Origin of the sequence: Streptomyces sp. NPDC001339 (genome assembly GCF_042895955.1) — a bacterium.
Lineage (GTDB): Bacteria > Actinomycetota > Actinomycetes > Streptomycetales > Streptomycetaceae > Streptomyces.
Genome location: NZ_JBIAWT010000007.1, coordinates 402846 through 460516, shown reverse-complemented (window position 1 = coordinate 460516; position 57671 = coordinate 402846). Strand labels below are relative to the sequence as shown.

Annotated in this window: 42 protein-coding genes and 1 tRNA gene (1 of these 43 only partly in view); 17 read left to right on the top strand and 26 right to left on the bottom strand. The window is 72.0% G+C overall.

Translation table 11 applies throughout. The annotated features are described in order from the left end of the window. Positions 1–116: 116 nt before the first annotated feature. Entirely contained in the window at positions 117–2066 is a 1950-nt protein-coding gene (locus ACFY12_RS22905; RefSeq protein ID WP_390717702.1) for a lytic transglycosylase, read from the bottom strand. A 163-nt stretch (positions 2067–2229) separates the two neighbouring features. Between ACFY12_RS22905 and ACFY12_RS22900 the strand changes: the two genes are divergently transcribed. Further along, entirely contained in the window at positions 2230–3141 is a 912-nt protein-coding gene (locus tag ACFY12_RS22900; RefSeq protein ID WP_390717701.1) for a DUF4184 family protein, read from the top strand. Between the two features lie 369 nt (positions 3142–3510). Here ACFY12_RS22900 and polA read toward each other — a convergent pair whose 3' ends face one another. Further along, on the bottom strand, positions 3511–6249 hold the full coding sequence (gene polA / locus ACFY12_RS22895) for a DNA polymerase I (RefSeq protein WP_390717700.1): 2739 nt from the start codon (positions 6247–6249) through the stop codon (positions 3511–3513). A 238-nt stretch (positions 6250–6487) separates the two neighbouring features. Between polA and ACFY12_RS22890 the strand changes: the two genes are divergently transcribed. Together ACFY12_RS22890 and ACFY12_RS22885 are read left to right on the top strand one after the other, a co-directional pair. Next, positions 6488–8833, top strand: coding sequence for a molybdopterin-dependent oxidoreductase (locus tag ACFY12_RS22890; RefSeq protein ID WP_390717699.1), 2346 nt, complete (start codon positions 6488–6490; stop codon positions 8831–8833). A gap of 105 nt (positions 8834–8938) precedes the next feature. Then, complete coding sequence (locus tag ACFY12_RS22885; RefSeq protein WP_390717698.1) at positions 8939–9406, top strand: PaaI family thioesterase; 468 nt, start codon at positions 8939–8941, stop codon at positions 9404–9406. Between the two features lie 101 nt (positions 9407–9507). On the opposite strand, the gene ACFY12_RS22880 is transcribed toward ACFY12_RS22885, so the two are convergent. After that, positions 9508–10170, bottom strand: a complete 663-nt coding sequence (locus ACFY12_RS22880; RefSeq protein WP_390717697.1) for an ANTAR domain-containing response regulator — start codon at positions 10168–10170, stop codon at positions 9508–9510. Between the two features lie 89 nt (positions 10171–10259). On the opposite strand from ACFY12_RS22880, the gene ACFY12_RS22875 reads away from it, so the two are divergent. Beyond that, positions 10260–10342 (top strand) — tRNA-Leu (locus ACFY12_RS22875). 84 nt (positions 10343–10426) lie between these two features. Then, positions 10427–11215 carry a helix-turn-helix domain-containing protein gene (locus ACFY12_RS22870; protein WP_390717696.1) on the top strand — a complete coding sequence of 263 codons (789 nt, stop codon included), beginning with the start codon at positions 10427–10429 and terminating at the stop codon, positions 11213–11215. Positions 11216–11265: 50 nt separating this feature from the next. Here the strand turns inward: ACFY12_RS22870 and pyk are convergent, their stop codons facing one another. After that, entirely contained in the window at positions 11266–12702 is a 1437-nt protein-coding gene (gene pyk / locus ACFY12_RS22865; RefSeq protein WP_390717695.1) for a pyruvate kinase, read from the bottom strand. Between the two features lie 176 nt (positions 12703–12878). Beyond that, positions 12879–13625 carry an SIMPL domain-containing protein gene (locus ACFY12_RS22860; RefSeq protein ID WP_390717694.1) on the bottom strand — a complete coding sequence of 249 codons (747 nt, stop codon included), beginning with the start codon at positions 13623–13625 and terminating at the stop codon, positions 12879–12881. 343 nt (positions 13626–13968) lie between these two features. Between ACFY12_RS22860 and ACFY12_RS22855 the strand changes: the two genes are divergently transcribed. After that, the gene (locus tag ACFY12_RS22855) at positions 13969–14460 is read left to right on the top strand and encodes a MarR family transcriptional regulator (protein ID WP_390717693.1); all 492 of its coding nucleotides are present in this window, start codon (positions 13969–13971) and stop codon (positions 14458–14460) included. A gap of 354 nt (positions 14461–14814) precedes the next feature. Here the strand turns inward: ACFY12_RS22855 and ACFY12_RS22850 are convergent, their stop codons facing one another. The 8 genes from ACFY12_RS22850 to ACFY12_RS22815 form a co-directional block, all read right to left on the bottom strand. Next, complete coding sequence (locus ACFY12_RS22850; RefSeq protein ID WP_390717692.1) at positions 14815–16233, bottom strand: lysine N(6)-hydroxylase/L-ornithine N(5)-oxygenase family protein; 1419 nt, start codon at positions 16231–16233, stop codon at positions 14815–14817. Continuing rightward, entirely contained in the window at positions 16230–17642 is a 1413-nt protein-coding gene (locus tag ACFY12_RS22845) for a pyridoxal phosphate-dependent decarboxylase family protein (protein ID WP_390717691.1), read from the bottom strand. The genes ACFY12_RS22850 and ACFY12_RS22845 overlap by 4 nt, the downstream gene beginning before the upstream one ends. 226 nt (positions 17643–17868) lie before the next feature. Further along, a complete protein-coding gene (gene pepN, locus ACFY12_RS22840) occupies positions 17869–20535 on the bottom strand; it encodes an aminopeptidase N (RefSeq protein ID WP_390717690.1) in 2667 nt (888 codons plus the stop codon). Positions 20536–20591: 56 nt separating this feature from the next. After that, positions 20592–21479, bottom strand: a complete 888-nt coding sequence (locus ACFY12_RS22835) for a helix-turn-helix domain-containing protein (protein WP_390717689.1) — start codon at positions 21477–21479, stop codon at positions 20592–20594. Positions 21480–21705: 226 nt separating this feature from the next. Next, the gene (locus ACFY12_RS22830) at positions 21706–24852 is read right to left on the bottom strand and encodes an endo-alpha-N-acetylgalactosaminidase family protein (RefSeq protein WP_390717688.1); all 3147 of its coding nucleotides are present in this window, start codon (positions 24850–24852) and stop codon (positions 21706–21708) included. A 357-nt stretch (positions 24853–25209) separates the two neighbouring features. Next, positions 25210–26379: a sensor histidine kinase gene (locus tag ACFY12_RS22825; protein WP_390717867.1), complete on the bottom strand. Its 1170-nt coding sequence runs from the start codon at positions 26377–26379 to the stop codon at positions 25210–25212. Positions 26380–26410: 31 nt separating this feature from the next. Next, the gene (locus tag ACFY12_RS22820; RefSeq protein ID WP_390717687.1) at positions 26411–27091 is read right to left on the bottom strand and encodes a response regulator; all 681 of its coding nucleotides are present in this window, start codon (positions 27089–27091) and stop codon (positions 26411–26413) included. 473 nt (positions 27092–27564) lie between these two features. After that, the gene (locus ACFY12_RS22815; RefSeq protein ID WP_390717686.1) at positions 27565–28374 is read right to left on the bottom strand and encodes a S1 family peptidase; all 810 of its coding nucleotides are present in this window, start codon (positions 28372–28374) and stop codon (positions 27565–27567) included. A gap of 433 nt (positions 28375–28807) precedes the next feature. Between ACFY12_RS22815 and ACFY12_RS22810 the strand changes: the two genes are divergently transcribed. Beyond that, positions 28808–29713, top strand: a complete 906-nt coding sequence (locus ACFY12_RS22810) for a hypothetical protein (protein ID WP_390717685.1) — start codon at positions 28808–28810, stop codon at positions 29711–29713. A gap of 189 nt (positions 29714–29902) precedes the next feature. Here ACFY12_RS22810 and ACFY12_RS22805 read toward each other — a convergent pair whose 3' ends face one another. Then, a complete protein-coding gene (locus ACFY12_RS22805; RefSeq protein ID WP_390717684.1) occupies positions 29903–30598 on the bottom strand; it encodes an alpha/beta fold hydrolase in 696 nt (231 codons plus the stop codon). Positions 30599–30794: 196 nt separating this feature from the next. Between ACFY12_RS22805 and ACFY12_RS22800 the strand changes: the two genes are divergently transcribed. Continuing rightward, positions 30795–31841 (top strand): LacI family DNA-binding transcriptional regulator, encoded by a 1047-nt coding sequence (locus tag ACFY12_RS22800; protein WP_390717683.1) that lies wholly within the window; start codon positions 30795–30797, stop codon positions 31839–31841. A 79-nt stretch (positions 31842–31920) separates the two neighbouring features. Here the strand turns inward: ACFY12_RS22800 and ACFY12_RS22795 are convergent, their stop codons facing one another. After that, the gene (locus tag ACFY12_RS22795; protein ID WP_390717682.1) at positions 31921–32700 is read right to left on the bottom strand and encodes an MBL fold metallo-hydrolase; all 780 of its coding nucleotides are present in this window, start codon (positions 32698–32700) and stop codon (positions 31921–31923) included. Between the two features lie 183 nt (positions 32701–32883). On the opposite strand from ACFY12_RS22795, the gene ACFY12_RS22790 reads away from it, so the two are divergent. Then, complete coding sequence (locus ACFY12_RS22790) at positions 32884–33369, top strand: hypothetical protein (RefSeq protein WP_390717681.1); 486 nt, start codon at positions 32884–32886, stop codon at positions 33367–33369. Positions 33370–33522: 153 nt separating this feature from the next. Here the strand turns inward: ACFY12_RS22790 and ACFY12_RS22785 are convergent, their stop codons facing one another. Then, positions 33523–34317: an SDR family NAD(P)-dependent oxidoreductase gene (locus tag ACFY12_RS22785; RefSeq protein ID WP_390717680.1), complete on the bottom strand. Its 795-nt coding sequence runs from the start codon at positions 34315–34317 to the stop codon at positions 33523–33525. 90 nt (positions 34318–34407) lie between these two features. Between ACFY12_RS22785 and ACFY12_RS22780 the strand changes: the two genes are divergently transcribed. Beyond that, positions 34408–34992 carry a MarR family winged helix-turn-helix transcriptional regulator gene (locus tag ACFY12_RS22780; protein ID WP_390717679.1) on the top strand — a complete coding sequence of 195 codons (585 nt, stop codon included), beginning with the start codon at positions 34408–34410 and terminating at the stop codon, positions 34990–34992. Between the two features lie 136 nt (positions 34993–35128). Here the strand turns inward: ACFY12_RS22780 and ACFY12_RS22775 are convergent, their stop codons facing one another. Continuing rightward, the gene (locus ACFY12_RS22775) at positions 35129–35890 is read right to left on the bottom strand and encodes an ArsR/SmtB family transcription factor (protein ID WP_390717678.1); all 762 of its coding nucleotides are present in this window, start codon (positions 35888–35890) and stop codon (positions 35129–35131) included. 67 nt (positions 35891–35957) lie between these two features. On the opposite strand from ACFY12_RS22775, the gene ACFY12_RS22770 reads away from it, so the two are divergent. Beyond that, positions 35958–36551, top strand: a complete 594-nt coding sequence (locus ACFY12_RS22770; RefSeq protein WP_390717677.1) for a hypothetical protein — start codon at positions 35958–35960, stop codon at positions 36549–36551. A 553-nt stretch (positions 36552–37104) separates the two neighbouring features. Here ACFY12_RS22770 and ACFY12_RS22765 read toward each other — a convergent pair. The 3 genes from ACFY12_RS22765 to ACFY12_RS22755 form a co-directional block, all read right to left on the bottom strand. Further along, positions 37105–38568: a glutamate synthase subunit beta gene (locus ACFY12_RS22765; RefSeq protein ID WP_390717676.1), complete on the bottom strand. Its 1464-nt coding sequence runs from the start codon at positions 38566–38568 to the stop codon at positions 37105–37107. Next, a complete protein-coding gene (gene gltB, locus ACFY12_RS22760; RefSeq protein ID WP_390717675.1) occupies positions 38561–43186 on the bottom strand; it encodes a glutamate synthase large subunit in 4626 nt (1541 codons plus the stop codon). Before gltB ends, ACFY12_RS22765 begins: the two co-directional genes overlap by 8 nt. A gap of 300 nt (positions 43187–43486) precedes the next feature. Then, positions 43487–44218: a VIT1/CCC1 transporter family protein gene (locus ACFY12_RS22755; protein WP_390717866.1), complete on the bottom strand. Its 732-nt coding sequence runs from the start codon at positions 44216–44218 to the stop codon at positions 43487–43489. Between the two features lie 341 nt (positions 44219–44559). Here ACFY12_RS22755 and ACFY12_RS22750 point away from each other — a divergent pair, with 341 nt between their 5' ends. The 6 genes from ACFY12_RS22750 to ACFY12_RS22725 all read left to right on the top strand — a co-directional run bounded on the left by ACFY12_RS22750 (position 44560) and on the right by ACFY12_RS22725 (position 52135). Continuing rightward, complete coding sequence (locus ACFY12_RS22750; RefSeq protein WP_390717674.1) at positions 44560–45666, top strand: ADP-ribosylglycohydrolase family protein; 1107 nt, start codon at positions 44560–44562, stop codon at positions 45664–45666. After that, complete coding sequence (locus tag ACFY12_RS22745) at positions 45663–47036, top strand: ADP-ribosylglycohydrolase family protein (protein WP_390717673.1); 1374 nt, start codon at positions 45663–45665, stop codon at positions 47034–47036. Before ACFY12_RS22750 ends, ACFY12_RS22745 begins: the two co-directional genes overlap by 4 nt. Further along, positions 47033–48397: an ADP-ribosylglycohydrolase family protein gene (locus ACFY12_RS22740; RefSeq protein WP_390717672.1), complete on the top strand. Its 1365-nt coding sequence runs from the start codon at positions 47033–47035 to the stop codon at positions 48395–48397. Before ACFY12_RS22745 ends, ACFY12_RS22740 begins: the two co-directional genes overlap by 4 nt. Next, complete coding sequence (locus tag ACFY12_RS22735) at positions 48394–49851, top strand: ADP-ribosylglycohydrolase family protein (RefSeq protein WP_390717671.1); 1458 nt, start codon at positions 48394–48396, stop codon at positions 49849–49851. The genes ACFY12_RS22740 and ACFY12_RS22735 overlap by 4 nt, the downstream gene beginning before the upstream one ends. Continuing rightward, a complete protein-coding gene (locus ACFY12_RS22730) occupies positions 49848–51161 on the top strand; it encodes a CaiB/BaiF CoA transferase family protein (RefSeq protein ID WP_390717670.1) in 1314 nt (437 codons plus the stop codon). The genes ACFY12_RS22735 and ACFY12_RS22730 overlap by 4 nt, the downstream gene beginning before the upstream one ends. Positions 51162–51232: 71 nt before the next feature. Beyond that, positions 51233–52135: an HpcH/HpaI aldolase/citrate lyase family protein gene (locus tag ACFY12_RS22725; protein WP_390717669.1), complete on the top strand. Its 903-nt coding sequence runs from the start codon at positions 51233–51235 to the stop codon at positions 52133–52135. Positions 52136–52337: 202 nt separating this feature from the next. Here ACFY12_RS22725 and lgt read toward each other — a convergent pair whose 3' ends face one another. The 6 genes from lgt to trpC form a co-directional block, all read right to left on the bottom strand. Continuing rightward, positions 52338–53372 carry a prolipoprotein diacylglyceryl transferase gene (gene lgt / locus ACFY12_RS22720; RefSeq protein ID WP_390717668.1) on the bottom strand — a complete coding sequence of 345 codons (1035 nt, stop codon included), beginning with the start codon at positions 53370–53372 and terminating at the stop codon, positions 52338–52340. A gap of 75 nt (positions 53373–53447) precedes the next feature. After that, the gene (locus ACFY12_RS22715; RefSeq protein ID WP_390717667.1) at positions 53448–54344 is read right to left on the bottom strand and encodes a DsbA family protein; all 897 of its coding nucleotides are present in this window, start codon (positions 54342–54344) and stop codon (positions 53448–53450) included. 183 nt (positions 54345–54527) lie between these two features. Next, positions 54528–55358 (bottom strand): tryptophan synthase subunit alpha, encoded by an 831-nt coding sequence (gene trpA, locus ACFY12_RS22710; RefSeq protein WP_390717666.1) that lies wholly within the window; start codon positions 55356–55358, stop codon positions 54528–54530. Next, entirely contained in the window at positions 55358–56638 is a 1281-nt protein-coding gene (trpB, locus tag ACFY12_RS22705) for a tryptophan synthase subunit beta (RefSeq protein WP_390717665.1), read from the bottom strand. The genes trpA and trpB overlap by 1 nt, the downstream gene beginning before the upstream one ends. A gap of 187 nt (positions 56639–56825) precedes the next feature. Then, complete coding sequence (gene trpM / locus ACFY12_RS22700; protein ID WP_390717664.1) at positions 56826–57014, bottom strand: tryptophan biosynthesis modulator TrpM; 189 nt, start codon at positions 57012–57014, stop codon at positions 56826–56828. 22 nt (positions 57015–57036) lie between these two features. Beyond that, positions 57037–57671, bottom strand: the 3' portion of a protein-coding gene (gene trpC / locus ACFY12_RS22695) for an indole-3-glycerol phosphate synthase TrpC (protein ID WP_390717663.1). The gene runs 175 nt beyond the window's last position; only the last 635 of its 810 coding nucleotides appear in the window; its start codon lies off the right edge, out of view; the stop codon is at positions 57037–57039.

Below are 57671 nucleotides of genomic sequence, written 5' to 3'. Positions count from 1 at the left end.
GCTGGTGCGTCTGCGCACCCGGGGTGTGCGGTGGCTGTCGGCCCCTGGCGTGGCACCGCCGTCCTGCCCTGGGCGAGGGGCAGGACGGCGGTCCGGGGAACGGTGGGTCAGGAGGGTCAGGAGGAGGCGGGGGTGATGGGAGTGGTGGGGGTGGTGGGGGTGGTGACCTTGAGGGGGATGGTGAGGGTGGTGTTGCCGTCTGCGGTGGTCAGTTGCAGGAGGAATGTTCCGGTGTGCGTGTCGGTGTAGATCTTGGGGAGCTTGAGCAGGCCGTTGGCGTCCGTGGTGAGGCCGGTGAGGGTACGGGTCGGCTCTTGGCTGTTGTCCGTCAGGGTGCTTGTGCCGGTGGGGTTGCCACCCTTGGGGTCCTTGGAGCCCTTGGGGTCCTTGGAGTGCTTGAAGTAGGGGCCGTGGTTGTTTTCGGTGGGGTGGTCCGGGTCGGCGGTGACCATGGTTGCGGTGAGGGGTACGCCTGCGGCGATCTTGCCCTGGTAGGTCGCCTTGACCTCGATGGCGTCGTCCGCGAAGGCTCGGCCTGCGGTGGCCGTGAGGTCCTTGTCCGAGGTGCGGGTGAGCTGGTCGGCCTTGGGGGTCGGCTTGGGCTGGACGGTGGCCTCGAAGCGGACGGGCGGCACGGTACGGCCGGTGGCCGTCGCCTGGACGGTGAACGTGCCGGTCCTGTCGCCCGCGTGCAGGGTGGGCGCGGTGGCCAGGCCGCCCTTGCCGGTGGCGACGGTGACGGCGGTCGCGCCGCCGGGGAAGCGGGCGTCGGTGGTCGCGGGGAGGGCGAAGCGGACGGGAGCACCGGCGACCGGCTTGCCGGTGGAGTCCTCGGCGCGTACCCGGAGCACGGTGGCGAAGTCGGTGCCGGCGATGGCGGTCAGGTTGTCGTCAGCCGAACCGATCCGCTGGAGGGCGGTGAGGGGGGCGGGTTCGGCGGGCGGCTTGGGGGTGCGGTCAGGGACGGGCGTGGGTTTGGGCGCGGGCTTGGGCTTGGGAGTGGGGGTGTCCGGGCGGGTGGGGGTGCCCGGATCGGGGGTGGCCGGGTTGGCCGGCTTGTTCGGCTTCGGCCCGTCGTGGCGGGGGCGTTCGTCCCGGGTGGTGGAGTCCCGGTGGTGGTCCTTGCGGCCGTCGGGCCGACGGGTGCCGGGACCAGGGACGGTGTGGGTGCCGGGTCCGGTGGCGGTCTCGAGGTGTCCACGTCCGTTGCGGTGCACGGGGAGTACGCCCTTGCCGTCGGGTACCTCGTGGGTGCCGTTGCGGTAGAACGTGTACCAGGACAGCACAGTGCGCAGGTAGTCCCGGGAATTGTTGTAGCCGAGTATCGCCCGGTCCAGGTCCTGCTGGGAGGAGAGGTCGCGGCCGCCGGAGCAGAGGTAGTGGCCGGCGGCGAGTGCGGCGTCGAAGATGTTGTGAGGGTCCTTCTTGCCGTCGCCGTTGCCGTCGGCGCCCCAGCCGGTGCCGTCAGGGCCGTCCTGGGACCAGGTGGAGGGGATGAACTGCATGGGGCCGACGGCGCGGTCGTGGGTGAGGTCGCCGTCGTAGCGCCCGCCGTCGGTGTCGAGGATCTGGGCGAAGCCCTGGCCGTTGAGCTGGGGGCCGAGGATCGGCTGGAGGGTGGTGCCTTCGGCGTCGACGGCTCCGCCACGGGCCTGGCCGGATTCGACCTTGCCGATACCGGCGAGCAGTTGCCAGGGGAGCCGGCAGCCCGGGTCCGAGGCGCTGATCCGGGAGGCGGCGTTCTTGTACGCGGCGAGGACGGTGGCGGGGATGCCGGCCTCGGCGGGGCCGGTGGCGAGGGTATCGCCGTCGCGGGCCCCGGCGCCGGGAGCGGAGTGCCGAGAACCGCCGGGCGGTACGGGGCTGTTGAGGGGCGGAAGGTCGGTGTAGTACGGGGAGCCGCCGTCGATGGGGGTGTCGGCGGGGGGCAGGCCGGGCTGGCGTCCCTTGGCGGCGGCGCTGGTGACGGCCGGCGACTGGGAAGCCGTCAGGGCGGCGAGCACCAGGGCCGCCACGGCCGTCGAGGCCGCTCCCCTACGGAGCCGCCTACGGGATATGGCTGCCATGTGTGGTTCCCCTCCGCGTGGACCGCCGCGCGTTGACGCCGCGTTGTTGTCGTGGTGTTGCGCTCCCCGGCGCTGCCGAACTCCGGCACACTACGACAACTCGGGCCCGGCATCTACCACCTGATCGGTCACATAATGATCCGAATCGATCAAGGAGGAGTGTATGCCGTTCACGCTCAGCCATGCCGCGGCGGTGCTGCCGGTCATGCGGCGGACCGGGGCGGCGCGCGGTCCGCTGGTCGCCTCGGCGCTTGTCGCGGGGGCGTTCGCGCCGGACATGACGTACTACGCGGACTCGGTGGTGCCGGGCGGGATGGAGTTCGGGACGTTCACCCACTCGCTGCCCGGTGCGCTGACGGTGGATGTGCTGGTCACCGTCGCGCTCGTCGCGGGCTGGCTGCTGGTGCGTGAGCCGGTGCTGGCCCTGTTGCCCAGGGCGTGGCGGGGACGGGTGTGCGCATGGGTGCGGGGGCGGCCGTGGCAGCCGCGTGGGGGCCGTGAACTCGCCGTACTGGCCGCTCGGTTCACGGTGTCCGCGGTGCTCGGGTCGGCGACCCATGTGGTGTGGGACTCCTTTACCCACGTGGGCCGCTGGGGCACTCGGCTGGTGCCGGGGCTGGACGGTGTGATGGGCGGTGTGCCGGCGGCGACATATGTGCAGTACGGGACGTCGGCGGTGGCGATGGCAGCGATGGGATGGTTTGTGTGGTCGGCGCTGCGGGGCGGCGGTCTCGGTGACGGCAGCGGTGGCAGCAGTAGCAGCGGTGGCAGCAGTGGCAGCGGCAGAGAGGGTGGCGGTGACGGGGATGGCGATGGCGCGGTGGGCGCGGCCGGGGCCGGTGGCGCCGTTCCGTCGTTGACGGTGGGGGTGCGGTTGCTGCTGAGCGTGCCGCTGGTGCTCTGCGTGCTGCTCGGTGCGGCGCATCGTACGGTGCGGGCGTACGCGGAGTACGGGGAGACGGCGGGCTGGTTCGACTACGTTCCGACCGTGCTGTTCGGTGCGGGTGCTGGCCTCTGCGCGGGGCTGGTGCTGTACGGGACGGCGGTGCGGCTGCTGGTTCGGCGCACGGCCTGAGCCGCCCTGCGGCGGGGACGTTGCGGGGTACGCCGACCGGCGCGGGGCCACACGTATGGGAGCCCCTGCAGCGGGAGCCACCGCCGCGGGGGCCACTGCACGAAGGCCGCCGCCACGGGAGCCACCGCTGCGGGGGCCACCGCACGAAGGCCACCGCCACGGGAGCCATCGGCGCGACCGTGGAGGCAGCACCCAGTACGGCGACGGGTGCGGCCCTCAGTACGGCGACGGACCCGACCCACGGTGCGGCGGCGGGCGCGCCGGCGGCGTCGCCCACCGTCGGCTGAACCGCACCGCCGCGCCCGCCCCTCAGACCTCCGCGTCTGCCCGTCAGGTCCCCGCATCCACCCGTCAGGCCGCCACGTCCGGTCAGTGTGCGGCCGACTCCCAGTCCTTGCCGGAGCCGACCGAGACGTCGAGAGGGGCGCGCAGTTCGACCGCGTCGGCCATTTCGCGGCGGACCAGGTCTTCGACTGCGGAGCGCTCGCCGGGGGCCACCTCGACCACGATTTCGTCGTGGACCTGCAGCAGCAGCCGGGATTCCAGTCCGGCCGCACGCAGTGCCGCGTCGACCCGCAGCATCGCGATCTTGACGATGTCGGCGGCGGTGCCCTGGATGGGGGCGTTGAGCGCCATCCGCTCGGCCATCTCACGGCGCTGGCGGTTGTCGCTGTTGAGGTCCGGCAGGTAGCGGCGGCGGCCGAGCATGGTCTCGGTGTAGCCGGTGGCGCGGGCTTCGTCGACGACCCGGCGAAGGTAGTCGCGGACCCCGCCGAACCGCTCGAAGTAGGTGTCCATCAGCTTGCGGGCCTCGTCGGGCTGGATGCCCAGCTGCTGGGAGAGACCGAAGGCCGACAGGCCGTAGGCGAGGCCGTAGGACATCGCCTTGATCTTGCGGCGCATCTCGGCGTCGACCTCGGTCTTGGCGACGTTGAAGACCTGGGAGGCGACGGTGGTGTGCAGGTCCTCGCCGGAGGTGAAAGCCTCGATCAGGCCCTCGTCCTCGGAGAGGTGGGCCATCACACGCAGTTCGATCTGGCTGTAGTCGGCCGTCAGCAGTGACTCGAAGCCGTCGCCGACGACGAAACCGCGGCGGATCGCCCGTCCCTCGTCCGTGCGGACGGGGATGTTCTGCAGGTTGGGGTCCGTGGAGGAGAGCCGGCCGGTGGCGGCGACGGTCTGGTTGAAGGTGGTGTGGATCCGGCCGTCCGCGGCGATGGTCTTGATCAGACCCTCGACGGTGGTGCGCAGCTTGGCCTGCTCACGGTGGCGCAGCATGATCACCGGGAGTTCGTTGTCGGTCTGCGCGGCCAGCCAGGCGAGGGCGTCGGCGTCGGTGGTGTAGCCGGTCTTGGTCTTCTTGGTCTTGGGCAGACCCAGCTCGCCGAAGAGGACTTCCTGCAGCTGCTTGGGGGAACCCAGGTTGAACTCGTGGCCGGCGGCGGCATGCGCCTCCTGGACAGCCTGCTGTACGGCGCCGGCGAACTGCTGCTCCATCCGTTCCAGCCAGGTCCGGTCGGCGGCGATGCCGGCCCGTTCCATCCGCGCGAGCAGCCGACTGGTCGGGAGCTCCACCTCGCGCAGCAGCTCGGCCGCGCCGACCTCGGCCAGTTTCGCCTCGAAGGCCGTCCCCAGGTCCAGGACGGTGCGCGCCTGTGCCATCAGGGCGTCGGCTTCGGCCTGTTCGTCGGCGCCGAACGCCAGCTGGCCGTCGCCGGGCGCGGCCGGGGCGAGATCGCGGCCGAGGTACTCGATGGACAGGACGTCCAGGGCGAAGGAGCGGCGGCCGGGCTTGACCAGGTAGGCGGCCAGGGCGGTGTCCATGGTGACGCCGTCGATGTGCCAGCCGTGCTCACCGAAGACCCGCATGAGGCCCTTGGCGTTGTGCAGCACCTTGGGGCGGGCGGCGTCGGCGCTCCAGGCGGCGAACGCCTGCTCGTCGGCCTCGTCCAGCTGGGACGGGTCGAACCAGACGGCGGGGCCGCCGGAGGTGGCGAGCGCGACCTCGGCGACGTTTCCGCTGCCCAGGCTCCATACGTCGACGGTGGCCATGCCCAGGGGGCCGGTGCCGTGTTCGGCCAGCCACGGAGCGAGTTCGCCGGCGCCGATGACCGTGCCGTCCACCTCGACACCGGCGGCGGGCGCGGCCTCCTCGGCCGTCTCGGCGGCACCCGGGTCGACGGCGAGGAGCCGGTCGCGGAGGCCCGGGTTGCGGATCTCCAGGGCGTTGAGGAACACCTTGAGGGCCTCGCGGTCGTAGGCCTCGCGGGTCAGCTCCCCGGGGCCACAGGACAGCTCGACGTCACGCACCATCTCCGTGAGGCGGCGGTTGAGCTTCACCGCTTCCAGGTGCTCGCGGAGGTTAGCACCGGCCTTGCCCTTGACCTCGTCGGCGCGCTCGACCAGCTCCGCGAACGAGCCGAACTGGTTGATCCACTTCGTGGCGGTCTTCTCGCCGACGCCGGGGATACCCGGGAGGTTGTCGGACGGGTCGCCGCGCAGCGCGGCGAAATCCGGGTACTGGGCGGGGGTGAGACCGTACTTCTCGAAGACCTTCTCCGGGGTGAACCGGGTCAGCTCGGAGACGCCCTTGGTGGGGTAGAGAACCGTGACGTCGTCGGAGACCAGCTGGAAGGAGTCGCGGTCGCCGGTGACGATCGAGACCTCGAAGCCCTGGGCGGTGGCCTGCTCGGTGAGGGTCGCGATGACGTCGTCGGCCTCGTACCCCTCGACGGCGAAGCGCTTGACCCGCATCGTGTCGAGCAGCTCTCCGATCAGCTCGACCTGGCCCTTGAATTCGTCGGGGGTCTTGGAGCGGTTCGCCTTGTAGTCCGCGAACTCCTCGGACCGCCAGGTCTTGCGGGACACGTCGAAGGCCACCGCGAAGTGCGTGGGCGCTTCGTCGCGCAGCGTGTTCGCGAGCATCGACGCGAAGCCGTAGATCGCATTGGTCGGTTGCCCGGTGACGGTGGTGAAATTTTCCACGGGCAGGGCGAAGAACGCCCGGTATGCCATGGAATGCCCGTCCATCAGGAGCAGGTGGGGACGGCCACCCGCCGCCGCCTCGGTGCCGGTCGCTTCGTTCTTCTTCGCTGCCTTTGCTGCCACGCCCCCGATCCTGCCACGGCCCACTGACAATCCCCGCCGCGACCGCCCCGCGCACGGTCCCGCACCGCACACGGTCCCCCGTACCGCACACGGTCCCGCCCCGCGCACCACTCCGCACACCGACTACGCGCACCACTACGCCACCGCCCCGGACCGTGACAGGATCGGACACGTACGGCAACGATCCGCCATGCCCGCGGCGGAGCGAGCACCAGCTCACGGCTCAAGGGAGAGCGTCATGGCAGGCAAGCCGCCCTCGTCCGACCCCGTCCAGGACGCGCCCCAGGTCAGCGAACCCCAGCACGCCGCCGTCGGGCTCCCGGCCCTCACCCACGCCCTGCGGATCTCGCAGAAACAGATGGGCGTCCGCCGCACCGCCCTGACCCTGCTCCGCGTCAACCAGCAGGACGGCTTCGACTGCCCCGGCTGCGCCTGGCCCGAGCCGGACAAGCCGCACACCGCGGAGTTCTGCGAGAACGGCGCCAAGGCCGTCGCCGAAGAAGCCACCCTCCGCCGCGTCACCCCCGACTTCTTCGCCGCCCACTCCGTCGCCGACCTCGCCACCCGCAGCGGCTACTGGCTCGGCCAGCAGGGCCGCCTCACCCACCCCATGTACCTGCCCGAGGGCGCCGACCACTACGTCCCCGTCCCCTGGGAGCAGGCCTTCGACATCATCGGCGAGGAGCTGACCGCCCTCGACTCCCCCGACGAAGCCGTCTTCTACACCTCCGGGCGCACCAGCAACGAGGCCGCCTTCCTCTACCAGCTCTTCGCCCGCGAATTCGGCACCAACAACCTCCCCGACTGCTCGAACATGTGCCACGAGTCGTCGGGCTCCGCCCTGACCGAAACGCTCGGCGTGGGCAAGGGCAGCGTCCTCCTGGAGGACCTCTACCAGGCCGACCTGATCATCATCGCCGGCCAGAACCCGGGCACCAACCACCCCCGGATGCTCACCGCCCTGGAAAAGGCCAAGGCCGGCGGAGCGAAGATCATCTCGATCAACCCGCTCCCCGAAGCCGGTCTGGAGCGCTTCAAGAACCCCCAGACCCCGCGCGGCCTGGCCGGCGGCGGCACCGCCCTCACCGACCTCTTCCTCCAAGTACGCCTCGGCGGCGACCAGGCACTCTTCCGCGCCTTCAACCGCCGCATCCTCAATACCCCCAGCGCCGTCGACGAAGACTTCATCCGCGAACACACCCACGGCTTCGGGGAGTTCGCACAGCTGGCACGGGGCGGCGACAACGCCGACGGCGGCGGCAGCGGCAGTGACATTGGCAGTGGCAGCGGCAGCGGCAGCGGCAGCGATGACGAGACGCTCGCCGCGACCGGACTCACCCACGAAGAGATCGACCGCGCGCTGGAGATGATCCTCGCCTCCCGGCGCACCATCGTCTGCTGGGCCATGGGCCTCACCCAGCACAAACACGCCGTCCCCACCATCCAGGAAGTCGTCAACTTCCTCCTTCTGCGCGGCAACATCGGCCGCCCCGGCGCCGGCGTCTGCCCCGTACGCGGGCACAGCAACGTCCAGGGCGACCGCACCATGGGCATCTTCGAACGCCCCGCACCCGCCTTCCTCGACGCCCTGGAGAAAGAGTTCGGCTTCGCACCACCCCGCGAACACGGTCTCGACGTCGTCCGCGCCATCCATGCCCTGCGCGACGGACGCGCCAAGGTGTTCCTCGCCATGGGCGGCAACTTCGTCGCCGCGACACCCGACACCGACGTCACCGAAGCCGCCATGCGGCGCGCCCGCCTCACCGTCCACGTCTCGACGAAACTCAACCGCTCGCACGCCGTCACCGGCACCCGCGCCCTCATCCTGCCGACCCTGGGCCGCACCGAACGCGACCTCCAGGCGAGCGGCGAGCAGTTCGTGACCGTCGAGGACTCCATGGGCATGGTGCACGCCTCCCGCGGCCGCCTCCAGCCCGCAAGCCCCCACCTGCTGTCCGAGACCGCCATCGTCACCCGCCTCGCCCGCCGCGTCCTCGGTACGGACAGCCGCACCCCATGGGAGGAGTTCGGGCAGGACTACGCCACGATCCGCGACCGGATCGCCCATGTCATCCCGGGCTTCGAGGACTTCAACACCAAAGTCGCGCACCCCGGTGGATTCGCCCTCCCCCACGCCCCCAGGGACAGCCGCAGCTTCCCCACCGCCACCGGGAAAGCCAACTTCACCGCCGCGCCCGTCACTTACCCCGCCGTCCCCGAAGGGCGGCTGCTGCTCCAGACACTGCGCTCCCACGACCAGTACAACACCACCATCTACGGCCTCGACGACCGCTACCGCGGCATCAAGAACGGCCGCCGCGTCGTCCTCGTCCACCCCGACGACGCCCGCGAACGCGGCCTCGCCGACGGCGCGTACACCGACCTCGTCAGCGAATGGACCGACGGCAGCGAACGGCGCGCGACCGGCTTCCGCGTCGTGCACTACCCGACGGCCCGCGGCTGCGCCGCCGCCTACTACCCCGAGACCAACGTCCTGATCCCGCTCGACCACACCGCCGACACCAGCAACACCCCCGCCGCCAAGTCGGTCGTGATCCGCCTCGAGAGCCCCCGCCAGAGCTGACCACCACCAGGCCGACCGCGGGCCCCCCGCGCCGAGCGCCCGCTGAGCGGCCTGATAGGAACAGGCACGGATCGATGACGTCACGGGCGAGCGAACGGAGCAGGCATGGGTGAGCAGACCACCACGAAGTTTCCCCAGCAGATCCTCGACCAGTGGGCAGGCCTCGGAGTCGACCTGCCCGCCCTCTTCTCCGCCGGACACCTCGGCGAACGGATGAGCGTCCAGGTCACCGAGGCGGCGCCGGAACGCGTCGTGGGCACCATGCCCGTCGAGGGCAACACCCAGCCCTACGGGCTGCTGCACGGCGGTGCCTCCGCCGTCCTGGCCGAAACCCTCGGCTCCGTCGGCGCGATGCTGCACGGCGGGCCCGCCAAGCTCGCCGTCGGCGTCGACCTCAACTGCACCCACCACCGGGGCGTCCGCTCCGGCCTGGTCACCGGCGTCGCCACCCCTGTCCACCGGGGCCGCTCCACCGCCACGTACGAGATCGTGATCACCGACGAACACGACAAGCGGGTCTGCACCGCCCGCCTGACGTGCATGCTGCGTGACCTCGAGGCCGGCCGCGGCTGACCGGAACGGCCCGCGCACGCCGACACGGCCCCGCGTACGCCCACATACGAGCGGCCCGCACCGATCACCCTCGGTACGGGCCGCTCACGGACACCGCGCGACTACTGGTCCTTCTTCTTCTGCTGCTGCTTCTTCTCCTCGGCGTCCTCGATGACCGCCTCGGCGACCTGCTGCATCGACAGCCGGCGATCCATCGACGTCTTCTGGATCCACCGGAACGCGGCCGGCTCGGTCAGCCCGTACTGCGTCTGCAGAATGCTCTTCGCGCGGTCCACCAGCTTCCGCGTCTCCAGCCGCTGGGTGAGGTCGGCGACCTCCTTCTCCAGCGTCTTCAGCTCCGTGAACCGGCTCACCGCCATCTCGATCGCCGGTACGACGTCGCTCTTCGAGAACGGCTTCACCAGATACGCCATCGCGCCGGCGTCCCGTGCCCGCTCCACCAGCTCGCGCTGCGAGAACGCGGTCAGCATCAGGACGGGTGCGATGCTCTCCTCGGCGATCTTCTCGGCGGCGGAGATGCCGTCCAGGACGGGCATCTTCACGTCCAGGATCACCAGGTCGGGGCGGTGCTCGCGGGCCAGCTCCACGGCGGTCTGGCCGTCCCCGGCCTCGCCGACGACGGTGTAGCCCTCTTCCTCGAGCATCTCTTTGAGATCGAGACGGATGAGGGCCTCGTCCTCGGCGATCACGACTCGCGTGGTCAGCGGCGGGACGTGCGACTGATCGTCATCGGCGACGGGCTGCTGGGGCTCGGCGGCGCTCACGTGACTCCTCGTTCCGGGCAGGTGGTGCCATTGCAGCCTACCTAGAGGCAGCCACCGGCACGCACACGGTAGGGTGTCTCTGGCAACCAGCCGGGTTGGTGGAACGGTATACACGGATGTCTCAAACACATCTGCCTGAAAGGGCATGCGGGTTCGAATCCCGCACCCGGCACCTCTAGGCAAGCGGAGCTTCACGTTCTCGTGAATCGTACGCATTTTCGTTGCGCACGCATGAATCGTCACGCACAGTGACGGTATGAACTTTCACGGCACGGAAGTGCGACAGAAGGCGATCAGCGAGCTCCGCGCGGGGGCGAGAAACGCAGATGTGGCCCACGCTTTGGGCGTTCCACTCGGCACCATCAGTTACTGGCGGCACATGGACCGCTCCAAGCGCGGCGAGTGTCCCGGCGCCCACAACCCGAAGTGCCCGCGATGCGATGGACGCGACCTGGACACGACCGCGTACTCCTACCTGCTGGCTCTCTACCTCGGCGACGGCCACATCATCCAGTACTCGGCACACCGCGTACCGAGCCTCATGATCGCGTGCGGTAACGACTGGCCGGGGCTCATGGATGCCTGCGAGGCCGCGATGCGCGCAGTCTTCCCCGACAACTCCGTGTGCCGGGTCCGCAGAACCGGCTGCCACAACGTGAAGGTCTACTCGAAGCACTTATGGTGCATGTTCCCTCAGCACGGCGAGGGAAAGAAACACGAGCGGTCAATCACCCTCGAAGCCTGGCAGCAGCGGATCGTGGATGAACACCCCTGGGATTTCCTCCGCGGGCTCATCCACTCCGATGGCTGTCGCATCACCAACTGGACGACGCGGATGGTCGGCGGCGAGCGTAAACGCTACGAGTATCCGCGGTACTTCTTCAGCAACAAGTCCGACGACATTCGGCGGCTCTTCTCGGACACGTTGACCAAGGTCGGCGTCGAGTGGACGACCCTCGCGCGTGGCAGCGACCCGTTCAATATCTCCGTGGCCCGCAAAGCCTCTGTGGCGCTCATGGATCAACACATCGGGCCGAAGTACTGACGGGGACGGCAGTCAGTTCCTCGGCCCAGGGGAGCGTGGTGCGGGTGGGGCTAGGGGTGGATCTCGTCCTCGCCGATGTGGTGGACGCGGACGAGGTTGGTGGAGCCGGGGACGCCGGGTGGGGAGCCGGCGGTGATGATGACGACGTCGCCCTTGCGGCAGCGGCCGATCTTGAGGAGCTGCTCGTCGACCTGGGCGACCATTTCGTCGGTGGAGTTGACGGTGGGGCCGAGGAAGGTCTCCACGCCCCAGCTGACGTTGAGTTGGGAGCGGGTGGCGGGGTCGGGGGTGAAGGCGAGGAGGGGGATGGGTGAGCGGTAGCGGGAGAGGCGGCGGACCGTGTCGCCGGACTGCGTGAAGGCGACGAGGAACTTGGCGCCGAGGAAGTCGCCCATTTCGGCGGCGGCGCGGGCGACGGCACCGCCCTGGGTGCGGGGTTTGCTGGTTTCGGTGAGAGGGGGGAGGCCCTTGGCGAGGATGTCTTCTTCGGCCGCTTCGACGATGCGGCTCATGGTTTTGACGGTTTCGGTGGCGTATTTGCCGACGCTGGTCTCGCCGGAGAGCATCACGGCGTCGGTGCCGTCGATGACGGCGTTGGCGACGTCGGAGGCTTCGGCGCGAGTGGGGCGCGAGTTGTCGATCATCGAGTCGAGCATCTGGGTGGCGACGATGACCGGTTTGGCGTTGCGCTTGGCGAGTTTGATGGCGCGCTTCTGGACGATGGGGACGGTTTCGAGGGGCATTTCGACGCCGAGGTCGCCGCGGGCGACCATGATGCCGTCGAAGGCGGCGACGATGTCGTGGATGTTGTCGACGGCCTGGGGCTTTTCGATCTTTGCGATGACGGGGAGGAAGCGTCCTTCTTCGCGCATGATGCGGTGGACGTCTTCGATGTCGTGGCCGCTGCGGACGAAGGAGAGGGCGATGAGGTCGGCGCCGTAGCGCAGGGCCCAGCGGAGGTCGTCCTGGTCCTTTTCGGAGAGGGCGGGGACGGAGACGGCGACGCCGGGGAGGTTGAGGCCTTTGTGGTCGGAGACCATGCCGCCTTCGATGACCTTGGTGTGGACACGGGAGCCGTCGACGGCGGTGACTTCGAGGGTGACCTTGCCGTCGTCGACGAGGATGCGTTCCCCGGTGGTGACGTCTGCGGCGAGGCCCTGGTAGGTGGTGCCACAGAGGTGGCGGTCGCCCTCGACGGACGGTTCGACGGTGATGGTGAACGTGTCGTCGCGTTCGAGAAGTACGGGGCCTTCGCGGAATCGGCCCAGGCGGATCTTCGGGCCTTGAAGGTCGGCGAGGATGCCGACGCTGCGGCGGGTCTCCTCGGATGCCTTGCGGACCCGGTCGAAGCGTGCTTCGTGGTCGGTGTAGGTGCCGTGGCTGAGGTTGAAGCGGGCGATGTTCATTCCGGCGTCGACGAGGGCTTTGATCTGCTCGTACAAGTCGGTGGCGGGTCCCAGTGTGCAGACGATCTTTGCTCGGCGCATGGGTCGACTCTATGGCTTACCGGAGGGTAGGGAACTGTAGTGGGGTGACTGCTCAACAAGCTTTGAATGAAAGGCTGTTGACAAGTATTGGAATGGGCGCGAAGGCGCTCCGATGAGCGGATTTCCGCCCTCGCGCGGTGGTGTCCGAGGCAGTGGAAGTCTTGGGCCGCCGTGTCTCAGAGGGCGGGACGGGTCATCGTAAAGCGTGCGTTGACGGCGGCGTGGACGGTTTGCTGCTGGGGTTCGAGGTCGAGGGCGGGGGCGGATTCCTGGGTGGCGGCGCGGCCGGCCAAGCCGCGCATTCCGGGGGGCGGGGCGAAGGCCTGGTTCTCGGCTCCGAGGTCGGCGATTTCGAGGAGGGCATCGAGGCGGGCACCGAGGGCTTCGGCGTATTCCCGGGCGCGTTGGACGGCGTCGTGGACGGCCTGGGTGCGGGCGGTGCGGTGGGCGGGTGAGTCGGGGCGGAGTGCCCACCAGGGGCCGTCGACACGGGTGAGGTCGAGGTCGGCGAGGCGGGTGGTGAGTTCGCCGAGGGCGGTGAAGTCGTTGAGGGTGGCGGTGTGGATGACGCGTCCGTGGTAGGCGCGGATACGTTCGTTGCGGCCCTTGTCGGTGAGTTGGGGGGTGAGGCTGAAGGCGCCTGTTTCGAGTTTTTCGACGGCGTCTCCGTAGCTCTTGATGAGGGTGAGGGCGTGTTCGTTGCGGCGGGTGAGGTCGGTGAGGGTGGCGTTGCGGTGGGTGCCGCGGGCGCTGAGGGTGACGGTGATGCGGGCGATTTCGGGGGCGACTTCGAGGCGGGCTTCGCCACGTACGGCGAGGCGGGGCGCGTCGGGGGTGCCGTAGGGCAGGGCGGGGGCCGGGGTGGTGTCGACGGGGGTGTCTTCGATGGGGGTGTCGTGATTGGGGTGATGGGGGTCGATCATGGTGGGGCTCCTTCGGTATGGGTGGCCGAAGGGTCGCACATCAGGGCGGCATGGGTGGGAAAAGCGTGGCGGGGCGGGGCGGCCGTGCCGTTACGGCGCCGCCCCCATGCAATACGGCGCCGCCCCCATGCAATAACGGCCTTGGGTGCGATTGACCAGTCGTGCCGATTCGCGGATATCCAGGCTGGCTACCTCGTGGCCGACGACGCAGGAGCCGAGCGCGAGGCCGGCTTTCCGTTCTCTGTCCGGTCACGTGCGTGTCGCCGAATCAGACCTTGACCTCAACTCGACTTGAGTTCTTATGGTCCTGTCACCAGCGATCACTCACGAGAAGGGAACGCACGTGACCAGTCCGCAGACGCAGCAGTCGCCGCAGACCCGGCACCTCACCGACGCCGAACTCGCCGCCCAGCCGGCCGCCTACTGGACCCGACTGGCCTACGAGGCCACCATCGCGTACACCCGAGCCCGGATACGCGAACTCGGCTATTCCCAGCCTCAGTTCTGGCTGCTGCGCAACCTGTCGAAGAACGACCTCTCGCCCGACGGCCACGGCATGACCATCCCCGAACTCCGACAGGCGATGCGCACGTACATCAGGCCCGAGGACGACTTGGAGGCCGAGGCCGCGGACCTCCTGGAACGAGGCTGGCTCACCCGCGACGACGAGGGTCGGCTGCGGATCACCGAGCGGGGAGAAGAGACCCGCGCCTCGTTCCGGCAGCACGTCCCGGCGATCCGTGACGGCATCCACCAGGGCATCGACGACGCCGACTACGTCACCACCCTGAGGGTGCTCCAGCAGATGATCCGGAACACAGATGGCACTCTCTGAAGCCGCGGCGCCTGCCAGCTGAAGCCGCGGCCCCTGCCGGCCGTACCGGCCTTACGGCTGAGGGGCGATAGCGGGGGCTGTTGCCGGCCAGTGACGTGGGAAGGGCCGCACCTTGCTGTCCGAAGTGGTCCGGCCGGGCCGGATGCCGTCGCGGCACATATGCCGAGACCCACCTCGCCATCGCGTGCTTGGTCTCCGACCGATCCGCCCGACGCCCCACCCACCGCAAGCCAAGCACCGAACTCGTCCTTGCCCGGCAGGCAGCCTGCTGATCACCACCAGCCAAACCGCCGGGCAAGCACACCCCGACCTCAATAACCTCAATCGCGCCCAAGGTCGTAAGCCCCCGCGTGATCAGTGGCGTGGGAGGAGGCTGGAGCCCTGGCGGGGGATGGTGTGGGTGCCGCCGGTGGTGGGCTGCTGGAGGCCGAAGGTGGTGAAGGCGGTGCGTTCGGGGAGGGGGTAGGGGGTGGTACCGGTGAGGGAGTTGAGGATGGTGGCGCTGCGCCAGGCGGCGAGGCCGAGGTCGGGGGTGCCCACGCCGTGGGTGTGGGTTTCGGCGTTCTGGACGTGGAGGGAGCCGGTGACGGTGGGGTCGAGGACGACGCGGTGCTGGTCGTCGATGCGGGGGCGTTCGCGGGCGTCGCGGCGTACGTAGGGATCGAGGGCGGCGAGGAGGGTGTCCATGCGGCGTTCGCGGTAGCCGGTGGCGAGGACGACGGCGTCGGTGACGAGGCGGGAGCGGGTGCCTTGCTGGGTGTGGTCGAGGTGGAGTTCGACTTTGGTGGTGCCGACGCGGCCGGCGGTGCGTACGGAGACGCCGGGGGTGAGGGTGGTGTCGGGCCAGCCGCCGTCGAGGGTGCGGCGGTAGAGCTCGTCGTGGATGGCGGCGAGGGTGGCATGGTCGATGCCTTTGTGGAGTTGCCACTGGCCGGGGAGGAGGGCGTCGCGGACGCGTTCGGGGAGGGCGTGGAAGTAGCGGGTGTAGTCGGGGGTGAAGTGTTCGAGGCCGAGTTTGCTGTATTCCATGGGGGCGAAGGCGGGGGTGCGGGCGAGCCAGTGGATGCCTTCGCGGCCGGTGGGGCGGGCGCGGAGCTGGTCGAGGAAGATTTCGGCGCCTGACTGGCCGGCGCCGATGACGGTGAGGTGGTCGGCGGCGAGCAGGCTTTCGCGGTGGTCGAGGTAGTCGGCGGAGTGGATGACGGGGACGGTGGGGGCGTCGGCGAGGGGGCGGAGGGGGACGGGGATGTGGGGGGCGGTGCCGATGCCGAGGACGAGGTGGCGGGCGTGGGTGCGGCCGAGGGCTTGGGCTTCGCCGTCGGCGTCGAGTTGGGTGAAGTCGACTTCGAAGGCGGCGCGTTCGGGGTTCCAGCGGATGGCGTCGATGTGGTGGCCGAAGTGGAGGGCGGGGAGGTTCTCGCTGACCCAGCGGCAGTAGGAGTCGTATTCGGCGCGGTGGATGTGGAAGCGCTCGGCGAAGTAGAAGGGGAAGAGGCGTTCGCGGGTTTTGAGGTAGTTGAGGAAGCTCCAGGGGCTGGCGGGGTCGGCGAGGGTGACGAGGTCGGCGAGGAAGGGGACTTGGAGGGTGGCGCCGTCGATGAGGAGGCCGGGGTGCCAGTGGAAGGCGGGGCGCTGGTCGTAGAAGGCGGTGCGGAGGTCGGTGAGGGGGTGGGCGAGGGCGGCGAGGGAGAGGTTGAAGGGGCCGATGCCGATGCCGACGAGGTCGAGGGGTTCGTCGGACGGGGTGATGGGGTTTTCGGGGGTGGTGGTCATCGGGGGGTGTGGCCTTCCACGAGGGTGAGGAGGGTGGTGAGGTCTCCGGGCTGGGTGTGGGGGTTGAGGAGGGTGGCCTTGAGCCAGAGGCCGGTGGGGGTGGTGGCGCGGCCGAGGACGGCGTGGCCTTCGGTGAGGAGGGTGCGGCGGATGGCGGCGAGGGTGGTGTGGTCGGCGCCGGTGGGGCGGAAGAGGACGGTGCTGAGGGTGGGGCGGGAGTGGAGTTCGTAGCGGGGGTGGTCCTCGATGAGGTCGGCGAGGGTCTGGGCGGCGGCGAGGGTGCGGTCGACGAGGGTGCCGATGCCGTGGCGGCCGAGGGCTTTGAGAGTGACGGCGATTTTGAGGATGTCGGGGCGGCGGGTGGTGCGGAGTGAGCGGTGGAGGAGGTCGGGGAGGCCGGCTTCGGTGTCGTCGTCGGCGTTGAGGTAGTCGGCTTGGTGGGTCAGGGGGGTGAGGGTGGTGGGGTCGGGGACGGCGAGGAGGCCGGCGGCGACGGGTTGCCAGCCGAGTTTGTGGAGGTCGAGGGCGACGGTGTGGGCGCGGTCGAGGCCTTGGAGGGCTTTGGTGTGGGTGTCGCTGAAGAGGAGGGGGCCGCCGTAGGCGGCGTCGATGTGGAGGCGGGCGCGGTGGTGGTGGGCGAGGTCGGCGAGGGCGGGGAGGGGGTCGATGGCGCCGGAGTCGGTGGTGCCTGCGGTGGCGGTGACGAGGAGGGGGCCGGTGTGCGGGGGGAGGTTGGTGAGGCAGGTGTGGAGGGTGTCGGGGGTGAGGATGCCGTTGGGGGTGGGGAGGGTGAGGGGGGCGGGGAGGCCGAGGAGCCAGGCGGAGCGGTGGATGGAGTGGTGGGCGTTGGCGCCGCAGATGACCTGGAGGGGGCGGGTGGCGCCCGGTGTGGTGGCGGCTTCGCGGGCGAGGAGGAGTCCGAGTTGGTTGGACTCGGTGCCGCCGGTGGTGATCAGGGCGTCGGGGGCGGTGGCATGGGGGTAGACGAGGGCGGCGAGGGCGCGGCCGGCGAGGGACTCCAGGGCGGAGGCGGCGGGGGCCTGGTCCCAGGAGTCCAGGGAGGGGTTGAGGGCGGCGGCGGCGAGGTCGGCGGCGGCGGCCAGGGCGAGGGGCGGGCAGTGCAGGTGGGCGGCGCAGTGGGGGTCGGCGGGGTCGGCGGCGCCGGCGGCGAGGGTGTGGACGAGGGTGCGCAGGGCGGTGTGGGCTCCGGTGCCGTCGTCGGGGAGGAGGGGGTGGCAGGCGTCGTGTACGGCGCGGGCGACGGCGTCGGGGCCGCCGGCCGGGAGGGGGCCGGCGCGGTCTTCGGCGCCGGTGGTGAGGGCGTCGAGGACGGTGTCGAGGAGGGGACGGAGTGCGCGGGGGCCGTGGGTGCCGCCTGCGAGGGCGGTGCCGGCAGGGGGCACAGGCATGGGTGTGCTCTTCTGTGTGGGCGTACAGGGAGTTTTCGGACAGCCCGGTCCGCGTCGCCGGGGCGGTTCCCGTGCGGACGAGACGTGAGGCGGCCCTAAGTTACTGTCCCGGTACGTGGTGCACCTATGGGTTGCGGTCATACCACCCGTAAGTGGTACGGGCGCATCGCAGGTGTTCGGGTGCCGCCGGCTGCCGGTCCGGCGGCACTGTCCGTGCGGTGGTGTGTTACTCCCCCTTGGACGCCTCCCCGGGCTCTGTGCCGGCGGCGGTCTGCACCTTCAACGCGCGCCGCAGGTCGTCGAGTTGGTCGGTGAGTTTGCGGCGGAGGGTGGGGGTGAGGCCGGGGTCGGCGAGGCAGGTTTCGCCGAGGCGGAGGGTCTCCGGCTCGACGAAGACCGCGGGGAAGGCGTAACGGCCGGCGGCGTCGGTGAGGGCGGGTCCGCGGGCGGCGGCGAGGGCGGGGATGTCGGTGAAGTAGCGGGCGACGTAGGGGCGGAGCAGTGCGTGGTGTTCGGGTGCCCAGAAGCCGGTGGCGGTGGCGGTGAAGAGGTAGTTGGAGAGGGTTTCGTGCTCGTCGGTGGTGAACAGGGCGTCCCAGGCGGCTTGTTTGGCGGACGGGTCGGGGAGGGCGGCGCGGCAGCGGGCGGCGCCTTCGCGGCCGGTGGCGCTGGGGTCGCGGATGAGTTCGGCGTCGATGGCGGTGCGGAGGGTGTCGAGGGGGGTAGCGCCGAGTGTGGCGAGGCGGCCGAGGATGCGCCAGCGGAGTTCGGGGTCGAGGTGGGGGCCGCCGGGGACGCTGCCGTCGTCGAGCCAGGCCTGGAGGGCGTCGGGGGTGGTGGCGCTGTCGATGAAGGCGCGTACGGCGATGAGGCGGCGGCCGGTGGGGGCGCCGCTGTCGGGGCCTTCGGTGCGGCGGAGTATGTCGCGGCTGAGGGCGGTGAGGGTGGTGAGGGCGGTGTGGCGTAGGGACGCTGGGAGGTAGCGGTCGGCGATCTGGGTGCGGGCGAAGGTGAGGACGCCCTGGAGGATGGCGAGGTCGGTTTCGTGCGGGAGGTGAGTGCGGGCGGCGTCGAGGTAGGCGGTGGGGGCTAGTTCGCCGTCGCGGACCATGTCGCGGGCGGCGTTCCAGACGACGGCGCGGGTGAGGGGGTCGGGGAGGCCGGACAGGGACGTCCGGGCGGTCTGCCAGGAGTGGGGATCGAGGCGGACCTTGGCGTAGGTGAGGTCGTGGTCGTTGAGGAGGGTGAGGGCGGGGCGGGGGCCGGCGGAACTGATGCCGAGGTTGCCGGTGTGCGGGATGTCCGCCTCCAGGCGCTCGCGCAGTACGAGTTGTGCCGGGTCGTCCGGGTTGTGGTCGTACAGGCCGATGGCGATGCGGTGCGGCCGGCTGCCGCCGCCGGGTACGAGGTGGCCGAGGGAGCGTCCGGGCCCGGCCGGGGTGTCGTCCGGGTGGCCGTTCGCGGGGACGCTCGTGGGGACGACGGCACCCGGGCTGCCCTGGTGCTGGATGCCGAGGTGCCAGTGCGTCCCGTCGTGGGTGACGTCCGGGGTGAGGGTGTCCACGCCCGTCGTGCGCAGCCATTGCCCGGCCCAGGTGTGGACGTCGCGGTCGGTGTGGCGGGCGAGGGAGTCGATGAAGTCGGCGAGGGTGGCGTTGCCGAAGCGGTGCCGGGCGAAGTGGTCGTTGATGCCGGCGAGGAAGTCCTCGGTGCCGAGCCAGGCGACGAGCTGGCGGAGTGCGGAGGCGCCCTTGGCGTAGGAGACGCCGTCGAAGTTGAGGAAGGCGGCGGCGGTGTCGGGGACGTCTTCGGGGGCGGGGGCGACGGGGTGGGTGGAGGGGCGCTGGTCGGCGTCGTAGCCCCAGCCTTTGCGGACGACGGCGAAGTCGGTCCAGGTGCCGGTGAAGCGGGTGGCTTCGGCGAGGACCTGGTAGCCCATGTACTCGGCGAAGGACTCGTTGAGCCAGATGTCGTCCCACCATTGGAGGGTGACGAGGTCGCCGAACCACATATGGGCCATTTCGTGGGCGATGACCATGCCGCGGGTCTGGCGTTCGGTGTCGGTGACGGCGGAGCGGTAGATGAATTCGTCTCGGAAGGTGACCAGGCCGGGGTTCTCCATGGCGCCCCAGTTGAACTCGGGGACGAATGCCTGGTCGTAGGAGTCGAAGGGGTAGGGCTCCTCGAAGATCTCGTGGTAGCGGTCGAAGCAGCGGCGGGTGAGGTCGAGGATCTCTTCGGTGTCGGCGTCGAGGTGGGGGGCGAGGGAGCGGCGGCAGTGGAGGCCGAAGGGCAGGCCGGCGTGCTCGGTGCGTACGGAGTGCCAGGGGCCGGCGGCGACGGCGACGAGGTAGGCGGGGATGGGGGGTGTGGGGGCGGCTCGCCAGTGGCCCTCCCCCAGGTGTTCGGTGGTGCCGTTGGCGAGGACGGTCCAGTCGTCGGGGGCCGTGATGTCGAGGGCGAAGACGGCTTTGAGGTCGGGCTGGTCGAAGGCGGCGAAGACGCGGGGGGCGTCGGAGGGGCCGCACTGCGTGTACACGTACACCCGGCCGTCGGCGGGGTCGGTGAAGCGGTGCATGCCTTCGCCGGTGCGGGAGTAGCGCATGGTGGCGTGGACGTGGAGTACGTGCTCGCCTGCGGTGAGGTGCGTCAGGGGCAGCCGGTTGCCGTCCAGGGTCGCCGGGTCGAGGGGGTGGCCGTCGAGGGTGGCGGAGTGCAGGGTGGCGGGCTTGAGCTCGACGAAGGTGTCGCCGCTGGTGCGCGCGGTGAAGTGGATGGCCGTGCGGGAGGCGAAATGCTCCTCGCCGTGCGTGAGGTCGAGGTGGACCTCGTAGCGGTGGACGTCGATCAGCCGGGCTCGGGTTTGCGCCTCGTCGCGCTGCAGTTCGGGCATGGGGTCATGCTGCCGTACGGGGTGCGGGCGGTGCATCGGGATTGCGGGCGGCCCGGTCAGCCACCGGGCCCGGTGATCAACGGTGGGTCGTCCGGCTCGGGGATCCGGGTGGACCAGCCGCCGGGGACGCTGCGGGCCTGCCGGTGGCGGAAGCGGGCGGGGGCGGTGCCGACGCGGCGGGTGAACAGGCGGCTGAAGTAGGCGGGGTCGTGGTAGCCGACGCGGCGGGCCACGGCGGCGACCGGGAGTTCGGTGCCCGCCAGGAGTTCTTTGGCGCGGCCGAGGCGGATGCCGAGGAGGTAGTCCTTGGGGCTGCAGCCGGCGCCGCGGCGTACGGCGGTGCGGAGTTCGGCGGGGGTCATGCCGTGCCGGGCGGCGTGTTCGGCGATGGAGAGGGGCAGGAAGGCGTCGCGGGCGAGGGCCGCCAGGACGGGGTCGCCATCGGCATCGGTGCCGGCGCGGGCCCGGCGCAGGGCGACGAGGAGTTCGTGGACGGCGGCGGAGGTCTCGACCTCCAGGAGGGGGTTGCCGCGGCGGGCGGCGCGGGTGATGCGTCCGATCGCGGCGCGGGCGGGGCCGGTGTCGTCGAGGGGGACGAGGGGGCGGTCGGGCTCGATGTAGCCGAGTTCGGTGTAGGTGGCGGTGGCGGGGCCGGTGAAGTCGACGAAGCTTTCGTCCCAGCCGGTGTCGGGGTCGGCGCCGTAGTGGTGGGGGACGCCGGGGGTGAGCCAGAGCAGGGCGGGGGCGGTGACGGTGCGGCGGCGGCCGTCGGGGGCGGTGAGCCAGCCGCGGCCGGCGCTGATGACGAGGGCGACATGGTGGTCGAGGGTGCGCGGGCCGACGGTGGGCAGGGTGCCGTGCTGGAGACCGACGCCCAGGCAGACCAGGCCGAGCCGGTGGTGCACCGGGCTCGGAGTGAAGTACCGCATCCAGGTGTGGTACACGCCCGGGCCTCCCGTCGGTACGTGGGTGGTGCGGTACGCCCCGCCCCCTCGACGCCCGATCTTTGTCCATGGCCCGTCAGACCGCCAGGGGCAAGCCAGGGTGATCGATGAGAAGCCTGTGACTTCGAGAAGCCTGTGACTCCGCCGGCCGCCGAAGCCCAGGGTGGTGGCCGTGGGGGCGCGCCGACCCCGCCCCCACGGCCCGCTCACTGCCGCCCGGGGCTGTCTAGGGCGCTTCCTCGTCCGCCTCCCGCACCTCGAAGGTGTCGAGGACGAACTCGGCCGTGCTGTCGTCGCCCACCTTGCGCAGTCCGACCCAGGCCTCGCCCGTGGCGGGTGCGGTGAAGGTGTAGGTGTGCGTGGCGGGCCGGGTGGCGACGGGGAGCGGGGTGCGGGTCAGTTCGCGGGCGGCGGACTCGTCGACGGCGGTGATCCAGGCGTACTGGCCGGCGGTCTCGTTCTCGTAGCGGAAGGTGACGCGGTAGCGGCGGCCGGCGGTGAAGCGGACGGTGTGCGGGACGGTGCGGTAGACGAGCCCGGTGTTCTCCCCGCGTGACTTGAGGGCGTTGCCGCCGTCGAGGACGTCGTCGATCGCCTTGCCGTTCCAGCCGCGCTGGGTGTACGGGGCGTGCCGCTGGGCGAGGTGGGTGCGCGGGTCGGTGCTGCCGCCGGCGTCGCCCTTGACGAAGACGCCCCAGCCCTGGGGGACGTGCTCGAAGTCCTCGTAGGCGAGGGTGCCCTTCTTGGCGGTGGGTTCGGAGCGTACGACGCGGACGTTGTCGAAGCGGACCCGGGCCCGGCCGGGCGCGGCGGTGAGGGCGAGGGTGACGGGGCCACCGCCGTCGGGGACGGTGAAGCAGGTGAACAGGCGCTGGAAGCGGGTGCCGGCTTTGCGGTCCGCGGCCACGTAGTTGCCGGCGGTGGAGGTGTCGGTCCAGTTGGTGGCGGTGACACCGTCGGCGGTGCGGATCCGCAGGCCGGCCCGGCGCCGCTCCCCCGCCCTGGCGCCCACCTCGATCTGGACGGAGGCGGCGTAACTGCCGGGGGCGAGCCGGGTGAGTCTCTGGGCGACGGTGGCGGCACCGCCGGGACCGATGACCAGCTCGTAGTCGCCGCGCGGGGACAGTTGGACGGAGGCGGGGCCGGTGGCCTGCCAGGCGTCGAGGCTGCCGGAGTGGAAGCCGGGGTCGGTCAGGGGGGTGCCTTCGCCCCAGTCGGGGTCGGGCTGGGCGGGGGCCTTGTCGCGGTAGAGGACGTAGGCGGTGCCGGGCCGCGCGGTGAGGGTGATCCGGCCGCCGCTGACCGGGATGCGGGTCTCCTCGGCGCGGCCCTGGTCGGTGAGCCGGTAGGCGTGGACGGTGGCGGCGGACGACCAGCCGCGGGGCAGGTCCCAACGCGTCGTCCCGCCCTGGGGGTTGTAGTGGTAGAGCTTGTCGGGGTCGGTGGCCCGGCGCGGTTCCCAGGGGAGCAGGTAGGTGCCGTTGTCGTAGACGAGGCGGCCGTCGGTGGTGATCCTGCGGGTGCCCTCGGCATCGCTCACCGACGTCTTGGAGGGGCCTTCGAAGGTGATCTCGTGCGGGCCCCAGGTCTTGATGGGGTACGCCTGGAGGTACTTGGCGGGCAGGGCGTCGGTCCAGATGCCCCGGTAGAAGGCGGGCCAGTCGGTCTTGCCGGTCCAGCCCTCGAAGTTGCCCATCCGCGGGGCGCCCAGCAGCGTCGGCCACTTGTCGGCGAAGACGTCCTTGTGGTGATTGCGGAGGAAGCGGATCAGCCGGGAGTTGATGCCGCGGGAGGTGTCGGGTCCGTAGTCGGTCTCGGTGGCCCAGTGCGACCAGAGGGCGGAGCGTTCCAGACCGTGGCCCCATTCGGTGGTGACCATCCAGCCCTGGTCGCGCAGATGGCGTTGGAGGCGGTCGGAGTTCCAGCCGGACTCGCGGAAGACGTCGAGGTAGAGGGTGTTCAGGGCCGGGTCGGTCTCGCGGCGCAGCTGCGCGAAGCGGGCGGCGATGTCGCCGGACAGCAGGTCGCGGCGGGCGTCGATGCGGTAGGACTGGTCGAGCCAGTCCCACTGTTTGTCGTGCTTGTCGACGAGTTCCTCGGAGAAGGCGTGCGCGACGGGGTAGGACTCGGTGGCGTTGACGTGGACCGCGAAGTCGCTGTTCCACTTCTTCCCGGCGCGGACCAGGGTGTTGAGGTCGGCGAGGCCGCCGGCCCGCTGGTTGTAGTTGCCTCCGTAGTCGGGGTGGGCGGAGTCGTGGCCTTCGGACTGGTAGCCCTTGAGCAGGGTGAACTGCCGTAGCCCGTCGGTGGCCAGGGCGATCCGTTTGACGTTGTCGAGCGTGGTGAGGAACGGGTTGGTGGCCTGGCTGGCGAAGTTGAACGGGATGTGCGGGACGACCCTGAGGTGCTGTTCGTCGGCGCCGAGCGGCATCGTCATGATGTCGCGCAGGGCGATGGCGGCGTCCTGCCAGTCGGCGGTGCCGTCGCCGTTGCGGTCGCGGGTGACGATGACGGTGGCGCGGGGCAGCGGTTCGGTGACGTCCGACGGCGCTCCGGCGGCCCGGTGGGTCCACTGGCCGGGGACGAGCTGGGCCTTGACGAAGCCGTCGCCCCGGACGGTCTGCCGCCACAGCCGGCCGTTCTCCCAGGCGGTGGCGCCGGTGGGGGTGTCGTGGACGGTGTTGGTCTCGATGCCGGCGGCCAGTTCGCCGGTGGCGACGACGGCGTAGGCGCAGCCGGCGGGTGCGGCGTCGGCGGGGGTGTCATCGGTGACCGTCACCAGGGTGTCGCCGCTGCGCGACTTGTCGAGGTCGATCCGGGCGGCCAGCAGGGCGGCGCCGGGCTGGTCGCTGCGTACGCTCAGCAGGGCGAGGCCGGGGATGTCCAGGGTGCCGATGCGCAGCGCCGGGGTGTCGGTGAGGGAGCTGACCCGCCAGGTGGTGCGCCAGTCCTGGACGGCGATCTCGACGGTGAGCGTGGTGCCGCCGTCGAAGCGGAGAGTGTAGGTGGCATGGTCGGCGCGGGCGTGGTGGGTGACGTCCGGGGTGTGGGCGGTGCCGTCGACGAGGACCTGGGTGACGGGGGTGTCCTGCGCGTGCAGGACGGCGCCGGTGCCGCGGTCGGTGTACGAGACGATGCGGGGGAAGGCGGTGTCGACCCTCACCTCCAGCGCGTCGGAGCGCAGCACCGCCTCGCCGTCGCCGGGTCTCGGTACCGCGTCGCCGGGTCGCGCTACGGCCTCGCCGGGCCGTGGTGCGGCCGCCGCGGGGTGCTGCGCGAGGGGCGGGAGGGCGGCGGTGAGCGGGGCGAGCGCGGTGGCGGCGACGACCGTTCTCCGGCTGGGCCCGCGCCGGGCACCTGTCTCTTCGTTCACGCGCTGTCCTCCCCTACGGGCCTTCGGGCGGCCGTGCCCTCGGGCCGTCGTGCCTTCGGGCCGTCGTGCCTTCATGGCTGTGTGCGGGCCCGCACTGACTGGCTGTTGGCGGACAGCGTGCTGTGGGGGCGGGGCGCGCGCCCATGGACAAAGGGGGTGGAGGTGTTGGACAGATGTGCGCGGGGTGGCGCCGGGCGCGTGGGTCAGGGCGGGTCGGTCAAGGCGCGTGGGTCAGAGCGCACCGGCCGGGGCGCACCGGTCATGGCGCGTGGGTCAGGGCGCACCAGTCAGAGCGCACCGGTCATGGCGCGTGGGTCAGAGCGCACCAGTCAGAGCGCGTCGGTCAGAGCGCGTCGGTCAGGGCGCGTCGTCGAGTGGCAGGACGGCGGTCAGTTCCCAGCCTCCCTCGGCGGCGGGGCCGGCCGTGAGCCGGCCGCCCAGCGCCACGGCCCGTTCCGTGAGACCGGCCAGGCCGAAGCCTCCCCCGGCCTCCGGCCGGCAGGTAGCCCCGGCAGCGGCCGGTTCGCAGAGGCGGGCCGGGGCTCCGCCGTCGTCGGCGACGCGCAGTTCCACGCCGCCGGGTACGGCCCGCAGGCCGACGCGTACGGCAGTGGCGTCCGCGGCGTGCTTGCGGATATTGGTGAGCGCCTCGCGCACGATGCGGTAGACGGCGGCGGCCAGATCGGCGGGCAGGGTGTCCGCCGTGGCGCTGTCGACGGAGAGCACGACCGGCGGTCCGGTGCGGGCGAAGGCGTCGGTCAGCGCGCGGACCTCCGCGAGCCCGGCGAGCGGCTGGGTCTGGGCGCCGTTCTCGCGCAGCACCCGTACCAGCCGGCGCATCGCGCCGAGCGCCTCGCCGCCGGAGGCCTCGATCCGTTCGAAGGTGGCGTCCGCCCGGGCTCCGTCGAGCGCGGTGAAGCGGGCCGCGCGGGCCTGGACGACGATGCCGGTGACATGGTGGGCGACCAGGTCGTGCAGCTCACGCGCGAGTTCCAGCCGCTCGGCGGCTCGTACGGCGGCGAGGTCGCGCAGCCGCTGGGCGTCCTGCCAGCGCAGGATCATCGAGTAGGCGGCGACGACCACGGTGAGTACGCCGTAGACGACAGCGAACAGGCCCGGCCGCACGTCCCGCATCGGGGCGAGGACGCAGGACAGTCCGAGCATCGGGCCGAGGAAGGCGGCGGTACGGGCGGGTGCGCGGTGCACCACGGCGGTGAGCAGGACCAGCAGGGCGATGCCCTCGCCCAGGCCCCACACCTTCAGGGCGTGCTGCCCGGCGATCAGCACCGTGGAGGAGGTGAGCGAGACGACGGCCGCGGCCCGGCTCCGTACGGTCAGCGGGATCCGGGCGTACGGCACCGCGCACAGGCAGACGACGACGGCGGTGGCCACCACGATCGCGTGCGGGTGGGTGGGCTGGCGGGCCAGCACCACGGTCTCCACGCCGACCAGGAACAGCAGAACCGCCGCCAGGGCTGCCTTGGCGGCGACGGCTCTCCGCGGGTGGCTGCGCGCCCACCCGGCCATCGGGCTCATGCCCGCGGCTCGCTTCGCCCGCTCACGTTCTCCCCGAGGCGAGACCGCTCTCCCAGGCCCAGGCGGCGATCTCGACGCGGTTACGGGCCTCCAGCTTGCCCTGCACATTCGCCAGGTGGGACTTGACCGTGGACAGCGAGACATACAGCTCGTCGGCGATCTCGGCGTTGGTGCGGCCGCGTGCCAGTGCCCGTACGACGTCCTGTTCGCGTTCGGTGAGCGGCTCGGAGGGAGTGCGGTCCGGTCCGCCGCAGCCGACCGCGGGCGCCATCTCGCGCAGCAGCCGGACGGTGATCGCGGGTGAGACGAGCGAGTCGCCGACGGAGGCGGCCCGGACGGCCTCGACGAGCATGGCCGGGCTGGCGTCCTTGAGGAGGAAGCCGGAGGCGCCGCCGTACAGCCCGGCGTGGACGTATTCGTCGAGGTCGAAGGTGGTGACGATGACGACGCGGGTGCGCTGCCCGGACTCGGGGTGGGCGGCGGCGCGCGCGGTGAGCCGGCGGGTGACCTCCAGGCCGTCGACCTTGGGCATGCGGATGTCCAGCAGCAGCACGTCGGGGTGCAGCCGGTCGACGGCTTCGAGAGCGGCCTGGCCGTCGACAACGTCGTCGAGGACCTCGATGTCGTCCTGGCTCTCCAGGATCATCCGGAACCCCGTCCGGACCATCTCCTGGTCGTCCGCGATGACCACGCTGATCGGCATGTCCGCCTCCTCTCTCCGACTCTCCCCGGCTCTCTCCGGCTCTCTCCGGTCCCGTCAGGTCTCCGGTCCCGTCAGGTCTCTGGTCCCGTCAGGTCTCTCCGGACCTCTCCGGTCCGGTCGTGGCGCGGTGGTCGCGGTCGCGCGCCGGGGCCGGGTGTGTGACTGGGGGCACATACGGTTCACGCTAGGGAGTGGTCAAGGCGCGGCCCATAGGCCGTACGACCATCGCTTATGGCACAAGGTCCGGCCCGGAGGGTGAGCTTGGTCCCCGGCCCGGTCGGACGATCGTCCGGACCACGGGGGACGAAAGTCACCTGCGAAGGGCCCGGGGAACATCCCCCGGGCCCTTCGGTCATCCCTGCATCCTGCCGGTCATCCCTGATGGTCGTACCTACTGGCTGTACCTACTTGTACCTGCCGGCTGTACCTGCCGGCATCAGCTGCCGGCCGTACCTGCCAGCCGTATCCGCCGGTCAGCCGCCCAGCTGGTCCGCCGCCTTCTTGATGTCCGCGGCGAAGGCGCTCACCTCGCTGTAGACACCGGGCTTGCCGGGCCGTGCGCAGCCCTCGCCCCAGGAGACGATGCCCACCTGGATCCACTGGTCGGCCTCGTCCTTGCGGAACATCGGGCCGCCGGAGTCGCCCTGGCAGGTGTCGACGCCGCCGGTGTCCAGCTTGCCGGCGCAGATCTCGTCGCCCGGCGTCAGCTGGTCGCCGTAGGCCTGCTTGCAGGCGGCGTCGTCGACGAACGGCACATTCGCCTTGAGGAGGTAGCGCTGTTGGTCGCCGCCTTCCTTGTCGGCGCCCCAGCCGGCGATGGTGAAGTCGCCGTTGTTGAACTTGTCGTCCTCGGCGATCTTCAGCGTGGGTTGCTCTATCGGCTGGGCCAGCTTGATCAGTGCCCAGTCCTTGCCCTTGCCGTCATAACCGGGGGCCTGCAGGACCTCGGTGGACTTGACCTTGACGGCGCTTGAATCCTCGAGGTCCACCACGCCCGCGGTGGCCGTGATGGAGGTGTTGGGTCCGCTTCCGTCGACGCAGTGCGCCGCGGTGAGCACGATGTTCTTGGTGTAGAGCGCACCGCCGCAGCCCATCGACAGCCGCACCATGAACGGGAATTCACCCTGGTCGGCCGGGACTCCGCCGACGACCTTGGTGTGAACGGAGCCGGAGGGGTCGGGAGCGGGGGCGGCGGAGGCCGAGCCGGCCTGGAGGCTGAAGGCTGCCAGAGCGACCGCGCCGAGGGCGGTGGTTCTTCTGAGGAGGTTCCGGTAGTCGCGCAACGGGCTTCCTTTCGTGGGGGGTTGCACGTTGTGACGAGCCCATGCCAACACCGGAGCCGGACGTGGCCGTCGAAGAAGGTGCGTGGAGGACGACAGCACGCCGCTGGACGTCCGGACCCAGTGGGGATGAGCCCGTGGTGCGCCCTTGGATTATGTGGAGTGGGCGATCAGAGTGACAAGGGTGCGTCCGGCCAACTCCCGGTCATTCCATAGCCCGTACGTGTTCTCCCCACGGCCCGTACGAGTTCTCCCCACAGCCCGTACGGCTCTCCCCGCGGCCCGTACGACTGCCTCCGCGGCCCACACGGCTCCTCCCCGGCCCGTACGGCTCGCCCCTCGGCCGATACGGCACATAGAGCCCATAGAGCCCATAGAGCCCATAGAGCCCATACGATGAATACCGCGCCTTCCCGGACGGTCGTACAGTGGCCGGGTGACCACGGGCGACAGCGCTATCGAACACGGGTTTCCCCATCTCGACACGGTGAACGCGGCCGTCCACGCCGTGTTCAAGCGCCTGTCGTACGACACGGTGAGCACCTTCGCCACCAGCGTTCCACCGGTCGACGTGGCCTTCGACGACTCCGAGGACCTGCATCTGGGCGCCCAGCGGGTGGCCCGTGCCCTGGTCCGGCAGCTGCATCTGCCGGACGCGCGGATGGTGGTGACCTTCCGCGAGATGGAGCACGCGGCGAATGTCGAACTCACCGCGGGACCCGAGTACTTCATCGAGCTCAACGACCGGTTCCGGAAGCACCGCAAGGACATCGGCGCCGCGCTGGCCCATGAGGTGATGCACGTCTGCCTGCACCGCCTGGACCTGTCCTTCCCCGGCACCCGCGACAACGAGATCCTCACCGACACGGCGACGGCCTACCTCGGCGCGGGCTGGCTGCTGCTCGACGCCTACCGCGAGCACGGCCCGTTCTCGCAGAAGCTCGGCTATCTGACGCCGGAGGAGTTCGGCTACGTGCTGGCCAAACGGGCCGAGTTCTTCGCCGAGGACCCGGCACCGTGGTTCACCAGCCCGCAGGCGTACGACGCGTACACGGCGGGCGCGGCGCGAGCCCGCCGGGACGCGCGCCGGCCACCGCTCGCCGCCGCGGGCTGGGCCGCCCGGCTCCGTTACGCCAAGGACCGCCGGGCGGCACGGGATCCGCGGCGGGCCGGCCGCCGGCCGTCCGGCGCGGCGGGCGACGGCTATGCGTTCGAAGGCCCGTCCCCCTTGCGGGTGTTGTTTCCCTGTCCGGTCTGCCATCAGCGGATCCGGGTCCCGGTCCGCGGCCGGCTGCGGGCACGCTGCGGGCTGTGCAAGACCGTGCTCGAATGCGACACCTGACGTGGCGCGTACGTGGCGTACGTGATGTACGTGGCGTACATGAGGTCGGCCGTACGGGAATACGGGAATACCGCCCGGCCCCAGCCGGTTGTGGCCCCGCAGGGGGCGCTCGCAACCCCTACGGGATCCGTTCGAACTCCCCCTACGGGTATCCCCGGAAATCCCCCCGAACCCCCACCTCCGCCCCCCCTAAACCCACCCCTCCAGCCCCGCCATGAACCCGTCGAAGTCATCGCGGTGGATGGTGTGGCCCGCACCGGCCACCGTACGGACCTCGAAGCCGCGCCCGGTCAGTTCCGCGGCGCCCTCGGCGGAGAAGAGGAACCCCTCCCCCGCGATCTGCACGAGCGAGGGGACCACCGGCTTCTCCGGCGTACGGTCCTGGAGGCGCTCGGCGGACATGGCATGGGCGGTGTCGGGGTCCCAGTCCGCGATCGTGGCCAGCTCGGTGTCCACATCGACGTCGTCCCAGCGGGGGTTGAAGCCCCGTACCATCGCCCGGGTCGCGGTCTTGAACGTGACGAACACGGCCGGGTCGACGGGCTGGCCGCCTTGTCCGAGCGACCATGCCGGATCGCTGTAGACGGCGCGCCGGGGCTGCAGCCGCTCCACCGCGAGGGAGAGCACCAGGCCGCCCAGGGAGTGCCCGATGACGACCTCGGGGAACGCCGGCAGGGTCTCCACGAGGTCCTCGGCGTGCAGTTCGGCACCGTACGGGCCGCGCGGGCTGCGGCCATGGCCGCGCAGGTCGACCGCGAGCACGCGGTAGCCGCGCTCGGCGAGCGCGGGGCCGACCCGGCGCCAGGTGCGGTGGTCGGACATTATGCCGTGGACCAGCACCGCGGTACGTGGGCCGGCGCCCCATTCACGGGTGTACAGCTGCATCCGTCTCCTCCCCGGAATTTCCCTCACACCGCTTCACACACTGCACACCGCCGCACACCGCTTCGCCGCAACTTCACGCGCTGCTACGCCGCTCCAGCACCGTACGCCGCCTGAGATTACACGTGTCATCGCCGTGCGGGGACGTGCCGCGTCCCGACCCGCCGGGCGAAATCCCTGTGCGAGGATGCCGGGCAGCATGACTGACCCAGACCGCCCCCGGGCCCTCCCAACACCCCCGACCAGCGCGGCCGTTGCCCGGCGCGCCGGGGTATCGCGCGCCACCGTCTCCTACGTCCTGAACGGGCGGGCCGCCGGCCGGGTCGGCGCGCACACCGAGGCGAGAGTACGGGCCGCTGCGGAGGAGCTGGGGTACGTTCCGCACGCCGCGGCCCGGAGTCTGCGGGCGGGCCGGGGCAGCATCGTCCTGCTGTCCGCACCCGCCGATACGGTCTCGGCCTTCGGCCCCCTCGCCACCCGCTTCCTGGCCGGTTTCCAGACCGCCCTGCACGGCCTCGGTTACACCGGCGTCCTGCACTGCGCACCCGCCGACTCCCCCACGGCCGCTGCCCGCGCCTGGGCCGAGCTGCGCCCGGCTGCGGTCCTGGCGCTGCACGGCCCGCCGCTGGACGCGGCCGCCGTGGAGCTGCTGCACCGCTCGGGCACCGCAGCAGTCCTCACCCACGGCCCGCCGGCCCCGCCGGGCGCGCACACCCTCCTCCTCGACCAGCGGGAGGCCGGTCTCCGGGCCGGTGAACATCTGCTCGCCGCGGGGCGCCGCCGGATCGCGGTGGTCCGGCCCGCCGAGCCCGGTCTGACGGCCTTCGCGGAGCCCCGCCTGGCGGGCGTACGGGCCGCGGCCGCCACCCACCCCGACGCCGAGGTGCGTCCGCTCCATCTCGCCCTCACCGAGGAGTCGGCGGCCCGCCTCGCCGCCTCCTGGGCACGGCTGAGCCTGGACGCGGTGTTCGCCTACAACGACGAGTACGCGATGCTGCTGATGCGTGCCCTCCAGGACGCCGGCCACACCGTCGGCACCCGTTCCCCCGGCGAGGTCGCCGTGGTGGGCGCGGACGATCTGCTGCTGGCCCGGCTGCTGCGCCCCCGTCTGACCAGCGTCCGCGCCGAGCTCACCGCGCCGGACCGGCTGGCCGCCCTGGTCGCCGGTCTGATCCGCGCCCCGGGAAGCCCGCCGGGGACCCACCGGCTGGGCACCTTCCGGGTCGAGGTACGCGAGTCGGGCTGAACTGGGCTGAGTTGAACCGGAATGGTTCGAGTTGAACCGAGCTGGGACTGGATCGCACCGGCGCGGGTGGCGCGGGGCATCAGAGCCAGTCCCGCTCCGGTGTGGCCGCCGCCAGTACGTCCCGGGCGCCGGTAAGGATCGGCCCGCCGTGCGGTACGCACACGATGTCGGCGCCGAGGGCGGCCAGCCGACGGAAGGAGGCGATGGCCGTTTCGCGTTCGACGTTGAACGGGCCGAGGACCGCCCGCCGGCCGTCGGGTGCGGCACCGATGAGGTCACCGGGGAACAGCACCCCGCTGTGCGGCAGGTGCAGGGCGATCCCGCCGGGAGTGTGGCCGGGGACGTGCAGGACCCGTACCGGCTCCAGCCAGTCGTCGAGAGTGTCCCCGTCGTGCAGTTCGATATCGACCTCGACATGGCGCAGCGGCGGTAGCCCGGCGGTCGCGAAATGGGCCTGCATCTCTTCGCGCAGGGGCCGTTCGCCGGCGGTGACGACCGGCGGGGGCTCGGGGGCGTCGCCGCGGATGTACGGGACGTCCAGTGCGCCGGCCAGGACCCGGGCACCGGTGGCGGCGACCAGGTCGGCGGCGGAACCCATGTGGTCGATGTGGGAGTGGGTGATCACGATCTGCCGCAGCTGGTCCGGCCGTCCGCCGAGCCGGGCGAGGGCGCCGAGGACGGCGGGAGCCGAGCCGGGGACGCCGGTGTCGACCGCCGCGTAGCCGTCGCCGGGGAGCGCGACGAGGTAGACGTGCCCGACGGGGAAGGGAAGTTGCCAGACGGTCGGGGTGATCCGGGTGAGGGTGCCGGTGTCGGTATCGGTATCGGTGCCAGTGCCAGTGCCAGTATCGGTATCCATGCTCCGCACGCTAAGCGGTGGGGCCCGGATGCCGATCGGCGTTGCGCCGTGGGCGGACGGCGTTGCGCCATGGGCGGACGGCGTTGCGCCGTGGGCGGAATTGGGCGGGAACCACTGGTACGTCATCCGCGGGAACCACTCGTGCGTCCGGCACGTCACATCCGCGACCCGAGGAGGCATGTCATGCGAGGACCCCACCTCTCCCGCACCCGTACGTTCACCGCCGTGCTCATACTCGCGGCATCCGGCGCCGTCGCACTGTCCGGGTGCGGCCGGCCGCAGGCCGTGAACACCGCCGAACCGCCGAAGAAGCAGGACGCGTTCGAGCGGCGGGCGGACCAGATCGTCCAGAGCTGGCCGAAGGTGTCGCCGGTCTCCGGGCGGCAGGAAGCGCTGCTGCCGCTGGTCGGCGCGGACCGGCCCAAGGACGCCTCCGCACGGGAGATCACCGTGACCGTCGGGCACAGCGCCTGCGATGCCCGCTTCGGCGCGCGCGGCCATGAGGCGAAGGGGCTCGTGGTGGTGACCGGCTGGGGCAAGCGGAAGAGCGCCAAGGGCATGTGCACCGAGATGCTGGCCACCGACAAGGTGACGGTAAAGCTCCAAGGGCCGCTGGCCGGCCGCACAGTGGTGGACGCGGCCACCGGAAAGCAGCTGCTCAAGGGGTGATGGTTGATCACCGGTCCCGGCGCGGCGGGGCGTCCGCGCCGGGTATCCGTGCATGGGCGTATCTATGCACCGGCGTATCTATGCATGGGGTGCATCCATGCACCGGTGTATCCGTGCGCCGACGCGTCAACCGACACATCGGCAGCCGACCCGTCAACGGGTGGTCCGCGTCCCTCCGTTGACGTTCAGCACCTGGCCGGTGATGTGCCGGGCGGCCGGTGACGCCAGGAACGCGACCGTCCCCGCGATGTCGGCCGGCGATCCCGCGCGGCCCACCGCCGAGGCGGCCACCAGGCGCTCGCGGCGCTCGTCGGTGAGCTGGTCGCGGAAGAAGTCGGTTTCCGCGATATAGCCGGGCGCGACGACGTTGGCGGTGATGTCGCGCGGGCCGAGCGTCCGTGACAGGTCGACATTCCAGGAGGCGAGTCCGGCCTTGGCCGCGCCGTAGGAACCGGCTCCCTGGTCGGCGGCGATCGACCCGATGTGGACGACCGCGCCGCCGGCCGCGAGCCGGTCCGCCACCGCCTCGGTGGTCAGTACCGCGCTGATCAGGTTCGCTTCGAGGTTGGCGCGGAACGCCCGGGCGTAGGCGGCGAGGCCGGTGCCGCCGTCGATACCGCCACCAGTAACGCCATCGGTACCGCCATCAGTACCGCCGTCGATATCTCCCTCAGAGTCCGCGCCGGGCTCAAGGTCGGTGTTGCCACCGGCGTTGTTGACCAGGACGTCTATACGGGCGGGGAGTTCGGCGAGCAGTGCGCCGAGCGCTCGCGGGTCGGTGTGGTCGCAGACCAGGGGCCGGATGCCGGGGCGGCCGGCGGCGGTCTCCTTGAGGGGGCCGGTGCGACGGCCCGTGACGATGACCTCGTCGCCCAGGTCCGCGAAGTGGTGGGCGACGGCGCGTCCGATGCCGGTTCCGCCGCCGGTGACGAGGATGGTGCGTGACATATGCTGACTCCGTCCATCACGTTAAGCTCTAAATCAACACTGGATTCAGCGCTAAATTTAGACCTGAACATAACATCACCAGGAGGGCCCGTGGCAAGGGAACCCAAGACGGAGGGCGACTACGGGGACCCGGCGGCGGCCCACACCTCCTCGTACGCCGTCGAGGAGATCGCCGCCGCCTGGGAGCGCGAACGCCCCGGCACCCCGGTCTCCTCGATCGGGATCGTGACACCGATCTGGCAGCTGGCCAAGCTGCTGGGCGACGAACGGCGCCGGGTACTGGCCCACGCCGGGATGGACCCGGCCACCCTCGACCTGCTCAGCGTGCTGCGCCGCGGCGGGGCCCCGTACACCCTGACCACCCGCGAGCTCAGCCGTCGCTCCCTGGTCACGGCGGGCGCGATCTCCCAGCGGGTGGCCCGGGCCGAGCGCGAGGGACTGGTGACGCGGCGGCCGGGCGAGGGCCGTCCGCGTACGGTCCTGGTCGAGCTGACCCCCGCCGGCCATGCACTGATCGAGACGACCGTCGACCAAGTGCTCTGCCGCGAGGCGGAGTTGATCGACGGCCTCACCCCCGAGCAGCAGGAGCAGCTCGCCGGCCTGCTGAGGGTCCTGCTCCAGGACACCCAGCGGAGACTCGGCGACGACCGGATCGGCCAGGTCGGCGCGGAGTGAGTGACCGGAACGGCCGGCCGGCACACCACGGCGCCACCACCCGCATCGTCGCCGTATGGGGTGTCGTACGGGGTGCCGTACGAGATGCCGTACGAGGTGCTTGTACGAGACGCCCGTACGAGGTGCCGTACGGGGATCAGGCACGGGCCGACGGGAACGTGAGGGACGGCGAGAGCGCCTCCTCGGGCAGGCCGAGCCGGTCGCGGAAGGCCGTGCGGCCGGCTTCGGTGACGCTGAGAATGCGGGTGGTCGGGGACTTGACGACCCACGCCCGGTCCACGGCATGGCGGTACAGGGCGGCGCCGACCGCACCGGAGAGGTGCTGACGGCGCACCGTCCAGTCGAAGCAGGTGCGGACATGGGCCCGGTGGGCGGCGGAGGGGCCGGTGTCGGGGATGCCGAGGGCGGCGAGCCACCGGGCGCCGTCGGCGGTCAGCACCAGGCCGTAGTCCGGGGCCAGCAGTCCGCGGTCGGTCATCGCCTCGACGAGGGCGACACCGAGGGCGCCGGCGATGTGGTCGTAGCACGTACGGGCATGGTGCAGGGCCCTGCGCTGGTTGGCCTCGGCCAGGGAGCGGATCGGGACGGGGCGGTACGGGGCCAGGCCCGCGAGGTTCTCCAGCGTCTCCGCGGTGTCCGGGCCGGCCAGCCGCACATAGCGCCGGCGGCCCTGGCGCTCCTCGGCGAGCAGGCCGCCGGAGACCAGGAGGTTGAGGTGCTCGGTGGTCGTGGAGGGCGCCACCGCGGCGTATTCGGCGAGTTCGCCGGCGGTCCAGGTGCCGCCGTCGAGCAGGGCCATGCAGATGGCGGCGCGGGTGCGGTCCGCGAGCAGCGCCGCGAGGGCGGCGAGGTCGGGCGTCTCCGCGAGGCTTTCCTGATCGGCGTCCCATCGGTTCATGTACACAGAGTAACCTCTGATAACATTTCGGTGAGCGCCGAATCATCCAACTTCTATCCTCAACCACATGAAAACCGCTCTGGAGAAGAGCAGTTCGGTCACCCCGGCGCTGCTGTCCACGGAGAACGACGACGGAACATTCGTTCTGGTCGAGCTGCGGATCCGGTGGGAGCTCGGGCCGGTCGTGAGCCTCTGGCTGCCGACCCGTGGGCGTACCGCCAGAAATCTCGCGGTACGCCCGGACGTGGTGTTCAACCTGCCACCGGACGCGACGGGCTCCACGGACCCCCAGGAAGGGCTGGGCAGCCTGGCCCCTTCGGCGGACGCGCCGTGGACGGACACACCGTGGACGGAGCCGTCGGAGCTGGTCCGGCCGCCCCGACTGGCGCACTGTCCGGTGCAGTTGGAGGCCCGCCGGGTCGGTGAGCGCACGGTCGTCGACGGGGCGTGGACCCAGATCGAGGCACAGGTGCTACGGGTGCACGCCGACCCGCGGTGGCTACTGCCGCTGAGCAACCGCCGGATCGACCGCGGGGCGTGGCATCCGCCCGTACACGACTTCCGACCGTCTCCCGCTCCCCCGCCACATCCCGTACCTGCGCCCGCCCGCGACCTGGCCGAGCAGTTGTCCCGCCGCTACCCGGAGCGCAGCGGTTCCTGAGGGGGCAGTTCGGGGGGCGGGCAGCTCGGGGGGGCGATCCCTTAAGGGGCGGTCGAACAGATCCCCTAGGGGTAGCGGGGGCCCCTTGCAGGCCACAACGGGACGGGGATGGGCGGTATTCCCGGGGGTATGCGGTATTCCCGTGACGGGGCGACGACCCCCGGCGGGACGACGACCCGCAGCGCGTGACGGGGGTCAGGGTCCCAGCGACTGCCCTCCGGTCGAGGCGAGGGCCCCCGGTGCCTGCTCTCCCGCCGGGGCGAGGAACCCGCGGCGCCTGCCCTCCGGTCGGGGGGAGGGGACAGGCGCCGCGGTCGGGATCCGGGGTCGGCCCCGGGTCCCGTGCCTCCGTACGACGTTGTACGGGACATTCAGGGACCGGCTAGACGGACTAGACGGACTGGACGGGACCAGACGGGCCGCACGTGATCAGACTGCCCGCAGGGCATCCGGTTTCACGGTCCGCCGGCGGTCACGCGACCGGTAGCACAGCCCGTCATGCGACCATCACGCGACCGGTAGCACAGCCGTCGCGTGACCGTCGCACGGCCGGTCACACGGTAAGTGCCCGGTCCGTAGGCCGGATCGGGGCCGGCAGGTCGCTGGCTCCGGTCAGGTAGCGGTCCACGCCGCGGGCGGCGGAGCGGCCCTCGGCGATGGCCCACACGATCAGCGACTGGCCGCGGCCGGCGTCGCCGGCGACGAACACGCCGGGGACGTTGGTGGCGAAGTCGGCGTCGCGGGCGACGTTGCCGCGCTCGTCGAGTTCCAGGCCGAACTGCTCGACCAGCCCGTTCTTCTGGTCGGTGCCGGTGAAGCCCATGGCGAGGGTGACCAGCTGGGCGGGGATACGGCGCTCCGTCCCCGGCTTCTGCTCCAGTTTGCCGTCCTTGAACTCCACCTCGGCCAGGTGCAGCCACTGGACGTTGCCGTCCTCGTCGCCCTCGAAGCGGGTGGTGGAGACGGAGTAGACGCGTTCGCCGCCCTCCTCGTGGGCGGAGGTGACCTTGTAGAGCATCGGGAAGGTCGGCCAGGGCTGGGTGTGCGGATCACGCTCCTCGCCCGGCCGGGGCATGATCTCCAACTGCGTGACGGAGGCGGCGCCCTGGCGGTGCGCGGTGCCGACGCAGTCCGCGCCGGTGTCGCCGCCGCCGATGACGACGACGTGCTTGCCCTCGGCGGTGATCGGGGCGACCGTCAGATCGCCCTCCTGCACCTTGTTGGCGAGCGGCAGGTACTCCATGGCGAAGTGGATACCGTTCAGCTCGCGGCCCGGCACCGGCAGATCACGCGATGTGGTGGCGCCGGCCGCGATGACGACGGCGTCGTAGCGCTTGCGCAGCCTGGCCGCGTCGAGGTCACGGCCGATCTCCACCTCCGTACGGAACTTGGTGCCCTCCGCGCGCATCTGCTCGATACGGCGGTTGATGTGGCGCTTCTCCATCTTGAACTCGGGGATGCCGTAGCGGAGGAGCCCCCCGATGCGGTCCGCGCGCTCGTAGACGGCGACGGTGTGGCCGGCGCGGGTCAGCTGCTGGGCGGCGGCCAGGCCGGCCGGGCCGGAGCCGATGACGGCGACGGTCTTGCCGGAGAGGCGCTCGGGCGGCTGCGGGGTGACGTCGCCGCTGTCCCACGCCTTGTCGATGATGGAGACTTCGACGTTCTTGATGGTGACGGGCGGCTGGTTGATGCCGAGGACGCAGGCGGACTCGCAGGGGGCGGGGCAGAGACGCCCGGTGAACTCGGGGAAGTTGTTGGTGGCGTGCAGCCGCTCGCTGGCGCCGGTCCAGTCGTCGCGGTAGGCGTAGTCGTTCCACTCGGGGATGAGGTTTCCGAGCGGGCAGCCGTTGTGACAGAAGGGGATGCCGCAGTCCATGCAGCGCGACGCCTGGGTGCTGATGATCGGCAGCAGGGAGCCGGGCCGGTAGACCTCGTTCCAGTCCTTGACGCGCTCCTCGACCGGGCGGGTCTCGGCGACCTCGCGGCCGTGGGTCAGGAAGCCCTTGGGGTCAGCCATGGGTTGCCGCCTCCATCATCTTCTCGTGGGTCTCGGACTCGGAGAGTCCGGCGCGCTCGGCGGCGTCCTTCGCGGCGAGCACTGCCTGGTAGGTGGCCGGGACGACCTTGCTGAAGCGGGCGGTGGCGGCGTCCCAGTCGGCGAGGAGCCCGGCGGCGACGGTCGAGCCGGTCTCCTCCTGGTGGCGGCGCACCACGTCGTGCAGCCACTGCTTGTCGGTGTCGTCCAGCACGGTGACGGCACCGGCCAGTTCGCGGTTGACGTTGTCCGGGGCCAGGTCGATGACGTAGGCGATACCGCCGGACATGCCCGCCGCGAAGTTGCGGCCGGTCTCGCCCAGGACGACGGCGCGGCCGCCGGTCATGTACTCGCAGCCGTGGTCGCCGACGCCCTCGGAGACCACCGTGGCACCGGAGTTGCGGACGCAGAACCGCTCGCCGACCCGGCCGCGCAGGAACAGTTCGCCGCCGGTGGCGCCGTAGGCGAGGGTGTTGCCCGCGATGGTGGAGTACTCGGCGAGGTGGTCGGCGCCGCGGTCCGGGCGGACGATGATCCGGCCGCCCGAGAGGCCCTTGCCGACGTAGTCGTTGGCGTCACCCTCCAGCCGCAGCGTGACACCGCGCGGCAGGAACGCGCCGAAGGACTGGCCGGCCGAGCCGGTGAAGGTGATGTCGATGGTGTCGTCGGGCAGGCCGGCGCCGCCGAACTTCTTGGTGACCTGGTGGCCGAGCATGGTGCCGACGGTCCGGTTGATGTTGCGGATCGCGACCTGGGCCCGTACGGGCTGGGCGGTCTCGGCGGTGTCCGCGGCCAGTGCGTCGGCGGCCAGCTCGATCAGGTCGTTGTCGAGGGCCTTCTCCAGGGCGTGATCCTGGACGGTGGCCTGGTGGCGGACGGCGCCGTCGGGGAGGGCGGGGACGTGCAGCAGCGGGGCCAGGTCCAGGCCCTGTGCCTTCCAGTGGCCGACGGCCCGGGTGGTGTCGAGCAGTTCGGCGTGGCCGACGGCCTCTTCGAGGGTACGGAAGCCCAGCTCGGCGAGGAGCTCGCGGACCTCTTCGGCGATGAACTCGAAGAAGTTGACGACGTATTCGGCCTTGCCGGAGAACCGGTCGCGGAGCTCCGGGTTCTGGGTGGCGATGCCGACCGGGCAGGTGTCCAGGTGGCAGACGCGCATCATGACGCAGCCGGAGACGACCAGCGGGGCGGTGGCGAAGCCGAACTCCTCGGCGCCGAGCAGCGCGGCGATGACGACGTCGCGGCCGGTCTTGAGCTGGCCGTCGGTCTGCACGACGATGCGGTCGCGCAGGCCGTTGAGCAGCAGCGTCTGCTGGGTCTCGGCGAGGCCGAGCTCCCAGGGGCCGCCGGCGTGCTTGAGGGAGGTGAGCGGGGAGGCGCCCGTACCGCCGTCGTGGCCGGAGATGAGGACGACGTCCGCGTGCGCCTTCGACACACCCGCGGCGACCGTGCCGACGCCGACCTCGGAGACCAGCTTCACGTGGATGCGGGCGGCCGGGTTGGCGTTCTTGAGGTCGTGGATCAGCTGAGCCAGGTCCTCGATGGAGTAGATGTCGTGGTGCGGCGGCGGGGAGATCAGGCCGACGCCGGGCGTGGAGTGCCGGGTCCTGGCGACCCAGGGGTAGACCTTGTGGCCGGGCAGCTGGCCGCCCTCTCCGGGCTTGGCGCCCTGGGCCATCTTGATCTGGATGTCGTCGGCGTTGACGAGGTACTCGGAGGTGACGCCGAAGCGGCCGGAGGCGACCTGCTTGATGGCGGAGCGGCGCGCCGGGTCGTAGAGGCGCTCCGGGTCCTCGCCGCCCTCACCGGTGTTGGACTTGCCGCCCAGCTGGTTCATGGCGATGGCGAGGGTTTCGTGCGCCTCCTGGGAGATGGAGCCGTACGACATGGCGCCGGTGGAGAAGCGCTTGACGATCTCGGAGGCCGGCTCGACCTCGTCGAGGGGGATCGGGGGACGCCCCTCGTGGCCGGCCTTGAAGGCGAAGAGGCCGCGGAGCGTCATCAGCCGCTCCGACTGCTCGTTCACCCGCTCGGTGTACTTCTTGAAGATGTCGTAGCGGCGGGCGCGGGTGGAGTGCTGGAGCCGGAAGACGGTCTCCGGGTCGAAGAGGTGCGGTTCGCCCTCGCGGCGCCACTGGTACTCGCCGCCGATCTCCAGGGCGCGGTGCGCCGGGGCGATGCCGGAGGCCGGGTAGGCCTTGGCGTGCCGCGCCGCGACCTCCTGGGCGATGACGCCCAGGTCGGCGCCGCCGATCTTGGTGGCGGTGCCCTGGAAGTACGTGGCGACGAAGTCCTCGTCCAGGCCGACGGCTTCGAAGACCTGGGCGCCCCGGTAGGAGGCGACGGTGGAGATGCCCATCTTGGACATGACCTTCAGCACGCCCTTGCCGAGCGCCTTGATCAGGTTCCGGATGGCGGTCTCGGCCTCGATGTCCGGCAGGAACGTGCCGGCCCGGACCAGGTCCTCGACGGACTCCATGGCCAGGTACGGGTTGACCGCGGCCGCGCCGTAGCCGATGAGCAGTGCGATGTGGTGGACCTCGCGGACGTCGCCGGCCTCGACGAGCAGGCCGACCTGGGTACGGGTCCTGGTGGCGATCAGGTGGTGGTGGACGGCGGCGGTGAGCAGCAGCGACGGGATCGGGGCGTGCTCGGCGTCGGAGTGCCGGTCGGAGAGGACGATCAGCCGGGCGCCGTCGGCGATGGCGGTGTCGGCCTCGGCGCAGATCTCCCGGATCCGGGCGGCCAGCGACTCGCCGCCGCCGGAGACCCGGTAGAGGCCGGAGAGGGTCACGGCCTTCATACCGGGCATGTCGCCGTCGGCGTTGATGTGGATGAGCTTGGCCAGCTCGTCGTTGTCGATGACGGGGAAGGGCAGGGTGACGCTGCGGCAGGAGGCCGCGGTGGGCTCCAGGAGGTTGCCCTGGGGGCCGAGCGAGGAGATCAGCGAGGTGACCAGCTCCTCGCGGATGGCGTCCAGCGGCGGGTTGGTGACCTGCGCGAAGAGCTGGGTGAAGTAGTCGAAGAGCAGCCGGGGGCGCTCGGAGAGCGCGGCGATCGGCGAGTCGGTGCCCATGGAGCCGATCGGCTCGGCGCCGGCCTTGGCCATCGGGGCGAGGATGACGCGGAGTTCTTCCTCGGTGTAGCCGAAGGTCTGCTGGCGGCGGGTGACCGAGGCGTGGGTGTGCACGATGTGCTCGCGCTCGGGCAGGTCGGCCAGCTCGATCAGGCCGGAGTCCAGCCACTCCTGGTAGGGGTGTTCGGCGGCGAGCCGCGCCTTGATCTCGTCGTCCTCGATGATGCGGTGCTCGGCGGTGTCGACGAGGAACATCCGGCCGGGCTGGAGGCGGCCCTTGCGGACCACGTTCGCCGGGTCGATGTCCAGGACGCCGACCTCGGAGGAGAGCACGACCAGGCCGTCGTCGGTGACCCAGTAGCGGCCGGGGCGCAGTCCGTTGCGGTCGAGGACGGCGCCGACCTGGGTGCCGTCGGTGAAGGTGACGCAGGCCGGGCCGTCCCAGGGCTCCATCATCGTGGAGTGGTACTGGTAGAAGGCGCGCCGGGCCGGGTCCATGGAGGGGGAGTTCTCCCAGGCCTCGGGGACCATCATCAGCACCGCGTGCGGCAGCGGGCGGCCGCCGAGGTGGAGCAGCTCCAGGACCTCGTCGAAGGAGGCGGAGTCGGAGGCGTCCGGGGTGCAGACGGGGAAGAGCCGGTCGAGGTCCGCCTCACCGAAGAGCTGGGAGGCGAGCTGGGACTCGCGGGCGCGCATCCAGTTGCGGTTGCCCTTGACCGTGTTGATCTCGCCGTTGTGCGCGACGAAGCGGTACGGGTGGGCCAGCGGCCAGCTCGGGAAGGTGTTGGTGGAGAACCGCGAGTGGACCAGCGCGATGGCGGTGGCGAAGCGGCGGTCGGACAGGTCCGGGAAGAAGGGCTCCAGCTGGCCGGTGGTCAGCATGCCCTTGTACACGATCGTCCGGGCGGAGAGCGACGGGAAGTAGACGCCCGCTTCGCGCTCGGCGCGCTTGCGCAGGGCGAACGCCTTGCGGTCCAGGGCCAGGCCGGTGCGCCGGGTGCCGCCGTCGCCGTGGTCGGCGACGAACAGCTGGGAGAAGGCCGGCATGGTGGCGCGGGCGCCGTTGCCGAGCAGCTGCGGGGCGACCGGGACGACCCGCCAGCCGATGACGTCGAGGCCCTCCTCCACGGCGATCGTCTCGATGCGTGAGACGGCCTCGGCCGCTTCGTGGGCGTCGGAGGGGAGGAAGGCGATGCCGACGGCGTACGCGCCGGCTTCGGGGAGCTCGAAGGCGACCTCGTCGCGCAGGAACGCGTCCGGCACCTGGAGCAGGATGCCGGCGCCGTCCCCCGAGTCGGGTTCCGAGCCGGTGGCACCGCGGTGCTCCAGGTTCGTCAGGACGGTGAGCGCCTGCTCGACCAGCGCGTGGCTGGCCTCGCCGGTAAGGGTGGCCACGAAGCCGACGCCACAGGCGTCGCGCTCGTCGCGCGGGTCGTACATCCCCTGCCGGGCGGGGCGGCCGTCCATGGGCGACCAGGCGGCGTCAGCGCTGCTGGTGGTCGCGGAGTGCGTGGACGCGTGGCGCATCGGCTCTCCCAACGTCGTCGTGGCATAGACACTGCCGAGGGACGACGTTGGCCCTCCGCGAAATTTCGTGCAGGTTACAGGATGGCTCCCTTCCCGAAAAGCGAAAAGGGGCTTCCAACATGCGGACACCGCAGTTGCGGTGGGTCAGGTGACGGTATGACGCGGGCGGAATCCGGGCCTACCCGCAGGGCGGCGTTCGGCGAGCGACATTGCCCGCGACGCCAGGGCCTTATGCCCGGTCGTCAAGGAAACGAAACCGCTGAGTAACGCGGTCATCATGCGGTCACCCGGATGGCGCAGTCACCCTACGACGGTTCCGAAGAGTGCCCCCAGGGCGTAGGTCACACCTGCGGCGGCCCCGCCGAGGGCCAGTTGCCGCAGCCCGCTGAACCACCAGGAACGCGCCGTCACCCGCGCCACGACCGCACCACAGGCGAAGAGTCCGAGGAGCGCCAACAGCACCGCCGGCCAGATCGCGGAAGCCCCCAACAGGTAAGGAAGGACAGGCAAAATCGCACCCAAAGCAAACGATCCGAAGGATGAGACCGCTGCTACGGCGGGAGAAGGAAGGTCGGACGGGTCGACACCCAACTCCTCACGGGCATGGATCTCCAGGGCCTGCTCGGGGTCCTTCGAGAGCTGCGCGACCACCTCGCGGGCGAGCGCCGGATCCACCCCGCGCGAGGTGTACAGGGCGGCCAGCTCCGCCTGCTCGTCCTTCGGGTGCTTGCGCAGCTGAGCCCGCTCGATGTCCAGCTCGGCCTGCACGAGCTCGCGCTGCGAGGCGACCGAAGTGTATTCACCCGCGGCCATCGAGAAGGCGCCGGCGGCCATCCCCGCCAGGCCGGTGATGATGATCGTCTGCTGGGACAGCGCACCGCCGGCGACGCCCGTCATCAGGGCGAGGTTGGAGACCAGGCCGTCCATCGCGCCGAAGACGGCGGGGCGCAGCCAGCCGCCGTTCACATCGCGGTGGGTGTGGTTGTCGCGGTGGGCCACATGCGTCGGCGCCGCGGCATCCATGATCTCCATGACGGACATAGCTGGACCTGCTTCCTTCACCGGGGTGTGGGCCGACGGCGGCACTTCCCCCTCCAACACCTCGAAGCTATGCGCGAATTGCCCTCCTCCGCTAGCAAGGAAGGCCGAACTTACCTCTCTGACCTGCGGTTTTCCTCCGATGCGGGAGTTGAGACCCCGGTCACAGCGGGTGCCGGGAGCTGTCCATGGGCCGTTCGCGGGCCGTCCGCGATGTGCCTCTGGTCCGTCTGCGATGTGCCCGTGGTCCGCCTGTGGTCTGTCCGGGGAGTCGACCGGGTGACCCTGCCGCCGTGGGCAGGAGAGCCGGGCCGCGGCGTGGCACGGATACCACCATGAACCCAGAGCACCCCCCGTCCCCGCCGCCGGAGCGTCCCGCCCCGGTACGCGACCGGGCCCGCGGTGCGCTGCTGGGGCTGGCCGTCGGGGATGCGCTGGGCGCGCCCGCGGAGAACATGAAGCCCTCTCAGATCCGGTGCCGCTGGGGCCGGATCGAGGGCTTCGTCGAGGACGACCCGGCCGGCACCGACGACACCGAGTACGCCATCTTCTCCGGGCTGCTGCTGGCGGCACACGGTTCGGCGCTGACCGTCGCCGATGTCGAGGCGGCCTGGCACCAGTGGATCGCCGACCGCGACGAAGGGCCGTTCCGTGGCGCCGGTTTCAGCGAGCGCGGCACCCTGGAGAATCTGCGCCGCGGCCTGGCCGCCCCCATCTCGGCACAGCACCGGCACGCCTGGAGCGACGGACTGGCGATGCGCGCCGCGCCGTTCGGGGTGTTCGCCGCCGGCCGGCCCGCCGAGGCCGCCCGGCTGGTCGCCATCGATGGCACGGTCAGCCACGACGGGGAAGGGATCCACGGCGGGCGGGCGGTGGCTGCCGGGGTGGCCGCCGCCATGGTGGCCGACTCCCCGAACGCGGTGATCGCCGCCGCGCTCTCCGTCGTACCGGAGGACTCCTGGACCGCCCGCTCGCTGCGCCGCGCGGTGGGCGCCGCCCAGCGCTGCCGGCACGATCCGGAGATCACCCGGCTCGGCACCGAGCGCGCGGTGCGCTCCGCCGTGGTGGTCGGCGGCTACCCCTGGACGGATCTGGCGCCGGAGGCCGTCGGCCTGGCGTTCGGGGCCTTCGCCGCGGCCGGTGGTGACTTCTCCGGGTCGGTGCTGACCGCGGTGAACATGGGCCGCGACGCCGACACCACGGCGGCGGTGGCCGGCGCGCTGGCCGGTGCGCTCCACGGGGCCGACGCGATCCCCGAGGCCTGGAGCGCCGCCATCGGCCCGGCCCGTGGCAGCTGTCTGCCGTCGATGGCCGGCTATCACGTCCTGGACGTCGCGGCGCTGCTGGCACCGGGTGGCGGGGCGGCGGACGGGACCGGCGCCGGGGCCGCCGCGAACGCGGTGAGCGGGGCGCACGCGGCGAGCGGGGTGGGGGCCGGATGAGTGGCCGGTGCCCGCCCCGGGTCGTCGCGGCCCCCTCTCCCCGCAGCCGTATCGAGGGGCTGTTGCTCGGGCTGGCCGCGGGCGATGCCGCCGGGTGGCCCGCCGCGCGGCACCGGGCGGCGCGGATGCCCGAGTGGACCCGGCGGCTCACCCGCGAGCTGGACACCTTCGCCGAACAGAACGCCACCACCACGCTCCCTGTGCCGATCGCCCTCAACCAGCCGCCGGAGCCGCTGCTCCTCGGCCCGTCCGACGACGCCGAATGGGCGGCCTTCACCGCCGAGGCCGTGCTCACCGCCGCCGGTGCCCGGCTCGGCGGCACCGGTGGGGACCGCCGGATCCGCGCCGCCCTCGACCTGGCGTGGAACGCGCTGGCCAACGAGGTCGCCGCGGCCGCGGACCGGGCCCCCGAGGTGGAGTCCGCGGTGCTGCCGCTGCGCGCGCGGATCTCCGTACGGGCCGGGCTGGGCAACCTCGCCGCCGGGCTGCGGCCGCCCGCCACCGGCCACGACAATCCGCACTTCTTCGACGACGCGGCCTGCGTAAGGGCCGCCGTCCTGGCCGTGGTGCACCCGGGCGAACCGGCCGCGGCGGCCGATCTGGCCGAGTACGACGCGCGCTACACCCAGGACGGCGACGGGGTGCACGGCGCCCGGGCGATGGCCGCCGCGGTCGCGGCCGCGCTCGCCGGGCGGCCCGCCGCGGACTGCGTCGGCACCGCGCTCGGCCAGCTCCCCGAGGGCACCGAGATCCGCCGCAACGCGCTGCACGCGCTCCGGCTGGCCGAGACCTTCGCCTTCGACTCCCCCGGCCGGGACGGCCGTTCGGCCCACTCCGGCCACTCCGGCCGCCCCTCCGGCCGCCCCTGCCCCGGCCGTTCCGGTGACGCCTTCGCCCTGGTACCCGTGCTGGAGCACGAGATCGTCGACCACGTCTACAGCTACGGCATCGCCGCCGCCGAGACCGTCCCCGTCGCGCTGGCACTCGCGCTGGCGACGGACGGGCTGGTCGCCGAGGCGGTCCCGGCCGCCGCCTGTCTGTCCCGGGTCGCGGACTCCGCGCCCGCCCTCGCCGGGGCGCTGACCGGGGCGCTGACCGGCGCCGCCGCGCTGCCCCGCACCTGGCGTGACGCCTGCCGGGTGCTCTCCGGCTGCGCGCTGCCCCGGCTGGCCGGCACCGACCTGGTCGAGCTGGCCGGGCGGCTCGCCGGTACCGGACAGCTCGCCGGTACCGAGCCGACCGCGACCACCCCTCAGGCCCCGCCCGAAGCCCACCCCACAGCCGTCTCCCCAGCCGTCTCCCCAGCTCTCCCCGAGGCCGCACCGGCCCCGGCCTGCTCCCCCACTGCGGAAGGACTCCTCCATCCATGACGTACACCAGCGAGACCCCGCCGACCGCGCCGGGCCTGCCCGACCCCCCGGCCGCGGCCGCCCGGGTCCGGCCGGTCGCGCCCACGGCAGCCGACGCACCGGCGGCGCGCCCTTCCCCCAAGGACCTCCGACAAGCCCCCAGTCTCAACTCCGTTCGACCGGGGGGACCCCCATCGGTCCAGGGGGGACCCCCATCGCCTTCCCTGGAGGACCGGGCGATCGGTGCGCTGGTCGGCGCGGCCGTCGGTGACGCGCTCGGCGGGCCGGTCGAGGGCCGGGCGCCCGAGGAGATCGTCAGACGGCACGGCGGCCGGGTCACCGGCATCGTCGGCCCGTTCCACGACGACTGGCGCACCGCCCGCCCGCTCGCCCCGTACCACAAGGGAAACGGGCACGTCACCGACGACACCCTGATGACCCATGCCCTGGTCCGGGTCTACGAGTCGGTACGCGACCACCTCGACGCCTACGACATCGCCGACCACCTCGTACCTGACCTGATCGGCACCCCGCGCTGGATCCCGGAGCTGGAGGCCGAGGCGCTGCCGCTGCAACGGATCTTCCTCGCCGAGAAGTGGATCGTGGCACGGCTGCACTACGGCCACGCCGATCCGCGCGAGGCGGGCGTCGGCAACATCGTCAACTGCGGTGCGGCGATGTACATGGCGCCGGTCGGTATCGTCAACGCCGGTAACCCGGACCGGGCCTACGCCGAGGCGCTGGACATCGCCGGCGCCCATCAGTCCTCGTACGGGCGGGAGGCGGCGGGGGTGTTCGCCGCCGCGGTGGCCGCCGCGTTCGCGCCCGACGCCACTCCGTCCTCGGTGGTCGTCCAGGCGCTGCGGCTCGCCAAGGACGGCACCCGCGCCGCGATCGAGGCGGTCTGCGAGGCCGCCGCGCCGCTCGCGGACTTCGAGTCCGCGCTGGCGCCGCTGCGGGCGGCGGTCGCCCCGTTCGACACCGTCGGCCCCGACTACCGCAACCCCTCACTGGGCGCCCGCCGCCCCTCCCGGCTGCACTCCGTCGAGGAACTCCCCATCGCCCTGGGCATGTTGCTGGTCGGGCGCGGCGACTACCGGGCCACCGTCCTCGGCTCGGTCAACTACGGCCGCGACTGCGACTCGATCGCCACGATGAGCGGCGCGCTGGCCGGCGCGCTGCGCGGTGCCGCGGCCGTACCGGAGGAGTGGAGCGGGGAGGTCGCCCGCGCCAGCCGGCTGGATCTGCAGGCGCCCGGCGCGTCGCTGGCCACCGTCGCCCGCGAGATCTTCACCCGGGACCGGGCCCGCGCCCGTACCCATGAGCAGGCCTTCACCGCGATCTCGGCCATCCCGGCGATGACGGAGGCGGGCGTACGGTGACGACCACGGCGGCCGGTGCCCGGCCGGCGCCACCGGCGTACGGGGCGCCGCTCCGGGTGACCTGGGTGCAGCCGGAGGACCTGCTCGGGCACGAGCTGCGGCAGGCGGCGGAGGACGGCCGGGACGCCGCCGGGATCGCGCACCGGTGGCGGACCGCGGGCGGCCCGCCGGCACCGGACCGGGCGGGCGCCTCCCCCGGCCCCGCCGACCCGGCCCTGCGCCCCCTGGCGACGGCACTGCTCGATGAACTCGCCCTGCTGCCCTGCCCGTTGGCGGACGACGAGCCCACCGAACTGACGGGCATTCAGCGATCCTGGCCTCGCGGGACGTTGACGGCTCGGGTGGACGGCGAGGGGGCGCTGACCGCGCGGCTGGAAGCCGCCTGGCTCGGGCGGGCGGCCGGATGTCTGCTCGGCAAACCGGTCGAGAAGCTGCCGCTCGACGGGATCCGGGCGATCGCCCGCTCGACCGGGAACTGGCCGCTGCGCGGGTACTTCACCGGGACCGGACTCGACCCGGCGGTCGCCGCCCGCCACCCGTGGAACCGCCGCAGCCGGGACACCTCGCTCGCCGAGAACATCGCCGGGATGCCCGAGGACGACGACCTCGACCACCCGCTGCTGGGGCTGCTGCTGCTCGAACGTCACGGGCCCGGCTTCGGCACGTCCGATCTGGCACAGCTGTGGCTGGACGAGCTGCCGGCCGGCCGTACCTTCACCGCCGAGCGCATCGCGTACCGCAACCTCCTCGACGGGATCGAGCCGCCGGACACCGCGCGGTACCGCAACCCGTTCCGGGAGTGGATCGGCGCGCGGATCCGGGCGGACGTCCACGGCTGGACCCGGCCCGGCGATCCGGCGGCCGCCGCGGCGCAGGCCTGGCGGGACGCCGTCCTCAGCCACACCGCGAACGGGGTGTACGCGGCGATGTTCGCGGCCGCCGCGCTCTCGGCCGCGGCCGGTGGTGACGCGGATGTGCACGGCGCACTGCGGGCCGGGCTCGCCGTGGTCCCGCCGCGGTCCCGGCTCGCCCGGGCCGTCCGCCTGGGCATCGCGGCGGCACACGACGAGCCGACCGGCACGGCGGAGGGCTTCGCGGCCGTCGTCGACCGGCTGCACGCGGAGTACCGGCACCACCACTGGGTGCACGCGGTGCCGAACGCGGCGCTGCTGGCCGCCGCGCTCACCCATGCCGACGGGGACTTCACCGGCTCCCTCTGCCGTGCGGTGTCCGGCGGCTGGGACACCGACTCCAACGGCGCGACGGCCGGTTCCCTGGCCGGACTGCTCGCCGGGTCGCCGGCCGCGCTGCCCGACCGCTGGACGGCACCCCTCGGCAACCGGCTCGCCACCGGCGTCGGAGGGCTGGACGGCATCGGCTTCGACACCCTGGCGCGCCGGACCGCCGCGCTCGCCGTCCGCACCCCCGACCGACCGGAGGCATCCGCACCATGACCGGCCATCACACCCCGACGGACCCGTCCCGGTCCGGCCCGCCAGGACAGGCGGGGCAGGAGGGACAGGCGAGGCAGGCGAGGCAGGAGGGACGGAAGAGACAGGAGGGGCAAGAGGGACTCCCGGCGCAGGCCCTGGCCGGGCTGCGGGTGCTCGACCTCGCCACGCTCTTCGCCGGGCCGCTGGCCGCCACCCTGCTGGGGGACTTCGGTGCCGAGGTGATCAAGATCGAGCATCCGCGGCGGCCGGACCCTGCGCGTGGCCACGGGCCGGCCGAGGACGGCATCGGACTGTGGTGGAAGCTGCTCGGCCGCAACAAGAAGACCATGACGCTGGATCTGTCCCACCCGGACGGCCGGGACGTGCTGCTGCGGCTGGCCGCCGGGTCCGATGTCATCATCGAGAACTTCCGGCCCGGAACGCTGGAGAAGTGGGGCCTGGGCTGGGACGAGCTGTCCGCCGTCAACCCGCGGCTGGTACTGGCCCGGGTGACCGGCTTCGGCCAGTTCGGCCCGTACGCCCGGCGCCCCGGGTTCGGCACGCTCGCCGAGGCGATGAGCGGATTCGCCGCGATCACCGGGCAGCCGGACGGGCCGCCGACCCTGCCGCCGTTCGGCCTCGCCGACGGGATCGCCGCGCTGACCACGTCGTACGCCGTGCTGACCGCGCTGCGCGGGCGGGACTCCGACGGCCGCGGCCAGGTCGTGGACCTGGCGCTGATCGAGCCGCTGCTGACCGTGCTCGGCCCGCAGCCGCTCTGGTACGAACAGCTCGGCCACGTCCAGACGAGGACCGGCAACCGGTCCGGGAACGTCGCGCCGCGGAACACCTACCGCACCGCGGACGGCTCATGGGTGGCGGTCTCCACCTCGGCCGAGTCCGTCGCCGAGCGGGTGATGCGGCTCGTCGGCCGGCCGGAGCTGATCGACGAACCCTGGTTCTCGACCGGCACCGGGCGGGCCGCGCACGCCGATGAGCTGGACGAGGCGGTCGGCGGATGGATCGCCCGGCACGACCGGGCCGCGGTGCTGGCCGCGTTCGAGAAGGCCGAGGCGGCCGTCGCGCCCGTCTACGACATCCGCGGTGTGCTGGCGGATCCGCAGTATCAGGCACTGGGGACCGTCACCGAGGTCCCGGACGACGAACTGGGCACCCTGCGGATGCAGAACGTCCTCTTCCGGCTCTCGGAGACACCGGGCGCCATCCGCTGGGCGGGCCGCCCGCACGGCGCGGACACCGACGAGGTGCTGACCGGGATCGGTATGGACCGCGCCACGATCGACGGACTGCGCCGGGCGGGTGCGCTGTGACGGTGCGCCCTCCTCGGGAGACCGGCACTCCCCGGGCTTCCGGCGCACCCGGGGTTCCCGACGCACCCGGGGTGCCGGGCGCACCCGGGGAAGTCCCCGTCCGAACGCCGTTGACCTGGCTCTATGCGCCCGGTGACCGCCCGGAGGTGGTCGCCAGGGCGCTCGGCTGCGGGGCCGATGTGGTGGTGATCGACCTGGAGGACGCGGTCGCCCCGGACCGCAAGGCGCGTGCCCTGCGGGCCACCGCCGAGCTGCTCAGCGAGCCGGACCCGGGCCCCGCGCCGGTGCACGTCCGTGTCAACGCGCTGGACGGTCCGCTCGCCGGGACCGAAATCCGTACGCTCGCCGCGCTGCCGGGCCTGTCCGGGCTGCGGCTCCCGAAGGTGCGCGGGCCGGCCGATGTCCACCGGGCGGTGCGCTGGGCGACGGGCCCAGCCATGCAGCGGCCGACGAGGGACCGGGCCGTGGGCGGCGCGTCGCCGGCGCTGTACGCCCTGCTGGAGTCCGCGCTGGGCGTCGAGCACGCCTTCGCCATCGCCACCGCGCACCCGGCGCTGCGCGGGATCGCGCTCGGCGAGACCGATCTCTGCGCGGAGCTGGGCGTACGGGACGACGCGGGGCTGGCCTGGCCGCGCAGCCGGACGGTGGTCGCGGCCCGCGCCGCCGGCCTGGCCCCGCCGCCGCAGTCGGTCTACCCGGACGTACGCGATCTGGACGGCCTGGCCCGCTCCTGTGCGCAGGGCCGGGCGCTGGGGTTCCTGGGCCGGGTGGCGATCCACCCCCGCCAGCTCCCGGTCATCGAGGCGGCTCATCTGCCCTCGCCCGCGGAGGTGGCGGCGGCGGAGCAGGTGGTGCGGGCGGCGGAGGAGGAGGGCGGCGGGGCGCGAGCGCTGCCGGACGGGCGGTTCGTGGACGCGGCGGTGGTGGCGGGGGCACGGCGGGTACTGTCGCTGGCCGCGCGGCGGCGCGGCTGAGGCCTGCCGTGGCCTGGGGATGGGGGCCTGGGGATGAGGGATGAGGGATGGGGGCCTGGGACCTGGGACCTGGGACCTGGGACCTGGGACCTGGGACCGTACACAGCGGAGCGCCGGGCGGGTGTCGAGGTCTCCCCCGCACCCGCCCGGCGCTCCGTGGTCCGGCGGTCGTCCCGCCCCGGTCAGGGCTTCCCGCCGCTGCTCAGGACTTCTTGTCGCTGCCGGTGCCGCTGCCGGCCGCCCTCTCCGAGGCTTTCTCCCCCGGCTTCTTCGGCGTCCGCGGTGTCCTGGGCGTCCGGTCCGCCGGCTTCCGCAGGGTGACCTCGCCGCCCTCGGCGGCCTCCGTGTCCGTGTCCGTACCCGTACCGGCAGCCGTGCCCTGTTCGGCGGCGGCCTCCTGGGCCGCGCGCTCCTCCAGCGCCCCGGGCTCCACGATCTCTTCCCGGCCCGGTGCCCGCTTGGCGGAGACCACCATGTAGGCGACGGCCAGGACGAGGCCGATCAGTGCGGTCCAGACGTTCAGCCGCAGGCCGAGGATGTGGTGCGCGGTGTCGATCCGCATGTACTCGATCCAGGCGCGGCCCGCGCAGTAGGCGGCGACGTACAGCGCGAAGGCCCGTCCGTGGCCGAGCCGGAACCGCTTGTCGGCCCAGATCACCAGCAGCGCGACACCGACGCACCACAGGGACTCGTAGAGGAACGTCGGGTGGTAGGTACCGGCGATGCGCCCGATGGCCGGGTCGGAGCTGATCTCCAGGGCCCAGGGGAGGTCGGTCGGCTTGCCGTACAGCTCCTGGTTGAACCAGTTGCCCCAGCGGCCGATCGCCTGGGCGAGCGCGAGTCCGGGGGCCACCGCATCCGCGTACGCGGGCATCGGGATGCCACGGCGGCGGCAGGCGATCCAGGCGCCCAGCGCGCCGAGCGCGACCGCGCCCCAGATACCGAGGCCGCCTTCCCACACCTTGAAGGCGTCGAGCGGGTGGCCGTTCTCGCCGAAGTACGGCTCGGGTGTGGTGATGACGTGGTAGAGGCGGCCGCCGACCAGCCCGAAGGGCACGGCCCATACGGCGATGTCCGCGACCGTGCCGGAGCGGCCGCCGCGCCGGATCCAGCGCCGGTTGCCGAGCCAGACGGCGAAGAAGACGCCGATGATGATGCAGAACGCGTAGCCACGCAGCGGGATCGGGCCGAGGTGTACGACGCCGACCGACGGGCTGGGAATGAATGCGAGGTCCATGGCAGGGTCGACGCTACCGCGCCGGGCGGGGTCGGCGACAACCCGCCCGGCTACGGCTGGGTAACGACGCCACGGTCAGGAGTCCTCCTTGGCTGCGCCGCTCGTCCGGTGGGAGGCTCCCTTGCCCGGGACGGGACTCGGAGCGGTGCCCGGGGCGGCGCTCCCGCCGTTCGACGGGGCATTCCCGGGCTGCTTGCCCTTGTTGGCGGCCAGGACCGTCTTCTTCAGGTCCTTGGGGGTGAAGTGGCCGTTCTTCTCCTTGGCGAGGTTCTTGCTGTTGAGCAGGACGGTGGGGGTGCCGCCGTAACCGGAGCGGGAGAAGGCTTCGCTGGACTTCCGGACGAAGCCGTTGTACCTGCCGTCGTTGACGCACTGGGTGAAGGCGGGGGTCACCAGGCCCTTGACCTTGCCGGCCAGTTTGATGAGGTGCTGCTTGTCGGCGAACTTGTCGTCCAGTTCGTCCTTGGGCTGGTTCGAGTAGAGGACGTCGTGGTAGTCGCGGAACCGTCCGGCGTCCTGGGCGCACAGGGCGGCGTTGGCGGCGTTGAGGGACCCCTGGCCTCCGGTGTTGCCGTCGATGATGGTGACAAGGTGGTATTCGGTCTTGAGGTGGCCTTCGTCCTCCAGCTCGTGGATCACCGGGCGGAAGCCGACCTCGAACTGCTGGCAGGCCGGGCAGCGGAAGTCCTCCCACACCGTGAGGGTGGAGGGGGCTTCGGGGGCGCCCACCGGGACGGCGGGCCGGTCACCGCCGGTGGCCTGTCTCGGGCGTGCGGTTTCGTTGTCGGAGCTGCTCCCGCCGCTGCCGGCCGTGGAGGCCCAGACGGCAAGACCGCCGGCGGCCACCAGCACCGCCAGTACGGACCCGGCGACGACCGCCTGACGGCGGCGCCGGGAGCGCGCGTGCTCCTTCGCCCGCTGGGCCTGTAGCCGCTCGCGGGCGCTTCTCCTGTCGTGATTCTTCGGGCTCACGCCCCTGGACAACGAAGCGGAGGGGTGCCCGCGCACCCCTCCGCACCGATGTTCGCCCTATTGAGGGACGGCCCACCGCGTCACGGTGGACGGCCGCCCGCGAGCCGCGCCCCGGGCGGCGGGACGTCCGACGCAGACCCTGGCCAGGCCCGAGGAAGACCCTGGCCAGGTCCGAGGCAGACCCTAGGAACGGTTGCGTACGCCCTCGGCGAGCTCGCCCGCCAGGGTCCGGAGTCCGGCGAGCCCGGCCTCCAGGTCGCCGTCCGCGGCGAGCAGCCGCTTGACGAACGCCGAGCCGACGATCACCCCGTCGGCGAACGCGGCGACCTCCGCGGCCTGTTCGGGGTTGGAGACGCCCAGGCCGACACAGACGGGGAGACCACGTCGGGCAGCAGGGGTGGCGCGGGTGCGCGCCACCAGGTCCTGGGCCTCGCGGCCGACGGACTCGCGGGTGCCGGTGACGCCCATCAGCGAGGCGGCGTAGACGAAGCCGCTGCCGGCCGCGGTGATCTTGGCGAGCCGCTCGTCCCGGCTGCTCGGCGCGACCACGAAGACGGTGGCCAGGCCGTGCTGTTCGGCGGCCTTGCGCCAGGCCTCGGACTCCTCGACGGGGAGGTCCGGCAGGATGCAGCCGGCGCCGCCCGCCTCGGCCAGGTCGGCGGCGAACCGCTCGACGCCGTAGCGGTCGACCGGGTTCCAGTACGTCATGCAGAGCACCGGCGCGCCGGTGGCGGCGTGCACCTCGCGGACCGTACGGATCACATCGACGATCTTCACCCCGCCGCGCAGCGCGATGTCGTCGGCGGTCTGGATGACCGGGCCGTCCAGGACCGGGTCGCTGTGCGGCAGTCCGACCTCGACGATGTCGCAGCCGCCGTCCAGCATCTCGGTCATCGCCCGTACGCCGTCGTCCACGGTCGGGAAGCCGGCCGGGAGGTAGCCGACGAGTGCGGCGCGGTTCTCCGCGCGGGCCTGGGCCAGCACGGAGTTCAGCAGCTCGATGTTGCCCGCCATCACTTCTCCCCCTCGCCCGTGGGCTGGACGGTGCCGTTCACGTCCGCTTCGCCCTTGTCGTCGTACAGCCCGAAGTACCGGGCAGCGGTGTCCATGTCCTTGTCGCCGCGTCCGGAGAGGTTGACCAGCAGCAGGCCGTCGGGGCCCAGTTCGCGGCCGATCTCCAGGGCGCCGGCGAGCGCGTGGGCGCTCTCGATGGCCGGGATGATGCCCTCGGTGCGGGAGAGCAGGCGCAGCGCCTGCATGGCCTCGTCGTCGGTGACGGCGCGGTACTCGGCGCGGCCGGAGTCCTTGAGGTAGGCGTGCTCGGGGCCGATGCCGGGGTAGTCCAGGCCGGCCGAGATCGAGTACGGCTCGGTGATCTGGCCGTCCTCGTCCTGGAGGACGTACGAGCGGGAGCCGTGCAGGATGCCGGGGGTGCCCTCGGTGAGGGTGGCGGCGTGTTCGCCGGTCGCCACGCCGTGGCCGCCGGGCTCGCAGCCGATCAGGCGGACGGACTCGTCGCCGAGGAACGCGTGGAACAGGCCGATGGCGTTGGAGCCGCCGCCGACGCAGGCGAGGGCGGCGTCCGGCAGGCGTCCGGTGCGTTCCAGGATCTGCCGGCGGGCCTCGACGCCGATGACCCGGTGGAAGTCGCGGACCAGGGCGGGGAAGGGGTGCGGTCCGGCGACCGTGCCGAAGAGGTAGTGGGTGCGGTCGACGTTGGCGACCCAGTCGCGGAAGGCCTCGTTGATGGCGTCCTTGAGGGTGCGGCTGCCGGACCTCACGGCGATGACCTCGGCGCCGAGCATCCGCATCCGGGCGACGTTGAGAGCCTGGCGCTCGGTGTCGACCTCGCCCATGTAGACGGTGCAGTCCAGGCCGAACAGGGCGCAGGCGGTGGCGGTGGCGACGCCGTGCTGGCCGGCGCCGGTCTCCGCGATGACCCGGGTCTTGCCCATCCGCTTGGTGAGCAGGGCCTGGCCCAGCACATTGTTGATCTTGTGCGAGCCGGTGTGGTTGAGGTCCTCGCGCTTGAGGAACACCCGGGCCCCGCCCGCCTGTTCGGCGAACCGCGGCACCTCGGTGAGCGCGCTGGGGCGCCCGGTGTAATGGACCATCAGGTCGTTGAGCTCGGCCGCGAACGCGGGGTCCGCCTTGGCCTTCTCGTACTCGGCGGCGACCTCGTCGACCGCGGCGACCAGCGCTTCGGGGATGAATTTGCCGCCGAAGGCACCGAAATAGCCCTGGGGGGTGGGCACCCGCCCCTCGGGGTCGGGAAGGAAGAAATCGGAGGACATCTGACGCACTCCTCGATCGGGGCACTCGCCCCGCTCGGCTCGGATTCCGGACATCACGCTACGGGAACGGCCGCCGCGCGGGCCGGTGCCGAGGACGCCGGTCTCCGTCGTACGACGGAGACAGCGGCGATCGGTCCTCGGCTCTCGGTCCTCGGTGCTTGTTGCAGCGCTTGTCGCAGCGCTTGTTTCAGCGGGCGGCGGCCGTCACGGCCGTGCGCCATCGGCGTCCGTTGATCTGTCCCGGCTCCGAGCCGATGTGGTAGCGGACCCGCCGGCCGCGCACCCGGCGTGCGGGCGCCCGGCAGCCGCGGTGCCATGAGGGCAGCCCGCAACGACGGCCCTCGGGGCGGAGGCGGCGGCAGGCGCTGGCGGTCATGGCGGAGTACGCGTTCCGGCCGTCAGGCGCGTCCGTGCCGGATCGCCGGGTGGGAGCCCGCGGCGACCAGGTCGGCGACCGCGGTCCTGGGGTCCTTGCCGGTGACCAGCGACTCGCCGACCAGCACCGCGTCGGCGCCGTCGTTGGCGTAGGCGATCAGGTCGTGCGGCCCGCGGACTCCGGACTCGGCGATCTTGACGATGTGGTCGGGGATCTCGGGCGCGACCCGGGCGAAGTTGCCCCGGTCGACCTCCAGGGTCTTGAGGTCGCGGGCGTTGACGCCGATGATCCGGGCGCCGGCGTCCACCGCGCGGGCCACCTCTTCCTCGTCGTGCACCTCGACCAGCGGCGTCAGCCCGATCGACTCGGCCCGCTCGATCAGCGAGACCAGGGCCTCCTGCTCCAGCGCGGAGACGATCAGCAGCGCGAGGTCGGCGCCGTAGGCCCGGGCCTCCCACAGCTGGTAGGCGGTGACGATGAAGTCCTTGCGCAGCACCGGGATGTCGACCCGGGCGCGGACCGCCTCCAGGTCGGCCAGCGAGCCGCCGAACCTGCGCTCCTCGGTGAGGACGGAGATGACCGCGGCGCCACCCGCTTCGTAGTCGGCGGCCAGGGCGGCCGGGTCGGCGATCGCGGCGAGCGCGCCCTTGGACGGGC

What these genes read in the sequence shown, in the direction of transcription:
- ACFY12_RS22790 (WP_390717681.1), top strand. Translation starts at nt 32,884, where the DNA reads ATGCGAGGACCCCACCTCTCCCGCACCCGTACGTTCACCGCCGTGCTC.
- ACFY12_RS22860 (WP_390717694.1), bottom strand. Translation starts at nt 13,625, where the DNA reads ATGATCGACCCCCATCACCCCAATCACGACACCCCCATCGAAGACACC.
- pyk (WP_390717695.1), bottom strand. Translation starts at nt 12,702, where the DNA reads ATGCGCCGAGCAAAGATCGTCTGCACACTGGGACCCGCCACCGACTTG.
- ACFY12_RS22900 (WP_390717701.1), top strand. Translation starts at nt 2,230, where the DNA reads ATGCCGTTCACGCTCAGCCATGCCGCGGCGGTGCTGCCGGTCATGCGG.
- ACFY12_RS22740 (WP_390717672.1), top strand. Translation starts at nt 47,033, where the DNA reads ATGACGTACACCAGCGAGACCCCGCCGACCGCGCCGGGCCTGCCCGAC.
- trpM (WP_390717664.1), bottom strand. Translation starts at nt 57,014, where the DNA reads ATGACCGCCAGCGCCTGCCGCCGCCTCCGCCCCGAGGGCCGTCGTTGC.
- gltB (WP_390717675.1), bottom strand. Translation starts at nt 43,186, where the DNA reads ATGCGCCACGCGTCCACGCACTCCGCGACCACCAGCAGCGCTGACGCC.
- trpA (WP_390717666.1), bottom strand. Translation starts at nt 55,358, where the DNA reads ATGGCGGGCAACATCGAGCTGCTGAACTCCGTGCTGGCCCAGGCCCGC.
- ACFY12_RS22775 (WP_390717678.1), bottom strand. Translation starts at nt 35,890, where the DNA reads ATGAACCGATGGGACGCCGATCAGGAAAGCCTCGCGGAGACGCCCGAC.
- ACFY12_RS22785 (WP_390717680.1), bottom strand. Translation starts at nt 34,317, where the DNA reads ATGTCACGCACCATCCTCGTCACCGGCGGCGGAACCGGCATCGGACGC.
- ACFY12_RS22885 (WP_390717698.1), top strand. Translation starts at nt 8,939, where the DNA reads ATGGGTGAGCAGACCACCACGAAGTTTCCCCAGCAGATCCTCGACCAG.
- ACFY12_RS22770 (WP_390717677.1), top strand. Translation starts at nt 35,958, where the DNA reads ATGAAAACCGCTCTGGAGAAGAGCAGTTCGGTCACCCCGGCGCTGCTG.
- ACFY12_RS22745 (WP_390717673.1), top strand. Translation starts at nt 45,663, where the DNA reads ATGAGTGGCCGGTGCCCGCCCCGGGTCGTCGCGGCCCCCTCTCCCCGC.
- ACFY12_RS22905 (WP_390717702.1), bottom strand. Translation starts at nt 2,066, where the DNA reads ATGGCAGCCATATCCCGTAGGCGGCTCCGTAGGGGAGCGGCCTCGACG.
- ACFY12_RS22825 (WP_390717867.1), bottom strand. Translation starts at nt 26,379, where the DNA reads ATGGCCGGGTGGGCGCGCAGCCACCCGCGGAGAGCCGTCGCCGCCAAG.
- ACFY12_RS22890 (WP_390717699.1), top strand. Translation starts at nt 6,488, where the DNA reads ATGGCAGGCAAGCCGCCCTCGTCCGACCCCGTCCAGGACGCGCCCCAG.
- pepN (WP_390717690.1), bottom strand. Translation starts at nt 20,535, where the DNA reads ATGCCCGAACTGCAGCGCGACGAGGCGCAAACCCGAGCCCGGCTGATC.
- ACFY12_RS22805 (WP_390717684.1), bottom strand. Translation starts at nt 30,598, where the DNA reads ATGCAGCTGTACACCCGTGAATGGGGCGCCGGCCCACGTACCGCGGTG.
- ACFY12_RS22765 (WP_390717676.1), bottom strand. Translation starts at nt 38,568, where the DNA reads ATGGCTGACCCCAAGGGCTTCCTGACCCACGGCCGCGAGGTCGCCGAG.
- ACFY12_RS22795 (WP_390717682.1), bottom strand. Translation starts at nt 32,700, where the DNA reads ATGGATACCGATACTGGCACTGGCACTGGCACCGATACCGATACCGAC.
- ACFY12_RS22750 (WP_390717674.1), top strand. Translation starts at nt 44,560, where the DNA reads ATGAACCCAGAGCACCCCCCGTCCCCGCCGCCGGAGCGTCCCGCCCCG.
- ACFY12_RS22755 (WP_390717866.1), bottom strand. Translation starts at nt 44,218, where the DNA reads ATGGAGATCATGGATGCCGCGGCGCCGACGCATGTGGCCCACCGCGAC.
- ACFY12_RS22870 (WP_390717696.1), top strand. Translation starts at nt 10,427, where the DNA reads ATGAACTTTCACGGCACGGAAGTGCGACAGAAGGCGATCAGCGAGCTC.
- ACFY12_RS22800 (WP_390717683.1), top strand. Translation starts at nt 30,795, where the DNA reads ATGACTGACCCAGACCGCCCCCGGGCCCTCCCAACACCCCCGACCAGC.
- lgt (WP_390717668.1), bottom strand. Translation starts at nt 53,372, where the DNA reads ATGGACCTCGCATTCATTCCCAGCCCGTCGGTCGGCGTCGTACACCTC.
- ACFY12_RS22820 (WP_390717687.1), bottom strand. Translation starts at nt 27,091, where the DNA reads ATGCCGATCAGCGTGGTCATCGCGGACGACCAGGAGATGGTCCGGACG.
- ACFY12_RS22850 (WP_390717692.1), bottom strand. Translation starts at nt 16,233, where the DNA reads ATGACCACCACCCCCGAAAACCCCATCACCCCGTCCGACGAACCCCTC.
- ACFY12_RS22730 (WP_390717670.1), top strand. Translation starts at nt 49,848, where the DNA reads ATGACCGGCCATCACACCCCGACGGACCCGTCCCGGTCCGGCCCGCCA.
- ACFY12_RS22845 (WP_390717691.1), bottom strand. Translation starts at nt 17,642, where the DNA reads ATGCCTGTGCCCCCTGCCGGCACCGCCCTCGCAGGCGGCACCCACGGC.
- trpB (WP_390717665.1), bottom strand. Translation starts at nt 56,638, where the DNA reads ATGTCCTCCGATTTCTTCCTTCCCGACCCCGAGGGGCGGGTGCCCACC.